This window comes from Citrobacter sp. W9, from assembly GCF_026719375.1.
GTDB classification, from domain to species: Bacteria; Pseudomonadota; Gammaproteobacteria; order Enterobacterales; family Enterobacteriaceae; genus Citrobacter; species Citrobacter werkmanii.
In genome coordinates this window covers 1-57671 of the sequence record NZ_JAPPTE010000006.1, presented here as the reverse complement: position 1 = coordinate 57671, position 57671 = coordinate 1, and the positions used below count along the sequence as shown (strand labels likewise).

Below are 57671 nucleotides of genomic sequence, written 5' to 3'. Positions count from 1 at the left end.
GTTTGACCATCTTGATGATATGCATCAGGCGTTCCTGCAACAAAACTTCGATCTGCCGCCAGGCAGCGTGCCGTGCCATATCGTTAACTCATCAGAAGCCTTCGTCCAGTTGGCCCGTCAGGGCACGACCTGCTGCATGATCCCGCACTTACAGATAGAAAAAGAGCTGGAAAGCGGTGAGCTCATCGACTTGACGCCGGGCCTGTTCCAGCGTCGGATGTTGTACTGGCACCGTTTTGCGCCGGAAAGCCGGATGATGCGCAACGTTACCGACGCGCTGCTGGCTTACGGTCACAACGTACTGCGTCAGGATTAAACTGTTTGTAGCCTCTGAGTGCCGGATGGCGGCGTAACGCCTTATCCGGCCTACCCCCTCTTACCGCTTTTTCATGTTATTCCCGCCACGTCTTTGAAATACATCACAAAATAAAACATACCACGCGGCAAAAAACGACGCCCTGTTGGCTATTTTTTGCTGGCGACAAGCCAAATGAAAAAGCTCACCGTATCTCGTAAAGATTCAACTTATTGCGTAATACGGAGCAAAAAATGGCTAACGTGCAAGAGTGGCAAACACTTGCCAATAAAGAACTCAGTCGACGGGAAAAAACCGTTGAGTCGCTGGAAAGACAGACGGCGGAAGGGATTGTCATCAAGCCGCTGTACACCGAGGCTGACCTCGATAATCTGGAAGTCACGGGCACCCTGCCCGGCCTGCCGCCTTACGTGCGCGGCCCACGCGCCACCATGTATACCGCGCAGCCGTGGACCATCCGCCAGTATGCCGGTTTCTCTACCGCCAAAGAATCCAACGCCTTTTACCGCCGCAACCTCGCCGCCGGACAAAAAGGGCTTTCCGTTGCCTTTGACCTTGCCACCCACCGCGGCTATGACTCTGACAACCCGCGCGTGGCGGGCGATGTCGGCAAAGCGGGCGTGGCGATCGATACCGTCGAAGATATGAAGGTGCTGTTTGATCAGATCCCGCTGGATAAGATGTCGGTGTCGATGACGATGAACGGCGCGGTGCTGCCGGTACTGGCGTTTTATATCGTCGCGGCTGAGGAACAAGGCGTAACGCCGGAACAGCTCACCGGGACCATTCAGAACGATATTCTGAAAGAGTATCTGTGCCGCAACACCTACATCTATCCACCAAAACCTTCAATGCGCATCATCGCCGACATCATCGCCTGGTGCTCCGCCAATATGCCGCGTTATAACACCATCAGTATCAGCGGTTATCACATGGGGGAAGCCGGAGCGAACTGCGTTCAGCAGGTGGCGTTTACGCTGGCTGACGGCATTGAGTACATCAAAGCCGCACTGTCTGCCGGGCTGAAAATTGATGACTTCGCCCCGCGTCTGTCATTCTTCTTCGGTATCGGCATGGATCTGTTTATGAACGTCGCCATGCTGCGCGCGGCTCGCTATTTGTGGAGTGAAGCCGTCAGCGGTTTTGGCGCAACCAACCCGAAATCTCTCGCTCTGCGTACCCACTGCCAGACCTCCGGCTGGAGTCTGACCGAGCAGGATCCCTACAACAACGTGATCCGCACAACCATTGAAGCGCTCGGCGCCACGCTTGGCGGCACCCAGTCGCTGCACACCAACGCCTTTGATGAAGCGCTCGGTCTGCCCACCGATTTCTCCGCCCGCATCGCGCGTAATACACAGATCATTATTCAGGAGGAGTCAGAGATCTGCCGCACCGTCGATCCGCTGGCCGGATCGTACTACGTCGAATCATTGACCGATCAAATCGTGAAGCAGGCGCGCACGATCATTAAACAAATTGATGAAGCGGGCGGCATGGCGAAGGCGATTGAAGCTGGACTCCCCAAACGGATGATCGAAGAAGCTTCGGCGCGCGAGCAGTCGCTGATCGACCAGGGCAAACGCGTCATCGTTGGCGTGAACAAGTACAAGCTGGATAAAGAAGACGAAACGTCGGTACTGGAAATCGACAACGTGAAGGTGCGCAACGAACAGATTGCTTCGTTGCAGCATATCCGCGCAACTCGCGACAATGATGCCGTCAACGCCGCGCTGACGGCGCTGACCCACGCCGCGCAGCATAATGAAAATCTGCTGGCCGCCGCCGTTAATGCCGCCCGCGTTCGCGCCACGCTCGGTGAGATCTCCGACGCGCTGGAAGCCGCTTTTGACCGCTATCTGGTGCCCAGCCAGTGCGTCACCGGCGTGATTGCGCAAAGCTATCACCAGTCCGACAAATCCGCCAATGAGTTCGACGCCATTGTTGCGCAAACCGAACAGTTCCTCGCGGAAAATGGTCGCCGACCTCGGATCCTGATCGCCAAGATGGGCCAGGATGGTCACGATCGCGGCGCGAAAGTGATCGCCAGCGCCTACTCCGATCTCGGCTTCGACGTCGATCTCAGTCCGATGTTCTCCACGCCAGAAGAGATCGCCCGTCTGGCGGTAGAAAACGATGTACATGTCATAGGCGCATCGTCACTGGCTGCAGGGCATAAGACGTTGATCCCTGAACTGGTCACGGCGCTCAAAGGCTGGGGACGCGCAGATATCTGCGTGGTGGCAGGCGGTGTGATACCACCACAGGACTACGCCTTCCTGTACGAGCATGGCGTGGCAGCCATTTATGGCCCCGGCACGCCAATGCTCGACAGCGTCCGCGATGTATTGACCCGGATCAGTCAGCATCATGATTAACGCCGCCACGCTTGACGATGCCGTCCGACGCTTGCGGCGCGGTGAACGGGCCACGCTTGCCCAGGCGATGACGCTGGTTGAGAGCAGCCACCCGCGCCACCAGCCACTGAGTACGCAATTGCTGGACGCGATAATGCCGTTCACCGGTAACGCGCTGCGTCTGGGCATCACTGGCACGCCGGGCGCGGGCAAAAGCACCTTTCTGGAGGCGTTCGGTATGCTGTTGATCCGTCGGGGATTACGGGTGGCAGTGATTGCGGTCGATCCCAGTAGTCCCGTTAGCGGCGGCAGCATTCTTGGCGATAAAACCCGGATGACGGAACTGTCCCGCGCAGAATCGGCATTTATTCGCCCGGTTCCTTCCAGCGGTCATTTAGGCGGCGCCAGCCAGCGTGCCGGTGAATTAATGCTGTTGTGCGAGGCGGCGGGCTTTGACGTGGTGATTGTGGAAACCGTCGGCGTCGGGCAGTCAGAAACTGAAGTCGCCGGCATGGTGGATTGCTTTATCTCACTGCAAATTGCCGGCGGTGGCGACGATTTGCAGGGCATCAAAAAGGGCCTGATGGAGATGGCGGATCTGGTCGTCATCAACAAGGACGACGGTGATAACCGTAACCAGGTTGCCATCGCCCGCCATATGTACGAATCCGCCCTGCATATTCTGCGCCGCAAGTATGACGAGTGGCAGCCGCAGGTTCTGGCCTGTAGCGCCCTGGAAAAACGTGGCATCGAGGAGATTTGGCAGGCGATAACTGACTTTAAAACGTGCCTTACCGTCAGCGGTCGACTGGAAAAAGTCCGCCAGCAGCAAGCGGTGGACTGGTTACACAAGCAGGCTGAAGAAGAAGCTTTGCATCTGCTGTTTACCCGGACTGATTTCGACCGTTATTTCCAGCAGACGCTGCAGGCCGTCAAAAATAACGACCTTTCGCCGCGTACCGGTCTGCGTCACATCAGTGAATTTATCCAGCATCATTACTTTGAATAAAGAGAACATTATGTCTTATCAATACGTCAACGTAGTCATCATCCAGAAAGTCGCGGTTATTGAGTTCAATTACACCCGCAAACTCAATGCGCTGAGCAAAGTGTTTATCGACGATCTGATGCAGGCGCTGAGCGATCTTAATCGTCCGGAAATTCGCTGCATCATTCTGCGCGCCCCGAGCGGGGCCAAAGTGTTCTCTGCCGGACATGATATTCATGAACTCCCCTCCGGACGTCGCGATCCGCTCTCCTATGACGATCCGCTGCGCCAGATCACCCGCATGATCCAGAAATATCCAAAACCGGTGATCTCCATGGTTGAGGGGAGCGTCTGGGGCGGCGCGTTTGAGATGATCATGAGTTCCGATCTGATCATCGCCGCTGAAACCTCTACCTTCTCGATGACACCGGTCAACCTCGGGGTACCGTATAACCTGGTCGGCATCCACAACCTGACCCGCGATGCTGGATTCCACATCGTGAAAGAGCTGATCTTTACCGCCTCGCCGATTACCGCTCAGCGTGCGATGGCCGTCGGGATCCTCAACCATGTGGTTCCTGTCGACGAACTGGAGGATTTCACTCTGCAAATGGCGCACCACATCTCGGAGAAAGCGCCGCTGGCCATCGCCGTCATTAAAGAAGAACTGCGCGTGCTGGGCGAAGCGCACACCATGAACTCAGACGAATTTGAGCGTATTCAGGGCATGCGCCGCGCGGTGTACGACAGCGAGGATTATCAGGAAGGGATGAACGCGTTTATGGAAAAACGTAAACCCAATTTTGTCGGCCATTAATCACGCCCGAGGAAGGAGACGGCCATGAAACGGATGAGTGCCGAAGAAGCGGCAGAAATTATCCAGCACGACGATATGGTGGCATTCAGCGGCTTTACCCCTGCGGGTTCGCCAAAAGCATTACCTAACGCAATTGCTCAACTCGCCTGCGAACGGCATCAGGTCGGGCAACCTTTTCAAATCCGCCTGCTGACAGGAGCCTCAATTGGCGCTGCCGCTGATGATGCGCTATCCGCGGCGGATGCCGTTTCCTGGCGGGCGCCTTATCAAACATCATCTGGCCTGCGCGAGAAAATTAATCAGGGCCAGGTGAGGTTTGTCGATCTCCATTTGAGCGAAGTGGCGCAAATGGTCAATTATGGCTTTTTTGGCGAGATCGATGTTGCCGTCATTGAAGCCTCCGCCATTGCGCCAGATGGTCGGATTTGGCTTTCCAGCGGCATCGGCAACGCGCCGACCTGGCTGCTGCGGGCGAAAAAGGTGATTATCGAACTGAATCATTACCATAACCCGCGCGTGGCGGAGTTTGCCGACATTGTGATACCCGGCGCGCCGCCGCGGCGAAACAGCGTACCGATTTTTCACACCATGGATCGCGTGGGCAGCCAGTGTGTGCAGATAGACCCGAAAAAAATTATCGCGGTCGTGGATACCGAACTACCCGATGCCGGAAATGCCGCGGATAAAAGCAACCCGGTCAGCCAGCAAATTGCCGATAACGTGGTTACATTTCTGCTGGCGGAAATGGCGCACAAACGCATCCCAGCGGAATTCCTGCCCTTACAAAGCGGCGTGGGCAATATCAACAACGCGGTAATGGCGCGACTGGGCGAGAACCCGGATATTCCACCCTTTATGATGTATTCCGAGGTGTTGCAAGAATCTGTGGTGCATCTGCTGGAAACGGGCAAGATAACCGGCGCCAGCGCCTCCAGTTTGACCATTTCAGCCCCATCGCTGCAGAAGATTTATGACAACATGGACTTCTTCGCCAGTCGGATTGTGCTGCGCCCGCAGGAGATTTCCAATAACCCGGAAATCATTCGTCGGCTGGGCGTCATTGCGCTCAATGTCGGTCTGGAGTTTGACATCTACGGTCATGCCAATTCCACACACGTAGCAGGTGTGAACCTGATGAATGGCATTGGCGGCAGCGGCGATTTCGAGCGCAACGCCTACCTGTCGATCTTTATGGCGCCGTCGATTGCCAAAGGCGGGAAAATCTCCACCATCGTACCGATGTGCAGCCATGTCGATCACAGCGAACATAGCGTCAAAGTGATCGTTACCGAACAGGGAATTGCCGATCTGCGTGGGTTATCTCCGATGCAGCGGGCGCACACGATTATCGATAACTGTGCGCATCCTCTGTATCGGGACTACCTGCACCGTTATCTGGAACGAGCGCCCGGCGGGCATATCCATCACGATCTCAGCCATGCGTTCGATCTGCATCGTAACCTGATCGAAACCGGATCGATGCTCGTTTAACTTGCCGTACCCTCACGATCTTCAGCAATATGCTGAAGCATCGTGGCGGTATAACGATGGTTTTTCAGCGAATAGAGAAATTCCTGCATATACATAGGGCTGCCGGGCGCATCAAAATATTTCAACGTCGAGGGGTTAACCAGCCGCCAGGCAAAATGGGGGATCACCGTCAAAAACTGCCCACGCTCCACCGCGCTAATCTTGGCCATAAAGCTGTACGGGCGGTAGATAATCGTCGGATGAATTCCGCAGGGCCGCATGTAAGCATCGAGCATCGCCTCAAAGTTGGCGCGATTCTGGAAGCGCATTTGCAGCCATGGCAGCTCACGTAGCAGCTCATGCGGCTGTTTTTCTTCGTAGCGCCGGGAAACGAGAAACCCCAGACGCAGCGGAGACAACTCGCTAATCGCCAGATTTTCCAGTTCCTGCACGCGAGGGGAAACGTGCTGCGGTGAGATAATAAAATCCAGTTTCCGATCGAACAGGTTATCGATCACCCCATTCTCGCTGAATTCAATGGCCTGAGCCGTCACGCCATCGTACTTGTCGCCAAGGCTAATCAACTGGTCGAAAATAATCGTTGGATAGGTATTGTCGATGCCGATGACGATTTCTCGCGAGCGGCGAGAGGCGTTATGGATTTCGTTATCAATAGCAGAGAGACGCTGATAAACAGGGAACAGTTTCTGATAGAGCTCCTGCCCGGCTTTATTCAGGCTGATGTTGTTATCTTTGCGGGTAAACAGCGTATAGCCGATTTGATCTTCCAGTGCGGCAATGCTTTTACCGAAAGGCGATGCGGTCATATGGATTTTTTCTGCCGCTCTGGCGATGTTATTGGTTTGCGCCAGCAGAATGAAATTACGCATCTTTTTCGAGATAAAAATATCCATAGCGTCCCCTTAAAAATCGCTATGGCCTATCCTCATTACGGCGAAAAAAAAGACTGGATGTGAGATCTCATTTTTACAGTTGCTCACAGAAAAAACCCGGCTGGAAGGCCGGGTTTAAAAAGATTACTGGGTTTTGGCAGGTGTTGCTGCCGGCTGCCCCGCCGTCGGTTCAATCTGGAAGACCACATCAACCTGATCGTCAAACTGAATAACCGGCTGTTCGTAGGTTTCCTGAGCGGATGCCGCAGGCGCTGCATCTGCTTTCATCATCCGTACCATCGGGCTCGGCTGATAATTGGACACGTGGTAGCGCACACTATAAACGGGTCCCAGTTTGCTGTTAAAGCCCGCCGCCAGCTGTTCAGCCTGATGAATTGCATCATCAATTGCCGCTTTACGCGCCTTATCTTTGTAGGCATCCGGTTGGGCGACGCCAAGCGATACCGAACGGATCTCATTCAGACCAGCCTTTAGCGCGCCATCAAGCAGAGCGTTGAGTTTGTCCAGCTGACGCAGCGTCACTTCAACGGTACGCACCGCACGATAACCTTTGAGGATGCTTTTGCCGTTCTGGTAATCGTAGTCCGGCTGCGTGCGCAGGTTGGCAGCGCTAATGTCTTTCTTCGCTATCTGATTCTGCTCAAGGAAGGACAGATATTGCGCCACGCGCTCATCGGCTTGCTTCTTCGCTGAAGCCGCATCCTTCGCAGCAACATTGACTTCAATCGCCAGGGTGGCGATATCAGGCGTTGCATCCACGCTTGCCGTTCCGGAAGTCACGATGTGCGGTCCGTTTGGCAGCTCATTTGCCTGTACCGATAGTGCGCTGAATCCGACTAATGCCGCCAGGGCCATTATTTTGAACTTCACAGTCGTTCCTCCATGTTTCATTAATTACCCCGAAACTCAGGGCACATGCAGGCAAGCTTAGCCGATCTCGCTGCGTTGTCCATCAGACAACACTTAGTTGAACAGCGCATGAACATGCGTAACACCTTCTTTTGCCAGCTGAAAAGCGATAAACCACATCACTAATCCTACTAAGATATTGATGATGCGCTGTGCTTTAGCAGTGCGCAGACGCGGCGCCAGCCAGGCCGCCAGCAATGCCAGACCAAAGAACCACAGGAACGAGGCGCTGACGGTACCCAGCGCAAACCAGCGCTTAGGTTCAACGTCCAGTTGGCCTCCGAGACTCCCCAACACCACAAAGGTATCCAGATAAACGTGTGGGTTAAGCCAGGTCACCGCCAGCATAGTGGCGATGATTTTCCAGCGCCCCTGCTTCATTACTTCAGCGCTGGCCAGTTCCAGATTACTGCTCATCGCCGTTTTTAACGCACCGAAACCGTACCAGAGTAGAAACGCCACTCCCCCCCAGGTGACCAGCGCCATCAGCCACGGTGACTGCATCAGCAAGGCGCTACCGCCAAAAATCCCCGCGCAAATCAGCACCAGATCGCTGATGGCACAGAGTAATGCAATCATGATGTGATACTGGCGACGAATGCCCTGATTCATTACAAAGGCGTTTTGCGGACCAAGCGGTAGTATCATGGCCGCGCCAAGCGCAAGCCCTTGAAAATAATAAGATAACACGTTACTCATCCCGAACTATTTCTCTTAGGAGCAGACTATAGCGCGGGAGAATCATTAGCGGAAATTGATAATATTAATCGTAGATTAGAGAAATTAATGAGAAGATATTTTGCCGGATAGCAGCTAACGCCTTCTCCGGCCTACAGTATAGAAATCTGACCAGGCCGGATAAGCGAAGCGCCATCCGGCACCGTGGTGCAGAAAAAGATTACTCTGCCGCGTTCTCTTTGACACGCTTGAAGTTCACATCCATCTGCGGATACGGGAAGCTGATGCCGTTGGCGTCAAACTCGCGCTTAATACGCTCCAGTACGTCCCAATAGACGCTTTGCAGATCGCTGCTGTTGCTCCAGACGCGTACAACGAAATTAATCGAAGAAGCGCCCAGTTCATTCAGGCGCACCGTCATTTCACGATCTTTAAGGATGCGCTCGTCGGATTGGATGATATCGGTGAGGATTTTCTTCACCTGATCGATATCGGAATCGTAGGCCACGCCGATAATGAATTCGTTACGACGAACCGGTTCGCGAGAGAAGTTAATGATGTTCCCGGCAATGATTTTACCGTTCGGGATCACCACAATCTTACCGTCTACGGTACGCATGGTGGTAGAGAAAATCTGCACGTTAAGTACGGTTCCCGCTACGCCGCCGAGGTCTACATACTCACCCGCGCGGAACGGACGGAACATCACCAACAGCACGCCTGCGGCAAGGTTGGACAGCGAACCTTGCAGCGCCAGACCCACGGCTAAACCTGCGGCACCGAGAACGGCGATCACGGAGGCGGTTTGCACCCCAACGCGGCCCAGCGCGGCAATCAGCGTGAACGCGATAATACCGTAGCGCACCAGTGCGGAGAGAAAATCGGCAACCGTTGCATCAATTTTCCGCGACACCATCAGACGATTAACGGTGTTTGATACGATACGCGCCACAATCATACCGATGATAACAATGGCGATGGCCGCAACGATGTTGACGGCATAGCTCAACAGCAGTTCCTGATTGCGGACCAGCCAGGTGCCCGCCCCGTTTATGCTGTCGACAACATTCAAATCTTCCATTCACTATTCCTTTTTTGCTTACCCAAATGGGAAAAAATAAAGCCGCCCCGCCGGGACTGGCAATCTGACAAGAGTAAACAATAAACCTGATTTTTGCCAAACAGATCACAGAAATCTCTGCCAGCAGCCTGTTGAAATGGCAATAAAAAAGGCCCGCATTGGCGGGCCTCATGTCACGTAGAACGGCGTAAATTACAGAACGTCAACCGCGTTCAGTTCTTTGAAAGCCTGTTCCAGACGGGTGATCATGCTTGTCTGACCAGCACGCAGCCAAACGCGCGGATCGTAGTATTTCTTGTTCGGCTGATCTTCGCCTTTCGGGTTACCCAGCTGGCCCTGCAGGTAAGCTTCGTTTGCTTTGTAGTAGTTCAGAACACCTTCCCAGGTCGCCCATTGGGTATCGGTATCGATGTTCATTTTCACTACGCCGTAGCTTACGGAGTCTTTGATTTCCTGAGCAGTAGAACCGGAACCGCCGTGGAAGACGAAGTTCAGGCTGTTGTGCGGCAGGTTATGTTTCTTAGAAACATAGTCCTGAGAGTCGCGCAGGATGGTCGGGGTCAGAACCACGTTACCCGGCTTGTAAACGCCGTGTACGTTACCGAAGGAAGCGGCGATGGTGAAACGCGGGCTGATTTTGCTCAGCTCGGTGTACGCATAATCAACGTCTTCCGGCTGGGTGTACAGTGCGGAAGCGTCCATGTGGCTGTTGTCCACGCCGTCTTCTTCGCCACCGGTGCAACCCAGTTCGATTTCCAGGGTCATGCCCATTTTGGACATGCGCGCCAGGTATTTGGAGCAGATTTCGATGTTCTCTTCCAGAGACTCTTCAGACAGGTCGATCATGTGAGAAGAGAACAGCGGTTTGCCGGTTGCTGCGAAGTGTTTTTCACCCGCGTCCAGCAGACCGTCGATCCACGGCAGCAGTTTCTTCGCGCAGTGGTCAGTGTGCAGGATAACCGGAACACCGTAGTGTTCAGCCATCTGGTGAACGTGATGCGCGCCAGAGATAGCACCCAGGATTGCAGCGCCCTGAGGCACGTCGGACTTCACGCCTTTACCCGCGATGAAAGAAGCACCACCGTTGGAGAACTGTACGATTACCGGCGCTTTAACTTTTGCAGCGGTTTCCAGTACGGCGTTGATGGAGTCGGTACCAACGCAGTTAACAGCTGGCAGAGCAAAGTTGTTTTCTTTAGCTACCTGGAAAACTTTCTGTACGTCATCACCAGTGATTACGCCTGGTTTTACGAAATCAAAAATTTTAGACATGTTGCGAGTCCTGTATCTTCGGCCTTGGAAAGGGCGCGCGCTCTAAAGCGCGCTAATAATTGGGCAGGTTACCCTGCCCATTAAATGCTTACTTTTTAGCGCGCTCTTCGAGCATCGCTACTGCTGGCAATACTTTACCTTCCACGAATTCGAGGAAAGCGCCGCCGCCAGTGGAGATGTAGGAGATTTTGTCAGCAATGCCGAACAGGTCGATTGCTGCCAGGGTATCGCCGCCGCCCGCGATGGAGAACGCTTCGCTGTCTGCGATAGCGTTAGCAACGATTTCAGTACCTTTACGGAAGTTCGGGAATTCGAACACGCCAACCGGGCCGTTCCACAGAATGGTTTTCGCATTCTTCAGGATTTCAGCCAGCTGCTGTGCAGAAGCGTCGCCGATATCCAGGATCTGCTCGTCTTCTTTCACGTCGCTAACGGATTTCAGCGTCGCCGGCGCAGTTTCGGAGAACTCAGTCGCTACGCGAACGTCGGTCGGAACCGGGATATCGCAAGTGGTCAGCAGACGCTTAGCTTCGTCAACCAGGTCGGCTTCGTACAGAGATTTACCGACGTTGTGGCCTTGAGCGGCAACGAAGGTGTTCGCGATACCGCCGCCAACGATCAGCTGGTCAGCGATTTTAGACAGGGAGTCCAGAACGGTCAGTTTGGTAGAAACTTTAGAACCACCAACGATAGCAACCATCGGACGAGCCGGTTCTTTCAGCGCTTTGCCCAGCGCGTCCAGCTCAGCAGCCAGCAGCGGACCCGCGCAAGCTACATCAGCGAATTTGCCGATACCGTGGGTAGAAGCCTGCGCACGGTGAGCCGTACCGAAAGCATCCATGACGAATACGTCGCACAGCGCCGCATATTTTTTGGACAGAACTTCGTCGTCTTTCTTCTCGCCTTTGTTGAAGCGAACGTTTTCCAGGACCACCAGCTCACCGGCAGCGACTTCAACGCCGTCCAGGTAATCTTTTACCAGGCGAACCGGAGCAGACAGTTTGTCTTTCAGGTAGTTAACAACCGGCAGCAGAGAGAATTCTTCGTTGTACTCGCCTTCGGTAGGACGACCCAGGTGGGAAGTTACCATCACTTTAGCACCCTGCTTCAGGGCCAGTTCGATGGTCGGCAGGGAAGCACGGATACGCGCGTCGCTGGTTACTTTCCCTTCTTTAACTGGTACGTTCAGGTCGGCACGGATAAAAACGCGTTTACCAGCCAGATCCAGATCGGTCATCTTAATTACAGACATGGTGAATCCTCTCGTTGATACTTAAAGTTTTGTCGACGCTCAAGCGTCGAGCCTGAAACCAATAGCAGCCATCGCTAACGTTGTGTCGAGCATACGGTTAGCAAAGCCCCATTCATTATCACACCAGACCAGAGTCTTGATCAGGTGAGCACCACTCACGCGCGTTTGCGTACCATCAACGATGGCGCTGTGCGGGTCATGGTTAAAATCTACAGAGACCAACGGTAATTCCGTATAGTCAACTATACCATGAAATGCACCTTGTGCTGCTTTTTGCAGCAACTGGTTGACTTCGCTGGCTTTTACCGGTTTTTTCACCGTCACGCTTAAGTCGATCGCCGTCACATTTATGGTCGGTACACGCACCGCGATCGCTTCAAAACGATCGTTAAATTGCGGAAAAATTCGCGTAATACCCGCCGCCAGTTTGGTATCAACCGGAATAATTGACTGGCTGGCCGCTCGCGTACGACGCAGGTCAGGATGATAGGCATCAATCACCTGCTGATCGTGCATCGCAGAGTGGATCGTTGTAACGGTACCAGACTCAATGCCGTAAGCATCATCCAGCAATTTAATGACGGGAATTATACAATTCGTGGTGCAGGAGGCGTTGGATACAATTCGGTGCTCAGCGCGCAGCTGATCCTGATTAACGCCAAATACAACCGTTGCGTCGATGTCGGGACTGCCAGGATGTGAAAAGAGCACTTTTTTTGCACCGGCGGCAATATGCGCCTCGCCGTGTTCGCGGTTACCGAAGACGCCCGTACAATCCAGCACAACGTCAACACCCAGTTCACGCCATGGCAGCGCGTCGAGCGTTCGCTCATGCAAAATGCGGATCGCGTCATCACCAACGATGAGCTGGTCACGTTCCTGACGAACATCCCAGGCAAAACGCCCATGGCTGGTGTCATATTTCAACAAATGCGCCATGCCTGCAGCATCCGCCAGTTCGTTGATTGCCACCACGGTGATTTCCGCCCGACGCCCGGATTCATACAAAGCACGAACCACGTTGCGTCCGATGCGACCGAAACCATTAATCGCTACGCGTACGGTCATAGGTCTCCTGCAAGGATTTCTCAGAAACGATGTGGCAGACAGAGTAATGCAGCAAATCGCTCAGGGAAACCTTACCTGTCGCAAACTGCGACTAATTGGTTAATTGTCGAACATTTAATCGACTGAAACGCTTCAGCTAGAATAAGCGAAACGCGGAATAAAAGGAATGATTGTCCAGCGACAGAACGCAGTTATCTGACTTATGTCACATTTTTACCGCAACACACCCATTAAAACTGCCTCAGCGTCATAATAACGCTCGCCATCCGATGGAATAATGTTCCCCCCGGATGGCTTATTGCCTACAACCGCTATTTCAACCCGGCAATCATCAATGGAGAATTGACGAGAACGCCGTCAGCTCCAAGTTTCACAGCCTGCTGGTAGCTCTCGGCATCGTTGATGCCGAGTAGAATGATATGTGCGCCCGGCTGTGAACGGAAGCAGGACATCGCTTCGTCATCCCAGCGCATTGTTGCTTTAGAGCGCCCCTCTCCCAGCGTGAATTTTTCAACCACCTCAACCTGGCTCTGAAGCTCCAGGCCATACCAGCGCTCCCGAGAATCTTCGGCAGTAATTCCGCACTGGTGACCCATGGTAACATTGGCCAGTAACGTACGCGTTATATCCCGGCTTTCGAAACGGGCCACATCCGGAGGCAGCGCCGCTAAAAAGCGTGAATCCGTCGAATAGATACGCGTACGTTGTAGCGCCTTGCTGCTGCTCAAAACGCGGTGGATTGCATTGGCAATATCGGCCGGTACTGCATCCGGGGATTTTATATCCAGATAGAAGAACGTATCTGGCCAGCGCGTTAGCGCCTGTTTCAACGTGGGAATACCGATATTTTTATTACGATAAGGGGAGTCAGGGGTACCAAAATTAATGGCCGCATCGGCTTTCGCTAGCTGCTCGGCGGTAAATTCAGAGACCTTGCCTTTTAAATTTGTCAGGCTGCTAAGATCGGAAGGACGATACAACACAGGCACACCATCCTTACTTAGCTGGACGGTTATCCAGATGGCATCAGCATGGTTATTCAACGCTTTTTCAATAGCGGGTAAGGTATTTTCTGGCGCATCCCCGGTCCCTCCTCGATGTGCAATTACTTGAGGTGCAGCCTCCACGGCTGCAGCGCAGAACAGGAGAAAAGCGGCGCTAACGTGTTTAATATTCATTATACTCCCTTAATATAAAGACATTGATAAAAATGAACTTAAAAGACGGAATAATTAAAATTCAATACAGACCTACTCAAATAATAAATGCAATGAATGTATTTAATTTGAAATGTATTTCAAATTTATGAAAACGCACAAAAAACCAGTGCATTCACGTCAGTTTTTATCGATAAAATATAATAGATTCAGCCGGACACTTATATTAAATGAAAAATAGATGAAAGATAAAATGCTTAACACACTTTTCTGCCGCAATCAGTGTCCAAAAAAAAACGGGCCGCCTAAGCGACCCGTTTTTATCTGTAACCGTAATTACAGCAGTTCTTTTGCTTTCGCGACAACGTTGTCTACGGTGAAACCGAACTCTTCAAACAGCAGCTCAGCCGGAGCAGACTCGCCAAAAGTGGTCATGCCGACGATAGCGCCGTTCAGGCCCACGTATTTGAACCAGTAGTCAGCAATCCCCGCTTCGATTGCCACGCGTGCAGAAACGGCTTTCGGCAGTACGGATTCACGGTAAGCGGCATCCTGTTTGTCGAACGCGTCGGTGGACGGCATGGAAACCACGCGCGCCTTCACGCCTTCAGCTGTCAGTTTGTCCCACGCAGCCACAGCCAGCTCAACTTCAGAACCGGTCGCAATGAAGATCAGTTCCGGCTGACCAGCGCAATCTTTCAGCACGTAGCCGCCGCGAGCGATGTTCGCCAGTTGCTCTTCGGTACGTTCCTGCTGTGCCAGGTTCTGACGGGAGAGGATCAGCGCGGTCGGGCCGTCCTGACGCTCAACACCGTATTTCCACGCCACGGCGGATTCGACCTGGTCACACGGACGCCATGTGCTCATGTTTGGCGTCACACGCAGAGACGCAACCTGCTCTACCGGCTGGTGAGTCGGGCCATCTTCGCCCAGACCGATGGAGTCGTGGGTGTAGACCATCACCTGACGCTGTTTCATCAGCGCAGCCATACGCACCGCGTTACGGGCATATTCTACAAACATCAGGAAGGTAGAGGTATACGGCAGGAAACCACCGTGCAGGGAGATACCGTTAGCGATAGCGGTCATACCGAATTCACGCACACCGTAATGGATGTAGTTACCGGCGGTATCTTCGTTGATCGCTTTAGAACCAGACCACAGAGTCAGGTTAGAAGGTGCCAGGTCAGCAGAGCCGCCAAGGAATTCCGGCAGCAGAGGACCGAATGCTTCAATCGCGTTCTGAGACGCTTTACGGCTGGCGATTTTCGCCGGGTTAGCCTGCAGCTTCGCAATGAACTCGTTCGCTTTCGCGTCGAAATCAGCCGGCATGTCACCTTTCATACGACGGGTGAATTCAGCCGCTTCCTGCGGGAAGGCTTTCGCATATGCGGCGAACTTCTCGTTCCACGCAGCTTCTTTTGCCTGGCCTGCTTCTTTCGCATCCCACTGAGCATAGATTTCAGACGGGATTTCGAACGGCGCGTATTTCCAGCCCAGCTGTTCGCGGGTCAGTGCGATTTCAGCATCGCCCAACGGCGCACCGTGAGAGTCGTGAGTACCCGCTTTGTTCGGAGAACCGAAACCGATAATGGTTTTGCACATCAGCAGAGACGGTTTGTCGGTCACTGCGCGCGCTTCTTCGACTGCGCGTTTAATCGCATCAGCATCGTGACCATCAACGCCACGAACCACATGCCAGCCATAAGCTTCGAAACGCTTAGCGGTGTCATCGGTGAACCAGCCTTCAACGTGACCATCGATAGAGATGCCGTTGTCATCGTAGAACGCAACCAGTTTGCCCAGCTTCAGCGTACCGGCCAGAGAACATACCTCGTGAGAGATACCTTCCATCATGCAGCCGTCGCCCATGAAAGCGTAGGTGAAGTGGTCAACGATGTCATGACCTGGGCGGTTAAACTGCGCCGCCAGCGTTTTTTCAGCGATAGCCATACCGACTGCGTTCGCAATACCCTGGCCCAGAGGACCCGTCGTGGTTTCAACACCTGCGGTGTAACCCACTTCCGGGTGACCCGGCGTTTTGGAATGCAACTGACGGAAATTCTGCAGCTCAGACATCGGCAGGTCATAACCGGTGAGGTGCAGCAGGCTATAAATCAGCATGGAGCCGTGGCCGTTAGACAGCACGAAGCGGTCACGGTCAGCCCAGGACGGGTTAGTCGGGTTGTGGTTCAGGAAATCACGCCACAGGACTTCGGCAATGTCAGCCATACCCATCGGGGCACCCGGGTGACCGGATTTGGCTTTCTGTACTGCGTCCATGCTCAGCGCACGAATAGCATTGGCAAGCTCTTTACGTGAGGACATTTTGACTCCAGATCGGATAATGAAGGCCACGCCCTAAACGACTTGACGACAGCGCGTTTTGGGCTACGCCGGAAAAAAGTGCCAACAATGTAACCCAAGCCGCGTGTCATGTACATGGAGCATCCTTTTACCGCTTCAGAAATCTCTGGATCATGCACGCATGTTGCGCAATCTTCTCGCCCGCTTATTGTTCTTTTCTTTATACTTATGCTGAGCGTCGGTTTACCTGCAAACGACGCATTTTTTAGAATAATCCTGACTTTGTGCGGAAGAGAAAAAATGAAAATTCGCGCTTTACTGCTTGCTACGAGCATGGCAGCGGCATTGACCGGCTGCCAGAACATGGACTCAAACGGACTGCTTTCCTCAGGCGCAGAGGCTTTTCAGGCCTACAGCCTGAGCGATGCTCAGGTAAAAGCGCTGAGCGATCAGGCCTGTAATGATATGGACAGCAAAGCTACCATCGCCCCGGCTGGCAGCGAGTATGCAACGCGTCTTGGCAAAATCGCCTCCGCGCTTGGCGATAACATTAACGGCCAGCCGGTGAACTACAAAGTCTATATGGCGAAAGATGTAAATGCTTTTGCCATGGCGAACGGCTGTATCCGCGTATACAGCGGCCTGATGGATATGATGACGGATAACGAAGTCGAAGCGGTGATCGGCCACGAAATGGGCCACGTCGCGTTGGGTCACGTGAAAAAAGGCATGCAGGTTGCGTTGGGCACGAACGCGGTGCGTGCAGCGGCGGCCTCCGCTGGCGGCATTGTCGGCAGCCTGTCGCAGTCGCAATTGGGCGATCTTGGCGAAAAACTGGTGAACTCACAGTTCTCCCAGCGTCAGGAATCCGAAGCGGATGATTACTCGTATGATTTGTTGCGCAAACGTGGGATCAATCCGGCAGGCTTAGCCACCAGCTTTGAGAAACTGGCAAAACTGGAAGCCGGACGTCAAAGCTCAATGTTTGACGATCACCCGGCATCCGCCGAACGTGCGCAGCATATTCGCGATCGCATGAGCGCGGACGGAATTAAGTAATCTTCAAGCAGTGCCGAATGGCGGTGTGAAGCCTTATCCGGCCTACAGGCATCAACCAACTGTAGGCCGGATAAGCGCAGCGCCATCCGGCAAAACAACTTATTCGCCTTTCTTCGCCGCCTGGATATACAGCATTTCTAACGCTAAAGTCGCCGCCGCCAGCGCGGTGATCTCAGACTGATCGTAAGCCGGCGCCACTTCCACCACGTCCATCCCCACGATATTCAGATCCTTCAGACCACGTACCAGCTTGATCGCGCGATCGGACGTCAGACCGCCGATCACCGGCGTACCGGTACCCGGCGCAAACGCCGGATCCAGACAGTCGATATCAAAGGTCAGATACACTGGCATATCGCCAACGATCTGTTTCACCTGGGCAATGACGTCGTCTACGCCGCGATCGTTCACCTGGCAGGCATCCAGTACGGTAAAGCCATTATCTTTGTCGAACTCAGTGCGAATACCGATCTGTACAGAGTGATTCGGATCGATCAGCCCTTCATTTGGCGCAGTATAGAACATGGTGCCGTGGTCGAATTCGCAGCCGTTAGCGTAGGTGTCGGTGTGGGCATCAAAATGCACCAGCGCCATCTTACCAAAGTGCTTAGCGTGCGCGCGCAGCAGCGGCAGCGTGACGAAGTGGTCGCCACCGAAGGAAAGCATGCGCTTACCTGCAGAAAGCAGTTTCTCTGCGTGCGCCTGCAGTTTCTCACTCATTTCACGGGCATCGCCAAACGCATACACCAGATCGCCGCAGTCCACCACGTTCAGGCGCTCACGCATATCGAAGTTCCATGGGAAGCGGTTGTGCTCCCACGCCAGGTTGGTAGAAACCTGACGGATTGCTGCCGGGCCATGGCGACCGCCCGCGCGGCCAGACGTTGCCATATCAAACGGTACGCCGGTGATCACCCAGTCGGCATCGCTATCGTAAGGCATGAAATTCATCGGCAGACGCAAAAAACCAAAGGCGTTAGAAACCAGGGAGTTGTCGTATTGATGACCTAAGGTGCTCATGTGCTGACCTCTTGTAAAATCGGTGAAAAAAAATCCCCTCCGCGTCGTTAAGCCCGACGAGGAAGGGATTGATTTACGTGACTACTTGTATCGGCGAATTATCGCCGTTAATTTGTACGGATTCAAGTGAGCGCCGCAAACGCAGCGCCACCGGGAATTTACCGTTATTCATCTTCCAGATAGGTGTATCCGTACAGCCCTGCTTCAAATTCTTCGAGGAACTGTTGTTGCAACTCGGCGTCCAGATCGGTGTTTTTCACCTGATCACGGAACTGCGTCAGCAGCGTTTTCGGATCCAACTGCACATACTGCAGCATGTCCGCCACGGTATCGCCTTCGTCAGACAGCTCAACTTCCACGCTGCCGTCAGGGAAGACAAACACGTCAACGGCTTCGGTATCGCCGAACAGGTTGTGCATGTTACCAAGGATCTCCTGATACGCGCCGACCATAAAGAAGCCCAGCATCGGCGGGTTCTCCGGGTCGTATTCCGGCATCGGCATGGTGGTGGCAATACCATCCCCGTCAACGTAATGGTCGATAGCGCCATCAGAGTCACAGGTAATATCCAGCAGCACCGCGCGGCGCTCAGGCGCCTGGTTCAGCCCTTCCAGCGGCAGCACCGGGAACAGTTGGTCGATCCCCCACGCATCCGGCATTGACTGGAACAGTGAGAAGTTGACGTAAATCTTATCCGCCATCCGCTCCTGCAGCTCGTCGATAATCGGGCGGTGCGCGCGGTTGCTCGGATCGAGTTGTTTTTGCACATTATGGCACATGTTCAGATAGAGCTGCTCTGCCCACGCACGTTCCTGCAGGCTAAAGGTGCCAGAAGAGTAGCCAACGTGAATATCGTGCAGGTCCATCTGGCTGTCGTGCAGCCATTCACGCAGCGAACGGCGCGTGCCCGGCTCGTGCATCTCTTGCCAGGTTTCCCACATGCTTTGCAGGGAGCGCGGCGCGTTGTCTGCCGGCGGCGTCGCTTCGGTAATTTCGCTACGCTCAACGCCAATGATGTTGGAGACCAGCACGGTATGGTGCGCGGTAACGGCACGACCCGATTCAGTGATCACTGTCGGGTGCGGTAGACCATGCTCTTCACAGGCGTCGCCAATCGCCCAGATAATGTTGTTGGCGTATTCGTTCAGGCCGTAGTTTACGGAGCAGTCGGACTGCGAGCGGGTACCTTCATAGTCCACGCCCAGGCCGCCGCCCACGTCGAAGCACTGAATATTCACGCCCAGCTTGTGCAGCTCGACGTAGAAACGGGCCGACTCACGCACGCCGGTGGCGATATCACGAATGTTCGCCATCTGCGAGCCGAGGTGGAAGTGCAGCAGTTGAATGCTGTCCAGACGGCCGCGCTCACGCAGAATTTCTACTAGTTGCAGTACCTGGTTTGCCGCCAGGCCGAATTTGGATTTTTCACCACCGGAGGACTGCCACTTGCCGGAACCCTGCGACGCCAGACGCGCACGCACGCCCAGACGCGGAACGACATTCAGGCGTTCAGCTTCATCCAGCACGATGGCGATTTCAGACATCTTCTCGATAACCAGATAGACCTTATGGCCCATCTTCTCGCCAATCAGCGCCAGACGGATGTATTCACGGTCTTTATAGCCGTTACAGACGATCACGCTACGGGTCATTCCGGCATGAGCCAGAACGGCCATCAGTTCAGCCTTGGAACCCGCTTCCAGTCCCAACGGTTCGCCGGAGTGGATCAGTGATTCAATCACGCGACGGTGTTGGTTGACCTTGATCGGGTAAACGAGGAAATAGTCACCGTTGTAGCCGTAGGATTCACGGGCGCGTTTGAACGCGGCGTTAATCGAACGCAGTCGGTGTTGCAGGATCTGCGGGAAGCAGAACAAAGCAGGCAGACGCTGGCCCTGCGCTTCACGGGCTTTCACCAACTCAGCAAGGTCAACACGCGCTTCTGGTACGTCCGGATCCGGGCACACGCTGATGTGACCCAGTTCATTGACGTCATAATAGTTATTACCCCACCAGGCAATATTGTAAGTACGCAGCATCTTGCTGGCTTCCTCGGAACTCATTGCAACCTCCTGCATGGAGCGTAGTACACCGTGTTCGCCTGCTGACGAAGGCGAACCCAAAGAAATGTCGTCAGACATAGCGAACCTCAAATTTTATTAACAAGTGTAAAACAGTTGACTACTATCGCAATCCAAAGACGCGATAACAACCCAAATACAGGCAGAATTTCCAGCAGATAGTGCTGATGCTCCGACTGTGCGACCGGTTTCTTTTTCATATCATTGTAAACACGTAACCGAACGTACTGCTGACAGTTCGGCGAAACCACGAGAAAACTCTTGTTTACCAAGAGCGCCCTTGTTCAGTTCTTAGTGACCGTTACCGGCTCTTGAGTCCTGAGATACGCCGAGATGGGTATACACTTCATCCTTCATGCAGCCTCTTTGTTGGCTACGCGCATTCGCCCCAGTCACGTACTACTCGTACGTTCAGGGGACTCATTCATTTGCCGCCTCGACGCAGCATAAATGATTTTGTGTATATAACATCGACAGGTATGCAAAACAGAGATGCAGATTGCGGGGGACATATGTACACCAGAACGGTGCGACAGATTCAGCAGAATACAACGGTTCATTATCTCGTATCACCTCCACGGTTGCTCCTTACGGAGAACCCACAAGCCAAAGCTAAAGTTTTAACCCGGCTGGAAGTGGCAACACGATGAAAATGTCGTGTGCTTTTTGTATGAGCCGCGCGCCGCGTTTTATACCGATATGGGGAGTAAAAAGCAAAAGATAAATGCACACATTGCCAGCACCGTCAGGAAAAATTTCCAGTTACATTTTCAGTACAATGCGACCTCAATCAAAAAAAGCTGGAAATCAGGCGAAGAACTGTCCTAAAATAGCCGTCCAGATGTTAATCCATCTATACCGATTAACACTCAGACTGCCAGTGTCCGTCATCTGCAGACTCATGGTAGAATCTTCTACACATGGCTATCCCACTCGACAGTTTGAGCTAACCAAATTCTCCTTAGGTGAAATTAAATATGGCAAAACACCTTTTTACGTCCGAGTCCGTATCAGAAGGGCATCCTGACAAAATCGCTGACCAAATCTCTGATGCCGTGCTGGATGCAATCCTGGAACAGGATCCGAAAGCACGCGTTGCCTGCGAAACCTACGTCAAAACCGGTATGGTTTTAGTTGGCGGTGAGATCACCACCAGCGCATGGGTCGATATCGAAGAGATCACCCGTAACACGGTGCGCGAAATTGGCTATGTGCATTCCGACATGGGTTTTGACGCCAACTCTTGTGCGGTACTGAGCGCAATTGGTAAACAGTCTCCGGACATCAACCAGGGCGTTGATCGTGCCGATCCGCTGGAACAGGGCGCGGGCGACCAGGGTCTGATGTTTGGCTACGCCACCAACGAAACCGACGTGCTGATGCCAGCCCCGATTACCTATGCTCACCGTCTGGTGCAGCGTCAGGCTGAAGTGCGTAAAAACGGCACCTTATCCTGGCTGCGCCCGGATGCAAAAAGCCAGGTTACCTTCCAGTATGACGACGGCAAAATCGTCGGTATTGATGCGGTCGTTCTGTCGACTCAGCACTCTGAAGATATCGATCAGAAATCGCTGCAAGAAGCCGTTATGGAAGAGATCATCAAGCCGGTACTGCCGACTGAATGGCTGAATGCTTCTACCAAATTCTTCATCAACCCAACCGGTCGTTTCGTTATCGGCGGCCCAATGGGCGACTGCGGTCTGACCGGTCGTAAGATTATCGTTGATACCTACGGCGGTATGGCTCGTCACGGTGGCGGCGCATTCTCTGGTAAGGATCCGTCTAAAGTTGACCGTTCCGCAGCCTATGCGGCCCGCTACGTCGCGAAAAACATCGTTGCCGCTGGCCTGGCTGACCGTTGTGAGATTCAGGTTTCCTACGCAATCGGCGTGGCTGAACCGACCTCTATCATGGTAGAAACGTTCGGTACCGAAAAAGTGCCTTCAGAACAGTTGACCCTGCTGGTGCGTGAGTTCTTCGACCTGCGCCCGTATGGTCTGATTCAGATGCTGGATCTGCTGCACCCAATCTACAAAGAAACCGCAGCCTATGGTCACTTTGGTCGTGAGCATTTCCCTTGGGAAAAAACCGACAAAGCGCAACTGCTGCGTGACGCTGCCGGACTGAAATAATTCAGTCACGACTGAACGCTTATGCTTCTTAAGACCAGCCTCGGCTGGTCTTTTTTATGCCCATCTTCTCTCTGCCTCCCCTTTCCATAACAGCGCTATTAATCCTCTTTTTGAACGAAAATGAAAGCGATTACATTAAGCTGTGTTTCCTCCCTCTTCTAATTAACATAACCTGGCCATCTCTTGTGCATCATTGTTACATTACTTTTCAGTATTGTCTTAATTCCAGGCAAATAACTGTATCGTATTATTATAAAAACCTTATCTTTCAAAGTCATAATTAATAATCGCCACGAACGCCAATGTAAGCGATTACACTAATGTGATGTGATTCGCATTTTTTTACCCCGTACTCACCTACCCTTAACATCAACAAAACTAGCTACCCAACCGGAGGGCATCATGCCTGACAATAAAAAAACGGGGCGTTCCAACAAAGCCATGACATTTTTTGTCTGCTTTCTTGCAGCCCTGGCTGGATTACTTTTTGGCCTGGATATCGGTGTTATTGCCGGTGCTTTACCGTTCATCACCGACGAGTTTCAAATTACCCCGCACACTCAGGAATGGGTGGTGAGCTCAATGATGTTTGGTGCGGCTGTAGGCGCTGTCGGCAGCGGCTGGCTCTCCTTCAAACTGGGGCGTAAAAAGAGCCTGATGATTGGCGCGATCCTGTTTGTTGCCGGTTCATTGTTCTCCGCCGCGGCACCAAACGTTGAAGTGCTACTGGTTTCCCGCGTGTTGCTGGGCCTGGCCGTTGGCGTTGCGTCTTATACCGCGCCGCTGTACCTGTCCGAAATCGCACCGGAAAAAATCCGCGGCAGCATGATCTCGATGTATCAGTTGATGATCACCATCGGGATCCTCGGCGCTTACCTCTCCGATACCGCGTTCAGTTATAGCGGCGCATGGCGCTGGATGCTGGGCGTAATCATTATCCCTGCTCTGTTACTGCTGATTGGCGTTATCTTCCTGCCGGACAGCCCGCGTTGGTTTGCAGCTAAACGTCGTTTTGTCGATGCCGAGCGCGTTCTGTTGCGTCTGCGTGATACCAGCGCTGAGGCCAAACGCGAACTGGATGAAATTCGTGAGAGTCTGCAGGTTAAACAAAGCGGCTGGGCGCTGTTTAAAGAAAACAGTAACTTCCGTCGTGCAGTGTTCCTTGGCGTGCTGTTACAGGTGATGCAGCAGTTCACCGGGATGAACGTCATTATGTATTACGCGCCAAAAATCTTTGAACTGGCGGGTTATACCAACACCACCGAGCAGATGTGGGGAACGGTTATCGTTGGCCTGACCAACGTGCTGGCAACCTTTATCGCCATTGGTCTGGTTGACCGCTGGGGACGTAAACCTACACTGATTCTTGGCTTTATCGTTATGGCTGTAGGTATGGGCGTGCTGGGCACCATGATGCATGTGGGTATCCACTCCGCTGCCGCCCAGTACTTTGCCGTGCTGATGCTGCTGATGTTTATCGTTGGCTTCGCGATGAGCGCCGGTCCGCTGATTTGGGTACTGTGTTCTGAAATTCAGCCGCTGAAAGGCCGCGATTTCGGCATCACCTGCTCTACCGCAACCAACTGGATTGCTAACATGATCGTCGGCGCAACCTTCCTGACGATGCTGAACTCGCTGGGCAGCGCTAACACCTTCTGGGTCTACGGCGGCCTGAACGTCCTGTTCATCTTCCTGACCCTGTGGCTAATCCCGGAAACGAAAAACGTCTCTCTGGAACACATTGAACGTAACCTGATGAAAGGTCGTAAACTGCGCGAAATTGGCGCACACGACTAATCACTCAAGGCTTCCTCCCCAGGCGGGAGGAAGCCTTCCTCTTGCAGTCCCTTCCCTGTCGCACTATCCTCTGGCGTTATGAAAACCTCCCGACTTCCCATCGCCATCCAGCAAGCCGTTATGCGCAGCCTGCGGGAAAAACTCGCCCAGGCCAATCTCAAGCTGGAACGTCATTACCCGGAGCCAAAGCTGGTTTACCAACAGCGCGGAACCGCCGCAGGTACGGCGTGGCTACAAACTTACGAAATCCGCCTCAACCCGGTGCTGCTGATGGAAAACGTCGATGCGTTCGTTAACGAAGTGGTCCCCCATGAACTGGCGCATTTGCTGGTGTGGAAGCACTTTGGCCGCGTCCCGCCGCACGGAAAAGAGTGGAAATGGATGATGGAGAGTGTGCTGGGCGTCCCGGCCCGACGCACGCATCAGTTTGAGCTGCAATCCGTGCAACGTAAAACCTTTGCTTACCGCTGTAAGTGCCAGGAACATCACTTGACCGTTCGCCGCCATAACCGTGTTGTTCGCGGTGAAGCTACCTACCGCTGCGTCCATTGCGGCGAACCACTGGTTGCAGAATAATATTCAGAATTATCAGGAACCTTTCTGATCTCGCTGATTGCATACAAGAACAACTTTCGCTACGTTGCGGGCTCGTTTTGACACGGAGTTCGTGATGTACCGTAATCTTTCTTTTGCCGCGGCCATGTTAGCCGCTGCGTTTTCTGGCCCGGTGTTAGCCGAAGGTATCAACAGTTTTTCTCAGGCGAAAGCAGCAGGCGTCAAAGTTAACGCCGATGCGCCGGGCGATTTCTACTGCGGTTGTAAAATTAACTGGCAAGGTAAAAAAGGGGTCGTTGACCTTGAATCCTGTGGCTATAAAGTGCGAAAAAACGAAAACCGCGCCAGTCGTATCGAATGGGAACATGTTGTCCCTGCCTGGCAGTTTGGCCATCAGCGCCAGTGCTGGCAGGACGGAGGACGTAAAAACTGCGCCAAAGATCCAGTCTATCGCCAGATGGAAAGCGATATGCATAACCTGCAGCCTGCAGTGGGTGAAGTAAATGGCGATCGCGCAAACTTTATGTACAGCCAGTGGAACGGTGGCGAAGGCCAGTATGGACAGTGCGCCATGAAGGTTGATTTCAAAGAGAAAGTTGCCGAGCCGCCAGCCCGCGCCCGCGGCGCTATCGCACGCACCTATTTTTATATGCGCGACCAATACAACCTGACGCTCTCCCGCCAACAAACCCAGCTTTTTAATGCCTGGAACAAGCAATATCCGGTTACCGATTGGGAGTGTGAGCGCGACGAACGCATTGCGAAGGTACAGGGGAACCATAACCCCTATGTGCAACGCGCTTGCCAGGCGCAAAAGAGCTAACCTACACTAGCGGCAATATTTTTAACCATGCCCTGGCCTTTCGCAGCCCAGGGCCATGACGCGGATGTTTAACTATGCGCATTCCTCGCATTTATCACCCTGAACCACTCGCTTCCGGCAGCCAAATTTCACTGTGTGAAGATGCCGCCAACCATATCGGCCGTGTGCTGCGTATGGGACCAGGCCAGGCGTTACAGTTGTTTGACGGCAGCAATCAAATCTTTGACGCCGAAATTACTCACGCCAGCAAGAAAAGCGTTGACGTGAAGGTGCTTAACGCCGAACTCGACGATCGTGAATCGCCGTTGCACATCCATCTGGGCCAGGTGATGTCGCGCGGCGAAAAAATGGAATTTACTATCCAGAAATCGATCGAACTGGGTGTAAGCCTCATTACGCCACTTTTTTCTGAGCGCTGCGGCGTTAAACTGGACAGTGAACGCCTGAACAAAAAGCTCCAGCAGTGGCAGAAAATCGCCATTGCCGCCTGCGAACAGTGCGGTCGTAACCGGGTGCCTGAAATTCGCCCGGCAATGGATCTGGAAGCATGGTGCGCTGAGCAGGACGAAGGGTTAAAACTGAACCTGCATCCTCGCGCCAGCGCCAGCATCAATACGCTGCCGCTGCCGGTAGAGCGCATCCGCTTGCTGATTGGCCCGGAGGGTGGGCTGTCGGCAGATGAAATTGCCATGACCGCACGTTATCAGTTTACTGATATTCTGTTAGGACCTCGCGTTCTGCGTACTGAGACAACTGCGCTCACCGCCATTACCGCGCTACAGGTGCGTTTTGGCGATCTGGGCTAACGGAGAAGAACAATGATCAAGCTCGGCATCGTGATGGATCCCATCGCAAGCATCAACATCAAGAAGGATTCCAGCTTCGCTATGCTGCTGGAAGCACAACGTCGTGGTTACGAAATTCACTATATGGAGATGGCCGATCTTTATCTGATCAACGGTGAAGCCCGCGCCCGTACGCGGACCCTGAGCGTAGAGCAGAACTACGACAAATGGTATGAGTTCAAGGGAGAGCAGGATCTCCCGCTGGCCGATCTGGATGTGATTCTGATGCGTAAGGATCCGCCATTTGATACTGAGTTCATTTACGCGACCTATATTCTGGAACGTGCAGAAGAAAAAGGGACGTTAATCGTCAACAAACCGCAGAGCCTGCGCGATTGTAACGAAAAACTTTTTACCGCATGGTTTGCCGACCTGACGCCAGAAACGCTGGTCACCCGTAACAAAGCGCAGCTAAAAGCTTTCTGGCAAAAGCACAGCGACATCATTCTCAAGCCGCTGGACGGCATGGGCGGCGCATCTATTTTCCGTGTGAAGGAAGGTGACCCGAATCTCGGCGTTATTGCCGAAACGCTGACCGAACATGGTACTCGCTACTGCATGGCGCAGAACTATTTGCCAGCGATTAAAGACGGCGACAAACGCGTACTGGTCGTGGATGGCGAACCCGTTCCGTACTGCCTGGCGCGTATTCCGCAGGGTGGTGAAACCCGTGGCAACCTGGCCGCCGGTGGTCGTGGCGAGCCGCGTCCATTAACCGACAGCGACTGGGAAATTGCCCGCCGCATTGGCCCAACGCTGAAAGCGAAGGGGTTGATTTTTGTCGGTCTGGATATCATTGGCGATCGCCTGACGGAAATTAACGTCACCAGCCCAACCTGTATTCGTGAGATTGAAGCAGAATTCCCGGTTTCGATTACCGGTATGTTGATGGATGCCATTGAGGCTCGTTTGCAAAAATAAAAGAACTCGCCGGTAGAAGGGATCCTACCAATACTCATAGTGACAGCGCTCGTATTTGTACGCATACTGGGCGCTGTTGCTTTTTTGAACCAGGAAACAGAACCTCTGACAATGAATTTACAGCATCACTTTCTTATTGCCATGCCTGCTCTCCAGGATCCGATTTTCCGCCGTTCCGTGGTGTATATCTGTGAACACAATGAGAACGGAGCAATGGGGATTATCATCAATAAACCTCTGGAAAACTTACAAATTGAAGGGATTCTGGAAAAGCTGAAAATTACTCCTGAAGCGCGCGATCCGGCTATTCGTCTGGATAAACCGGTGATGCTCGGCGGACCGCTGGCGGAAGACCGTGGGTTTATTCTGCATACCCCGCCGTCACGCTTTGCATCCAGTATCCGCATTTCAGATAACACCATCATCACCACCTCCCGCGATGTATTAGAAACCTTAGGTACGCAGGAGCAACCCTCTGAGGTGCTGGTTGCGCTAGGCTATTCATCATGGGAAAAAGGCCAGCTCGAACAAGAACTGCTGGATAACGCCTGGCTTACAGCCCCCGCCGATCTCAACATCTTGTTTAAAACGCCGATTGCCGACCGCTGGCGCGATGCGGCGAAACTTATCGGGATAGATATTCTGACCATGCCTGGCGTGGCGGGACATGCCTGATGAGCGGAACATTACTCTCTTTCGACTTTGGTACCAAAAGCATTGGCGTTGCGATTGGTCAGCGTATTACCGGTACCGCGAGACCCTTGCCCGCGATCAAAGCACAGGACGGTACGCCGGACTGGAATTTGATTGAACGTCTGCTGAAAGAGTGGCAGCCGGACGAAATCATTGTCGGCTTACCGCTCAATATGGATGGCACCGAACAACCCCTTACCGCACGCGCACGCAAGTTCGCTAACCGTATTCACGGTCGTTTTGGCGTTACCGTGACGTTGCATGATGAGCGTTTGAGTACCGTCGAAGCCCGCTCCGGCCTGTTTGAGCAAGGTGGGTACCGGGCACTGAATAAAGGTAAAGTGGACTCCGCTTCTGCCGTTATTATTCTCGAAAGCTATTTCGAGCAGGGTTACTAAAGCCGTCCCTGCGCCTGGCGCTGCTGCAGGCTTTGCGTAAACGTCTGCATGCCTGTCTGTTGCCCGGTTTGCATTACGCCGGGTAGCTGATGCGTTTTCCCTTCACGGATCAGGTTACCGACGGCGGGCGTGTTGATGAGCAGTTCGAATAGCGCCACGCATCCTCCCTGCTTATCTTGTTCCAGCTTTTGCGAAAGCACTGCCCGCAGGCTGTCTGCCAGCTGATTACGCACCGGATCTTTCTCCGGTGCAGGAAAGGTATCCACCAGCCGCGCAATCGCCTGAGCCGCCCCTCGCGTGTGTAACGTTGCCAGCACCAGATGCCCGGTTTCCGCAGCCGTTAACGCCAGACGAATGGTTTCCACGTCGCGCAGCTCGCCCAGCAAAATGACATCAGGATCTTCGCGCAGCGCGCCGCGCAAACCGGCGGCGAAAGAAGCGCAGTGTACGCCCACCTCCCGTTGTTGAATGAGACAACGCTGGCTGGTGTAACGATATTCAATGGGATCTTCCAGCGTCAAAATATGTCCCGCGACGTGCTGATTAAGATATGCCACCATCGCCGCCAGGGTCGTTGATTTACCGCTGCCGGTAGCGCCGGTCACCAGAATTAATCCATTTTCACTGTGCAGCAACTCAGGTAAGGCGGCGGGAGTCTGGAGATCATCCAAACATGGGCAATCAAGCGGCAATAGCCTTAGCGCCAGAGAGATTCCCTGCTGATGCACAAATGCGCTCGCGCGTAGACGCCGTGAGTTCGCCAGCGTAATGGCAAAATCCAGCTGCCCCTGTTTCTGCCACTGTACCTGTTGTTGCTCACTGAGCCAGCACATCAGCAACGTCTCTACGTCAGGCGTGGTAAACGGCGCGATTTCGACATTTCCGCGTATGCGCCAGCGCGCAGGCCATGCATTGCACAGGTGTAGATCCGACACGTTATGCTTTACACTAAGGGCCACTATTTCTTCCATATTCATATGAACATCCTCGGAAAATGAACGATATCGCGCATAACCTGGCACATGTCCGGGACAAAATCTCAGCCGCCGCGACGCGTTGCGGGCGGTCTTCAGAAGAAGTTACGTTGCTTGCAGTCAGTAAAACCAAACCTGCGAGCGCCATCGAAGATGCCATTGCCGCAGGTCAGCGAGCCTTCGGTGAAAATTATGTTCAGGAAGGGGTGGATAAAATTCGCTACTTCCGGGAACAAGGCGTCAACGATCTGCAGTGGCACTTTATCGGCCCACTGCAGTCCAACAAAAGCCGTCTGGTCGCTGAACATTTTGACTGGTGTCATACGATTGATCGTCTGCGCATCGCTACCCGTCTGAGCGAACAGCGCCCGGCGGAACTGCCGCCGCTGAATGTGCTGATCCAAATTAATATCAGCGATGAGAACAGTAAGTCGGGTATTCCGCTGGCAGAGCTTGATGCACTGGCCGCTGAAGTCGCCGCATTGCCGCGTATTAACCTGCGTGGTCTGATGGCAATTCCGGCGCCTGAGTCAGATTATGTAAGGCAGTTTGAAGTTGCACAGCAAATGGCTGTAGCATTTACCGGGTTGAAAACACGCTACCCAGGCATCGACACCCTCTCACTGGGGATGTCTGATGATATGGATGCCGCAATTGCGGCGGGTAGCACGATGGTGCGCATTGGCACCGCCATTTTTGGTGCTCGTGATTACACTAAAAAATAAGGAAAACTAAGGAACACCATGAATACGTTGACCTTCCTGCTCTCAACGGTAATTGAGCTGTATACCATGGCGCTGCTGCTACGCGTGTGGATGCAATGGTCTCGCTGCGATTTTTACAACCCGTTCTCGCAGTTTATAGTGAAAATCACTCAGCCTGTTATTGGGCCGTTACGCCGTGTGATTCCCCCGATGGGGCCGATTGACAGCGCCTCGGCATTAGTTGCGCTCGTTCTCAGCTTTATCAAAGCCATCGTGCTGTTTAAGGTGGTCACGTTCCAGCCGATTATCTGGATCGCCGCCGTACTGATTGTCCTCAAGACCATCGGACTGCTGATTTTCTGGGTACTGCTGGTGATGGCGATTATGAGCTGGGTCAGTCAGGGCCGCAGCCCTGTTGAATATGTGTTGATCCAACTGGCGGACCCACTGCTGCGCCCTATCCGTCGTATCCTCCCGGGCATGGGCGGCATCGATTTCTCGCCGATGATTCTGGTTCTGCTGCTCTATGTGATTAACATGGGTATCGCGGAAATGTTACAGGCGACAGGTAATATGCTGCTGCCGGGGCTGTGGATGGCGCTATGAGTGCCGTTACACCCTGCGACGACGGTCTGGTTTTACGGCTCTACATTCAGCCTAAAGCCAGCCGTGACAGTATTGTGGGTTTGCATGGCGACGAAGTAAAAGTCGCCATTACCGCCCCGCCGGTGGATGGGCAAGCGAACAGCCATCTGGTGAAATTTCTCGGCAAACAGTTCCGTGTGGCAAAAAGCCAGGTCGTTATTGAGAAGGGCGAGCTTGGCCGTCACAAACAGGTTAAAATCATTCATCCGCAACAGATCCCGCCCGAAATTGCGGCGCTAACTGATTAGGTATCCCATGCAAAAAGTTGTCCTCGCGACCGGCAATGCCGGTAAAGTGCGTGAACTCGCCTCTCTTCTGAGTGATTTCGGACTTGATGTCGTTGCCCAAACGGATCTGGGTGTTGATTCTGCAGAAGAGACCGGGCTGACGTTTATTGAGAATGCCATTCTGAAGGCGCGTCATGCCGCGCAAATTACCGGACTGCCGGCCATTGCTGATGACTCTGGTCTGGCGGTGAACGCCCTTGGCGGCGCGCCGGGCATCTATTCGGCCCGTTATTCCGGCGAAGATGCGACCGACAGGCAGAACCTGGAAAAACTGCTTCACACCCTGCAGGATGTTCCTGATGACAAGCGCCAGGCACAGTTCCACTGCGTGCTGGTCTATATGCGCCACGCAGACGATCCAACGCCGGTAGTGTGCCACGGAAGCTGGCCGGGTATTATTACCCGTGAACCTGCCGGAAACGGTGGCTTTGGCTACGACCCGATCTTCTTTGTGCCGACTGAAGGGAAAACGGCGGCTGAACTGACCCGGGAAGAGAAAAGTGCGATTTCTCACCGCGGACAGGCGTTGAAGCTGCTGCTGGATGCCCTGCGTAATGGTTAAGCTTCCGCCGCTAAGTCTTTATATTCACATCCCGTGGTGCGTGCAAAAATGTCCGTACTGCGACTTTAACTCGCATGCGCTGAAGGGCGATGTTCCTCATGACGACTATGTGCAGCATCTGTTGAGCGATCTGGATACTGAGGTTGCCCACGCCCAGGAACGTGAAGTAAAGACAATTTTTATCGGTGGCGGTACGCCGAGCCTGCTTTCTGGCCCGGCAATGCAAACACTGCTCGACGGCGTGCGCGCACGCCTGAAGCTGGCCGCGGATGCAGAAATCACGATGGAGGCGAATCCCGGTACGGTGGAAGCCGATCGCTTTGTTGATTATCAACGCGCTGGCGTAAACCGAATCTCCATTGGCGTACAGAGCTTTAGCGTCGCCAAACTTGAGCGCCTGGGGCGTATTCACGGACCGGAAGAAGCCAAACGTGCCGCGAATCTGGCGAGCGGTCTGGGGCTACGTAGCTTTAATCTCGATCTGATGCACGGCCTGCCGGATCAGACTCTGGAAGAGGCGTTGGGCGATTTGCAACAGGCCATCGCGCTCAACCCGCCGCATCTCTCCTGGTATCAGCTGACTATCGAACCCAACACGCTATTTGGTTCACGTCCGCCGGTATTACCGGACGATGACGCGCTGTGGGATATTTTTGAGCAAGGCCACCAGTTGCTGACTGCCGCGGGGTATCAACAGTACGAAACCTCAGCCTATGCGAAACCGGGCTATCAGTGTCAGCACAATCTCAATTACTGGCGTTTTGGCGACTATCTTGGCATTGGCTGCGGCGCGCACGGCAAAATCACTTTCCCGGACGGACGCATCCTGCGCACCACCAAAACGCGGCATCCACGCGGATACATGCAAGGACGTTACCTGGAAAGCCAGCGTGATGTCGCCGAAGCCGACAAGCCGTTCGAGTTCTTTATGAACCGTTTCCGGCTACTGGAGGCCGCGCCGCGTGCAGAATTCACGCAATACACCGGGCTTGCCGAAGACGTTATTCGTGGACAGATTGATGCAGCTATCGCCCAGGGTTACCTGAGTGAATGCGATGAATACTGGCAGATTACCCAACACGGTAAGCTGTTTTTGAATTCGCTGCTGGAGCTGTTTCTGGCGGAGTAATACGGTAACGATGTAGGCCGGATAAGGCCTTGAGCCGCCATCCGGCAAATTGCCTGATGGCGCTGCGCTTATCAGGCCTACAGGGTTAGGGCGATAAGCGCAGCCACCTGCATCGATTAATACTGATTAAACATTTCCTGGATCTGCTTAGGATCCTTGGTTTGCGTCAGCGCAAGCTGCAGCAGAACACGCGCTTTTTGCGGGTTCAGAGAACCTGAAGCCACAAAGCCGTATTTCGCATCATCAACTTCAGCATCCTGCGTGGTGGAGCCGGTTGGTACACGGGAGGAACGCACCACGACGGTACCTTTATGCGCGGCAGTGGCCAGCGTATCGAATACCGTTTTATACAAGTTGCCGTTACCTACACCCGCACTGACGATACCCGCATAACCCGCGTCGACCAGTGCTTTGGCTGGCAGATCCGAGGCGTTAGCGTAGTTGTAAACAATCCCCACTTTCGGCAGTTCGGTCAGCTTAGACACATCGAACGGAGTAGACGTGGTGTGCTTACGCGCAGGCGTACGCTGGTAGTCAATCTTGCCGTTATGGATGTAGCCCAGCGGGCCATAGTTAACGGATTTGAAGGTGGCTACATCGGTAGTGTTGGTTTTGGTCACGTCGCGACCATCCATCACGGTGTCGTTCATCACCACCAGCACGCCACGGTTGGCAGAGGCTTTGTCTGCAGCCGTCACCACTGCGTTATACAGGTTGAACGGACCATCGGCGCTCATCCCTGTAGACGGACGCATTGCACCCACCAGCACTACCGGCTTGTTGCACTTGACGGTCAGGTCGAGGAAATAGGCGGTTTCTTCCATGGTATCCGTACCATGTGTCACGACAAAACCGTCGGTTTTATCACACTCGGTGTTAATCTTTTTCGCCAGCGTTAACCAGACGTCGTCATTCATATCCTGAGAGCCGATGTTCACCACCTGCTCGCCTTTAACAACCGCGATGTCTTTCAACTGAGGTACGGCTTCAACCAGATTCTCTACGCCTACCTTGCCTGCCGTGTAGTTAGATTTTGTCGCGGAATCACCACCGCCGGCAATGGTCCCGCCGGTTGCTAAAATAGTGATGTTTGGCAGTGCAAGCGCCGCGCCGCTGAAACCCATAACCAGTGCGGCAAGTGCCGTTTTCTTGAAAAACTCCATGTTATTTCTCCAGTTACTTGAATTTGCAGCATTATGTCTATCTTACAGATGAATAATGTGACGGCATCCAATTAACCAGATTTATATCTCCATCAAATTGCCATTCTTAGAGATGGATATCAAAAAAACAGAAAGATACAAAATAAAACGGCACAGAATGTTTCTGTGCCGTTAAAAAGAGGTGAAAATTATTTCAGCGTGCTAACCAGCGTTTTACGATCGTTTTCCAGCGTCACGACGCGGGCGCAAACATCTTTGCCAAACTGCTGGAAGTCTTGTTCCTGATTCTTCCATTCGTTCTGAATTGACGTTTGCAAACCACCGAGGCTCCCGAGCACGCCCTGCAGCGGATTACCGCCGCCTTTGAGCACAGCTTTGGCACCCATCTCGTTGATGCTGTCCTGCAAAATGCCGCCCATCGCCTGATTCACTAATTGCTGCCCGTCGGCGCGGACCTGGTCAATCGCCTTATAGTGGAAGGTCAGCCCATCAGTACGATGTTCGATGATGCGGTTCATCTGCGCTTTCAATTGCGCATCCAGCTTGGTTAAGCGGCCACGCATGTTGCTGCTTTCACCGACCTCTTTGGCGATGATTTTGTCCAGCGCCACGCGACCTTTCTCCACGCGCGCTCTGGCACCTTCGTCAATCCACGGCAGGCTGCTACGCAACGCGGCCTGATAATCTTTAGCCTGCTCACGCTGTGCGGCGTTCAGGTTGTACTGCTTACCGTTAAAGGTGACATCGCCGGCCTGGGTAATAACCAGATCGCCGTTTTCGCCTTTCACCTGCACCGTTTGTGGGTTCAAAATCACATCGTCACGTGGGGTGACGCTGCACTGATAATCGGCATGTGCGGCCATCGCCGTGAACGTTAGGACTGCCGCCAGCAGCGTTTTGCGCATCATATCTTTCCCTCAATACAAATCGGGCCGGCATTTGCCGACCCTGTGCTACTTAGTCCCACCAAATATCGAAAAGTTCGCTGGTGCGCACTTCTTCAAGTTTATGCTCTTCCAGCCACATACGGACGATTGCCTGATGTTCTTCGGTGCATTTGCCGATTTCCTGCAGACAGATCAGACCTTCCCAGGCCAGATAGCCGCTGCCGTCAAAGGCCAGTTTGTTCGGTTCGATAACCTCATCGATAAAGTCATCAACGATTTTATCGACCTGCTCTCCAGATGTACCTTCCGGGAAACGCCATGCAACCGAAAATCCTATTTCCTGGAATTCGTCGATGTGCATTTTTTTACGCAGACGACGGCTACGGTTCTTTGCCATTATTTCACCCTCTCGAACATTAAGTCCCATACGCCGTGGCCAAGACGATGACCACGTTGTTCAAATTTGGTTACCGGGCGCGATTGTGGGCGCGGTACATAATCGTTACTCTCTGACTGGTTTTTATACCCGTCGATAGAGGACATCACTTCCAGCATGTGCTCCGCATACGCTTCCCAGTCGGTTGCCATATGGAACACGCCGCCCAGCTTCAGCTTACTTAAGATATGCTCAGCAAACGGTACCTGAACGATACGGCGTTTATTATGACGTGCTTTATGCCACGGGTCAGGGAAAAACAGCTGAACCATAGATAAAGAATTGTCAGGAATCATTTTATGCAGGACTTCAACGGCATCATGGCACATGACACGCAAGTTCTCGACGCCCTCTTCATGGGCTGAAGCCAGACACGCGCCAACGCCCGGCGAGTGAACCTCGATGCCGAGGAAATTCTGTTCCGGACGCGCTTTCGCCATCGCCACCAGCGAAGCCCCCATCCCAAAACCAATTTCAAGCGTGACTGGCGCATCGCGACCAAACAGCGCAGCGAAATCTACAGGCTCTTCGCTGAACTCAACGCCCATCACCGGCCAGTAGTTTTCCAGCGCGTGTTCCTGCCCTTTCGTCAGTCGCCCCTGGCGACGAACAAAACTACGAATCCGGCGCAGAGGGCGGCCGTTTTCATCAAATTCCGGTGAAATGACGTCGTTCTTCATAAAAGTTTAGTCTGCTGTGTTTGAGTTCTGAAAACGGGCATTATCCAAAGTTAGTTGCCGGATGCAAGTAAAGGAAGAAAGTGAGCAGCGGAAAGTTCCGGTTTACACCCCGTTGCCGCTGTGCTGCAATCTTGCCCCCGGCAATAATGAAACGGTAATCATGCAAGCCTCTCAATTTTCAGCTCAGGTTTTGAGCTGGTACGACAAATACGGGCGCAAGACGCTGCCCTGGCAAATTGACAAGACGCCTTACAAAGTATGGCTCTCTGAGGTGATGCTGCAACAAACTCAGGTTGCCACCGTTATCCCCTATTTTGAGCGCTTTATGACGCGCTTTCCGACGGTAACGGATTTGGCCCATGCGCCGCTGGATGAAGTTCTGCATTTATGGACCGGACTGGGCTATTACGCCCGTGCGCGCAATTTACATAAAGCCGCGCAGCAGGTTGTGGCGCTGCATGGCGGTACTTTTCCGCAAACCTTTGATGAAGTCGCCGCCCTGCCAGGCGTTGGACGCTCGACCGCAGGCGCGATCCTTTCACTCTCTCTGGGTCAGCATTTTCCGATTCTTGACGGTAACGTCAAACGCGTGCTGGCTCGCTGTTATGCTGTAAGCGGCTGGCCGGGGAAAAAAGAGGTCGAAAAGAAACTGTGGGAACTGAGCGAGCAGGTTACGCCTGCCCACGGCGTTGAGCGTTTTAACCAGGCGATGATGGATTTAGGCGCTATGGTTTGTACACGTTCAAAGCCTAAATGTTCGCTGTGTCCGTTAGAAAATGGCTGTGTAGCGGCCGCCAATGCAAGCTGGGCGCTGTATCCTGGTAAAAAACCCAAACAGACGTTACCGGAACGTACGGGCTATTTTTTACTGCTGCAGCATGATGACGAGGTGTTGCTATCGCAGCGTCCGCCCAGCGGCTTATGGGGTGGTTTATACTGTTTTCCGCAGTTTGACGACGAAGATGGGCTGCGTAAGTGGCTGGCGCAACGGCAAATTAACACAGATAATCTGATCCAACTTAATGCGTTTCGCCATACCTTTAGCCATTTCCACTTAGATATTGTGCCTATGTGGCTTCCCGTGTCTTCATGTACCTCATGCATGGATGAAGGCAACGCGCTCTGGTATAACTTAGCGCAACCGCCATCTGTTGGACTGGCGGCTCCCGTGGAGCGTTTGTTACAGCAATTACGTGCCGGTACACAGGTTTAACGTAGCGGTCGAAAGAGAGGATTTTTTATGAGCAGAACGATTTTTTGCACTTTCCTGCAACGCGAAGCAGAAGGTCAGGATTTTCAGCTGTACCCAGGCGATCTGGGAAAACGCATTTATAACGAGATTTCTAAAGAAGCCTGGGCGCAATGGCAGCACAAGCAAACCATGCTGATTAACGAGAAGAAACTCAATATGATGAACGTCGAGCACCGTAAACTGCTGGAGCAGGAGATGATCAACTTCCTGTTTGAGGGTAAGGACGTGCATATTGAAGGCTATACACCAGAGTCATAAGAACCGTTGCCGGATGGCGCTGCGCTTATCCGGCCGACGATTTAATCTGGTCCTTGCATATAACAAACACAACACGCACTCCCGGAATGATGAAAAAATATCTCGCGCTTGCCGTTATTGCGCCGTTGCTCATCTCCTGTTCCAATTCGACCAAAAAAGGCGATTCCTATAACGAAGCCTGGGTCAAGGATACCAACGGTTTTGATATTCTGATGGGGCAATTTGCCCATAACATTGAGAATCTGTGGGGATTTAAGGAAGTGCTGATTGCGGGTCCGAAGGACTACGTAAAGTATACCGATCAGTACCAAACCCGCAGCCACATCAACTTTGATGACGGTACGATAACCGTCGAGACCATTGCCGGAACAGATCCTGCCGGGCACCTGCGTCGGGCGATTATCAAGACGTTGCTGATGGGCGATGATCCGGGTTCTATCGATCTCTATTCCGATGTCGACGACATTAAGATTTCCAAAGAGCCGTTCCTGTACGGACAGGTGGTCGATAATACCGGACAGCCAATTCGTTGGGAGGGACGTGCCACCAACTTTGCCAACTACCTGCTGCAAACGCGACTTAAAAGCCGCAGCAATGGCCTGCGTATCATTTATAGCGTAACGATCAATCTGGTACCAAACCACCTTGATAAGCGCGCGCATAAATACATCGGCATGGTGCGTCAGGCATCGCGTAAGTATGGCGTTGACGAATCGCTGATTCTGGCCATCATGCAAACCGAATCCTCGTTTAACCCGTATGCGGTCAGCCATGCCGATGCGCTGGGACTGATGCAGGTGGTACAACACAGCGCCGGGAAAGATGTGTTCCGTTCGCAAGGGCGCTCAGGCACGCCAAGCCGCAGCTTCCTGTTTGACCCGGCCAGCAACATTGATACCGGCACGGCTTATCTGGCCATGCTCAACAATGTCTATTTGGGCGGCATTGATAATCCAACCTCGCGTCGCTATGCGGTGATCACCGCGTATAACGGCGGTGCCGGCAGCGTGCTGCGCGTGTTCTCGAATGATAAAATTCAGGCCGCGAATATCATTAACAGCATGTCCCCTGGGGACGTTTATCAAATCCTGACCACCCGACACCCATCAGCTGAATCACGCCGATACCTTTACAAGGTCAATTCCGCACAAAAATCATATCGACGCCGCTAATGTATCCCTCTTCTGGCCGCTTAAACGAGGTTCAGAAGAGGGAAAAGTGTTAACTCCATCACCCTTTTGCCTTGCAATTAGAAATTGTTTGCAAATATTTGTCACAGGTAACAAAAAAAGAGTGCTGCTCGTTGATAGAATCACATCATATAGCCACGGCAAATGTGCCTTTTAAAACATTCATCCGCATTACGGTGTGAGGAAATTAACATGAATCTTAAGCTGCAGCTGAAAGTTCTCTCGTTTCTGCAGTTCTGCTTATGGGGTAGTTGGCTGACTACTCTCGGCTCCTATATGTTTGTCACCCTTAAATTCGATGGTGCATCCATTGGCGCGGTGTATAGCTCGCTGGGGATCGCCGCCGTGTTTATGCCGACGCTGTTAGGGATCGTGGCCGACAAATGGGTCAGTGCGAAATGGGTATACACCATTTGTCACCTGGTCGGTGCCGCAACGCTGTTCGCCGCAGCCGAAGTCACCACGCCAGGCGCCATGTTCTTTGTGATTTTGCTTAACTCACTGGCCTATATGCCAACGCTGGGGCTCATCAACACCATCTCCTACTATCGTCTGCAATCAGCCGGGATGGATATCGTTACCGATTTCCCACCAATTCGTATCTGGGGCACCATCGGCTTTATCATGGCGATGTGGGGCGTAAGCTTCTCCGGCTTTGAACTGAGTCATATGCAGCTGTATATCGGTGCGACGTTGTCTGTGGTACTGGCGCTGTTCACTCTGACGCTGCCGCATATTCCGGTCGCCAATCAGCAGAAAAACCAGAGCTGGTCGTCTATGCTGGGTCTGGATGCCTTTGCGCTGTTTAAAAACAAGCGCATGGCGATTTTCTTCATCTTCTCAATGATGCTGGGCGCGGAGCTGCAGATTACCAATATGTTTGGTAATACCTTCCTGCACAGCTTCGACAACAACCCGCTGTTCTCTGGTAGCTTTATCGTTGAACACGCATCGGTGATGATGTCGATTTCACAGATTTCTGAGACCCTGTTTATCCTGACCATCCCATTCTTCTTAAGCCGTTACGGTATTAAGAACGTGATGCTGATCAGTATCGTCGCGTGGATGCTGCGCTTCGGCCTGTTTGCCTACGGCGATCCGACGCCGTTCGGTACCGTACTGCTGGTTCTGTCGATGATTGTTTACGGCTGCGCCTTCGACTTCTTCAACATCTCTGGCTCAGTGTTCGTGGAGAAAGAAGTTCGCCCTGAAATTCGTGCCAGTGCACAGGGTATGTTCCTGATGATGACCAACGGCTTCGGTTGTATTCTGGGCGGTCTGGTGAGCGGCAAAGTGGTTGAACACTATACGCTGAACGGTATTACCGACTGGCAGACCGTGTGGCTAATCTTCGCAGGTTACTCGCTGGTTCTGGCATTTGCCTTCGTTGCGCTGTTTAAATACAAACACGTGCGCGTTCCGGCAGGCACGCAGACCATCGCACACTAATCTTTATAATGAAAGAAGGTCACCATCAGGTGACCTTCTTTTTGGCCAGATGGCGCTTATTTCACAACATATCCATACAGACGCTTAATGCCGTCTGCATCCGTCTCACTGTAAACGCCTTGCAGCTCCGGCGAGAAGCCAGGCAGCAGGTTTACACCCTCTTCCAGCGCCAGGAAGTATTGTTGCACCGCCCCGCCCCAGACTTCGCCAGGCACCACGCACAGCACGCCCGGAGGATAAGGCAGCGCACCTTCCGCCGCAATGCGGCCAGCAGCATCACAAATACGCACCAGTTCAACATCACCACGAATAAAAGCGCTGTTGGCATCCTGAGGATTCATCGCCACGGCAGGCAGACTCTCCTGACGGAACATCGCTTTTTGCAGATCTTTCACATCAAAGCTGACGTACAGTGAGTGCATCTCCTGACACAGTTCACGCAGCGTGTAATCCCGGTAGCGCACCGGATACTTGTTGAAGATGGTGGGCAGCACTTCAGCCAGCGGCGTGTCGTTCTCAATGTGCTGTTCAAACTGCGCCAGCATCGCCACCAGTTGCGCCATTTTCTCTGCGCTTTCAGCCGGGGTCAGCAGGAACAGAATCGAGTTGAGGTCGCATTTCTCCGGCACAATGCCGTTTTCACGCAGGTAATGCGCCAGAATCGTCGCCGGAATACCAAACTCAGTATATTGCCCGGTTTGCGCATCAATGCCCGGGGTAGTTAACAACAGCTTGCAGGGATCGACAAAATACTGGTCGCGCGCGTAACCGGAAAAACCATGCCACTTCGCGCCAGGCTCAAAGCTAAAGAAGCGACGCTCGCTGGCAATCACCGCCGTCGGATAGGTTTCCCACGGTTTGCCATCAACCACCGGGGGAATAAACGGCTGAATCATCTTACAGCGAGCAATAATCGCTTTACGGGCCTCGATTCCCAGCGCCACGCACTCTGCCCATAGCCGACGACCGCTCTCGCCTTCATGAATTTTGGCGTTAACGTCCAACGCTGCAAACAGCGGGTAAAACGGACTGGTGGAAGCATGCAGCATAAACGCGTTGTTCAGTCGCTTATGCGGGCAGAACCGCGCCTGGCCGCGAATGTGGTTATCCTTTTTGTGGATCTGCGAGGTTTGCGAGAACCCAGCCTGTTGTTTGTGTACTGACTGCGTCACAAAGATCCCCGGATCGTTAGCATTAAGCTCCAACAGCAACGGTGAGCTATCGGCCATCATCGGGATAAATTGCTCGTAGCCGACCCATGCGGAATCAAACAGGATGTAATCACACAGGCTACCGATCTTGTCGATCACCTGCCGGGCGTTGTAGATCGTGCCGTCATAAGTGCCGAGTTGAATGATCGCCAGACGGAACGGACGCGGCTGGTCAGCCTTTTGTGGCGCAACTTCACGGATCTGCTGACGCAGGTACTGCTCATCAAAGCAGTGCTCATCAATGCCGCCGATAAAGCCAAACGGATTACGCGCCGCTTCCAGATAAACCGGCGTGGCGCCCGCCTGGATCAGCGCGCCGTGGTGGTTCGACTTATGGTTGTTACGGTCAAAAAGCACCAGATCCCCACGCGTCAGAAGCGCATTGGTTACCACTTTATTGGCCGCAGAGGTTCCGTTCAGCACAAAGTAGGTTTTATCCGCGTGGAAAACTTTCGCGGCAAATTTCTGCGCATGTTTCGCTGACCCTTCATGAATCAGCAGATCGCCAAGCTTAACGTCAGCGTTGCACATGTCCGCACGAAACAGATTCTCACCAAAGAATTCGTAGAAATGCCGCCCCGCAGGATGCTTCTTAAAAAACTCACCGTGTTGGTGTCCCGGGCAGGCAAACGTGCTGTTCCCCATTTCGACATACTGGGTCAGCGTGTCGTAGAACGGCGGCAGTAGATCGTCTTCATACTGACAGGCAGCAGTCTCCAGCTCCAGCCACTCCTGAGCCTGACCACGAATGACCGCATTTACTCCCGCTGGCACCTCCACATCGGATTCCGCGAACAGAAACACGGGTAAATGAAAACCTGTGCGTTTAAGCAAAGCAAGGATCCCGCTGCGGCTGTCCGCAACGGTAATGACGACTGCCGCAACGTCAGTAAAATCAGTGCTGTCCAACGAGACCACCTGACGATGGCTGGACAGACGAGAGACCAGTTCACCACTGGCGGCAATTTTCATTGATTTCATAAGCGCAATAACCCGTTTCGGGAAAATCAAAAGTCCCGGCAAAGCCGCACTGCTTTGCCCACGAAATGACAGGTCAAACTGGTTACCAGCCCCGACCGCCAGACATCAGTAAAAGCAGATAGCCTCTGATCTTACTGTTATCCTGCAGTGAGCGTGCGCTTACCTCACCGCATGGTGGAAGCGTGAAGATATGTTGCAGGAAGGGGCAAGCGTCGCGCAAAAAGGCGATATGGAAGGCGATGTAGGGGGAATAATTTCATCCCAGGCAGCCCCATTCAGACAGGAGAAAATTCGCGCAATCATGGCACCTTTCACTGACAGGCGCAAGATAAAATCCGGCGCTAAAACCTCACAGATAAACAAACATTTTGTCTGAAATTAGCGGCATAATAATGCAATCTGAAACATAATTTCACCCAGTCAATTGCCTTCAGGATCAAGACGATAATGGGTATGCAGGAGCAAACGTGGTAATCGGACCCTTTATTAATGGCGGCGCCATTTTATTTGGCGGCGTTTTCGGCGCACTACTTAGCCAGCATTTACCGGAGCGCATTCGGGTCTCGATGACCTCCATATTCGGCCTGTGCTCTTTGGGAATTGGTATCTTGCTGGTTATCAAATGCGCCAACCTGCCGGTAATGGTTCTGGCAACGCTGGTTGGCGCGTTAATTGGCGAATTCTGTCATCTGGAGAAAGGGATTAACGCCGCCGTAGCCAAAGCACAGCAGCTTTTCACCCGTTCGGACGCCAACGCAACGCATGAATCATTTATCCAAAGTTACGTGGCCATCATCGTGCTGTTTTGCGCCAGCGGAACCGGGATCTTCGGGGCGATACATGAAGGCATGACCGGCGATCCAAATATATTAATCGCGAAATCGTTTCTTGATTTCTTCACGGCCATCATTTTTGCCTGTTCGCTGGGGATCGCGGTCTCTGCCATTTGTGTACCGATGCTGGCAATCCAGTTGACGCTTGCCGCCTGCGCGGCGCTGATTTTACCCCTGACCACGCCTGCGATGATGGCTGATTTCAGCGCTGTAGGCGGACTATTGCTGCTGGCAACCGGTTTACGTATTTGCGGCATCAAAATGTTTGCCGTTGTAAATATGCTTCCGGCCCTGCTGCTGGCAATGCCGCTTTCCGCCGCGTGGACGGCATTTTTTGCCTGAGAAAGCGTGCAATAGCAGCAATGTGGTGATAGATTGTGCAGTCTGCATTGATTTGAAGAAATTTCGTTGACGAAGCGAAGCGAATCGGGTTTAATGCGCCTCGTTGCCCGGATAGCTCAGTCGGTAGAGCAGGGGATTGAAAATCCCCGTGTCCTTGGTTCGATTCCGAGTCCGGGCACCACTATTTAAAGAACCCGCCCAAACGGCGGGTTTTTGCTTTTGGAGAAGCGGACTCTCCATCGAACTCCGTTCGATTATTCGCCGCCAGCGGCTCACCCCTTCGGGGCCAGCGCGACAAGCGCGCTGTTCAACGCCTACGGCGTTAGTCCGAGTCCGGGCACCACTATTTAAAGAACCCGCCCAAAAGGCGGGTTTTTGCTTTTGGAGAAGCGGACTCTCCATCGAACTCCGTTCGATTATTCGCCGCCAGCGGCTCACCCCTCCGGGGCCAGCGCGACAAGCACGCTGTTCAACGCCTACGGCGTTAGTCCGAGTCCGGGCACCACTATTTAAAGAACCCGCCCAAAAGGCGGGTTTTTGCTTTTTGGGGAATAGAATCTAATCCCTTCCCGTAGCGCTTTCTTTCAATAGCATATAGCGATTAAGAAGCTGATTAATCCGCATATCGAGCTGCTGATACAAAGCGGGTGATACACTCCCCTGCTTTTTTAATTCGTCATCTATTTGACGCAATAACTCTTCTGTCGGCGGCGTTTGGTCAAGCTGGCGGCGGATAGTGAAAATGGCTGATTTCAGCTCCGACCCCGTCAGATATTTACCTTTGCGTTCATCAAGCATATTTAGCCGGGCGGTTAACGCGTCCAGACCCTGCTGGGCATCATGCCAGTTTTGCAGAGCGCTTTCCGGCAATGCTTCCGTGGTTAACGCTTTCTGTAACCCACTAACGAATGTCGTTGTCTGCGATTCCTCCGGCCACAGGGTGACTAACTGCTGCGCTAATGATGCGGCATATTCTCTCGACCACAAAGGTGACAGGTCATGTAAAACGTCCAATTGCCCTTGCGTTGCGGCAATTATTTCCTGCTTCTGTTCCTTCAAATCTGAAGATTGCCTCAACGTGGACAATTGCTCTGGCGTCAGCATCTGCGGCAATGGCTTCACCAGTTCATATCCGTCGGCGCGCATATGAGTGATACCAAGAAAAGCGCCTGTATTTACGACCGCAGTCACCATGACACCGATCGCAAACCCCAACCACATCCGTCGGGTTCCATGTGCGGTTTGAGTAGCAAAAACCGTTGCGCTCGATTGCTCTGATGGCACAGGTTCATTAACCACAAAGACCAACTGTGGCACTGACGTCTCAACGTTAATGGTCGCACCTGAAGCCGGTATCATCACAGCGCCCGCTCCCGAATCCGCTTCAGCCTTCTCCAGACGCAAAGCAGCATTGTGCATCCAGGTAACCACTGCCTCCAGTTTACTCAGCGCTTTCAACTCAAGTCGCTGCAGCACTTCGCAGGCATGTTTTAAACTCTGTTCAACCCGATACACCATTGATAAATCAGCATATGACAGCGTCAGCGTACGCAATTCTTGCTGTAAACGGGCAGACAGCCATGCAAGAACCTCAACGCGGGCATGCGTCTGCTGCGGCCATATAGCACTCCAGTGATGCGTCAATAAGGCTTCCATAAGTTCCGCGCCTTCGGCAAGCCCTACCAGGCCCGCATTACGTATTCTGCCGACGGTATACCAGGCCAGGGTTTGCAGTTCGACGCCGTTATGACGAAACAATGTCAGGCTTAACTGTTCAACCTTGTGCCAGTCAACATCCGGGCGCGCGGGGTGAGTCAGTTTGCTGATTTCATCGCGTAACTGCCCGAACTCCGTAAAAGCACGCGGGTCGCCACCGGTGATGATGCGATTCTTTTCCATGTCAGTACACTCTCGTCTCAAGCCAGCCCTGCTTCTTAAGATGACGAATAAGCACCCGTCCCTCAGGGGTAAAGTCAGTGCCATAGCGAACAATGCCCAGGTCCTGCAGTTCAGCATCGATTGCATAACGCAAATGCCCCGGCGCTTCCTGCTCCTGCATCGTTACCTGAATACCTTTTAGTCGCGGTTCATATTTCAATAAAACCTGAGAAAGTATGCTGATAAGCTGATGCGCCGTTCCTGGCATCCCCTGGAGGATTTTGGTCATATCCGGCAGACCGTAGTCGGGCAAATGTTTGAGGCTACCGGCACGAGTATTCAAAATCCGCTGCATATTATCGAGGACGGACAAAATGACCTGCGTGTTTTCACTAACTGCGTGCAAAGGAAAACCACCGGAAAAATTACCCAGCAAGATGTCATAAAGAGAAGGCCGTTTAGTCATTACTCGTCCTCCTGCGTCAGGAGAGCCAGAGCCTGAGAATTTAATTCAATCACTCGCGCCTTATCAGGATCGAGATCTTCACGACCTAATACTACACGCCATGAATCCTCAGACTGATCGGGAGAAATGAACATTCCCGCCACGCCAACATATTGCGCTTCATTTTCGAGTGGAATATCGACTGTTACGCTTTCACCAGGACGTACCCGAATATCTTTCTGAGCCAACAAATCTGCTTTCACCGCCGTGCTGTCTTGCGCAAATAAAGACTGATAGTTTGCCGAATCAAATGCTTTACGATCTCTGAGTTGGTAAATACGTACGACAGTTGAAAGCGCGATACCCTGCGCATTTTTATTAGCGGCTTCTCTGGCGGAAAAATCCAAATGCAATGTTTTAATTTCCTTATAAAAAATTGACTTCGTTAATGACACTGCGCCTTCAGATACTTTTTGTGTCAGACCACATCCGGTTACCAGACTGCTCATTGCGGTTATTACGGCAAAATTAATAGCGATAATCGCCAGTCTCATCGGCTTCCCTCCGCTGATCGTGTTGACTAAGGCTCTGCCAAAGCCCAAGTGTAATCGTTATGAGTTGATTCTTCGTTTCGGGATTATCCAGACGCATTACAGCCGTTCGGCCGAGCTGTACTGCGCGTTCGCTTTTATTACTGGTAAGTTGAGCATCCGGAAGCGCCGAGCGAGAAATCCGTAATTGCAGCCTCGCATTCACCCTGGCACCTAAATAAACGTGCATCAGCGCGAGAAAATCATGGTAAAGCTGACCACCGGGTAACCAGTCACGAACCTCATCGGGAGCATCCGTTGTCAGAGTAATTAGCACCTGGCTGTTAATATCTACGGCGCTATGCCCCATCACCGGACGAGAATGAAGGCTAACGGGTTGCCGTGTACTCATTTTTAACGCCTTATCCAGCAGGATTAAGCGTTTATCATGAGGGGTCACGGTGATATTTGTTGTTGGCGATAATAAAGAAACCAGCGCGGATATTCCTTCCACCGTGCGAGTTGGCATTCTCATTATTCCTAACAGCGCCAAAAAACGCGATAACGGGGTTTCGGTTTGTTTACCACATCCCGGAATCCCCAACCCGGTTAGCCCCAGTAAATATTGCGATGTTTCATCTGTACCGCCCGGGCGAAAGGTCGCTGGATAGCTATATTTACGCCAGACTCGATAAAACTGCGTAATTAAGCGGTGATTAAAAATATCCAGAAACTCAGCGGCAACGTCTGAGCCTTCCTGACGCTGGGCGATATCATCCTGATAGGTTGTCGGCAGCGGCGATTCCACACCATACAACCCCATAAAAGTGACCCGAACCGTTGGCGGCAGTGTGGGTTGTTGCGGATCATATACTGCACTTTTTAGCTCCCCCGCCGGGAAGCCCATTCCCGGATGAGGGCGAAAACGAACGGCATCGAAGCGCGGGCTTTGTTGGCTTCCGGGACAGGGTGCTTGTGGACCCCACTGTTCCAGCAACTGGCAGAAACGATAAAAATTGGTACGGGGCAGGTTTTCACCAAGGCTATTTAGCAGCCGGGTAGCCGCTGATTGTGATTCTCTTTCCATCGCAAGCTTTTCCCTGCCGGCTGTATGATTAAAGTAAGCTGATTAAACAAATGAATATCCGCATACAATGCAAAAAAGCGGTTAAGCATTTCTCCAAACAGATGAATATCGCCCTCACCGGTAAATCCGTTCTCATCAAGCGTTATTTCGATGTCCACCCCTCGTAGTAGAAATCCTTTTTCAAAGCGCTGTATTTCATGTTGTTGAACATCCATGATCGCATCCAGACGACGATAATTAAGCTCATCATCCTGCCAGTTATAGAGAGACAACGTTCCTTTGAGCACTTCAGCGCTGGCCATCATATTCAGAAAGCTGGATCCCAGGTGACTCAACACTCGCCAGTGAAAACGATCCTCAGCGGGAGGGTAAGCGGGGAGAGTCGGTTTACATAGATTACGCACGGCAAGCGGCGTCTGGAGGATCTGCTCACAACGATTAAGCAATGAACTCTGCAACGCTCGTCTGGGTAGCTGACCGTTTGTGCCGGTCACTTTCAAAGACACGGTTTCATACTCAGCCAGACGATCCCGCTCCCAGGCATCTCCTCCGAGTATCAGCCAGGTATCATACAATCCGGATACGCCGCGTCTGACGCGAGTATGGTAGTAACGTTCAGGCGCATTACGGCGCATCATGCCTCCCTTGTGGCGAAAGCTGGTAAAGGGGACATAGACGGCATTACGCGTTCGCTGCGAACCTGAAACCGCATCCACCGAATAAATTTCCGTGTGACCATCCTGCAATCTGCGCGGACGCAGCAAATATTCGCTTTCAAGCCCATTAACCACCAGCGGATCGGCTTCCAGAGTGAAGAGATTAATAACCGGAACGCAATGAAGACGGATGTTTTCACTCCCCAGAGGAAGCTCAGAACTCCACTGTTGAGTCAGTACAGCTTCTATTTCAAAACACGCTATACCGGCAGGAAACGTTACCTTTTCCAGGCCGTTAAGATGGACAAACATAAATTTTTCGCGGAACGTAAAATACTCAAGCAATAATTGCCAACCGCCAAACGCCGTATTGCCTTTTGCCCATAAACTGTCTTCACTGGCAAATCCGCCCGGGGAAAAATACCCCTCCAGTCGAATACGTTCTACGCTATTGGGGAGTCTCAAATAAAGAGAGGCCAGACGCTTTGTCAAAGCAAGGTGCAGCGCGTGGGTCACCGGTGCGTCGCCGCTCAGATAAAGACTGAGGCGCGTCAGATCGGTTTGCGACCAGTCCATCTGCGGATTGCACTTTATTCGCATACGGATGGCCGAGCGTCCGTCAGGTTCGGCATCAATATTCACCACCGTGACAGACAGTGGATTGAGCGTGACGGGCTGAGTAGTACGATACTGACATACCGTTTTTTTAGGGCCAACTGGCTGGGACAATACACCAAACCCCGCATTGATCCGTTCGCTCATTTTCAGTACATCAATATCAGGTAAAAGCTCGACAATACTTAAGGAGGGAATGGTACGTAAATAATGTGGCCACAGCAGGCTCATTAAGCCTTCGGTAAATTCAGGGAGATGATCATCGATTTTGGCGCGCAAGCGTCCCATCGAAAATGCAAAACCTTCAAATAATCGCTCCACATACGGATCGGGAATGCCGACTTTATCCAGATCCAGCATCGCTGCACGATCCGGATGCGCCTGCGCAAACTCTTTTGCCGCTTCCCTTAAATAACGCATTTCCGCGTCATAATAACGCAGAGTTAAATCTTCCATTTTACAGTTCGCTTTTTTAGTTTTAGCCACACAAGACGGCGGCTCTGGCGGGATCAATGGCGACCAAACCGGACAACAGAGAGTCCATCTCTGGCGCCAGACGCGCTTTGTCACTTTCACTGCGGTTGGCTTTTAAACGCAGAAGTTTCAGCCGTCGCGCTTTGATTTCAAACAGCAGTTCAGGCTCCCATTGTTTGAGGGTGAGAGCGTGTGCTGTCGTATTCAATTCGCCAAGCAAATGCAGCGCGAGATCGTTGCGCCCACATTGTTCGGTCAGACGGGCCATCAACAACTGGCGTAACCAACGCTGTCGAGGTGAAATAATGCCGGGGCGAGTCTGAAGCCAGGCAAGCGCTGCTTCAATGCCTTCGCTATCCGCCAGCGCCAGCGCCTCGCTTTCAAGGAGCAGAATATCGTCATCCGCCCCAGCGGTAGTCGCAGCGACTTTTTCCGTCCGCCAGTCGCTTTCCTGCAGCACGTCACGGGCTATCCACTCGCGGGTGACATCGTCAGCAAAGGGAGTTCCATCGTTAAAAGCCAGTGTTTCCAGACCCGGCATCCGATGTAGTAGCATTTTCAGATCGCTGATGATAATCGTGGCATTTTTATCCCATGGCGAACCCGCCCTGGTTAGAGCCTGATGAAGGTACCACTGCACGTCCAGCCAGAAATGATTCACTCCCTCGACAAATAAGCTGTCAGTTAACTCAATCAGTTCAGTCCAGTTTTGCTGCAAATACAGACGTTTGAGCTGCGCGCGGTAATCACTCTTGGGCGGTACCAGGCGTGTACGTCCGGCGCCATCTGGCGGAGGAAGCTGGCTGACCGTATCGAGGCGCACGCTTTTCATCAAATGATGCGCCGCCAGCCAGCCTTCCGGCTGATCGCTTAAGTATTTTGCCAACACCCGTGCCTGTTCCAGCAGCTCACGGCCAGAAGCAATACTTTTGAGGACGGGGGTTTCTGCGCTGTGTCGACTGGGTTGAGCGCTGATATTTTGCGGTACCAATGCCTGAGCGCCGCCAGACTGCGCCAGCCGATTTTCCAGCGCGCTATACAACGCCCCAAGCCCTGGACGAATACTCTCTTCTCGCTGACTAAATTGCTGCTCTAGTAGCATCAGCGCACCGGCGATCCGTTGCGTGTCAGGTCGTGAAACCTCGGGAAAACGCGCCAGACTATCCAGCATCCGCCCGCCTGCCAGCCATTCAAGGGCGGCCTTATGGCTGTTGGCTCTTAAGGGATGGAGAGAATCGCCATATTGCTGCATCAGGCCAGCCAGCAAAATCAGACCATCCGCCAGACCGGACTCACCATCCTGATGCAAACGCGCCCATGTGTAGTAGGTGACAACACGGACATCTTTACTGGTATGGGTCAGAATTTTTTCCGCAAGCTCAATGATGAGCTCCGTTTGCGCGCCAGACAGTTTATTCACCTCCTCTCGCATACGCTGAAAATCATCGTCATAGCCAGGATCTTCACCACCAGGGTTGGCTGCTGAAATGGGCAATAGCCAGTTTTGCCATAGCGCAGTCTGCGTTTGCGCCTGCTCCATGAGTTGCTGTTGTTCATCTGGCGAAGCCGTGCTGGCATCCAGTAGACGTTTCAGAGCGTTCATTCTTCTTCCTCTGAGGAAATCTTGCTGCTAACAACAAAAATTGCTTCTGGTAGTTCAAAGTCGCGGAGTTTGAGTAATACGAGCGGGCCTTCACCTGCTTCCGTTCGCAGGGTGTAGTTCAGCGGCAATCCATCCTGCGCTGTCCAGCGCAGGTTAAAACCGCTGTTCACGCCAGCGTTATCGGTTATCTCCGCTTTCTCAAGCAGTCGGATCCACCCCCAGGTACCGGGGTTATCTGAGTAGATTCGGGTTCCCGTATTGGTGCTCACCCAGCTTAGGGTTGCCCCTGACGCTTGCGTATCGGCAGGCCAGACAACGTTTTTCCACGCTGGCATCTGATTAACGTAGGTGAGTTTCTGCCCATCCAGTACGAGGTCGGTCTGCATTACATCCCGCGCCGTTCCAGGACGCAGCTCAAAACGCATCCCGGCTTCTCCACGAATAAATGCGACATCCGCAATTTGACTGAGCTGGTCCATCGCCTCGAGGAACGCCGGATTAAACACCAGTCCCTGAGCATTCACCGTGTCGGCAACCCAGTGACGTCCCTGTTTATGCAGCACACCACTTAAATGGCTTTCGAGAAAATGCGGGATCCGACCATTATCGCTTCGCAGATATTGCGCCAGCAGCGGCAGAGAAGCCTCGCTGCCAACATCGCGAAACGGATATCGTCCGCCGAATGCACTGTTCCAGTCATTCACAATCAGCGCCTTCCATTGCGCATTCAGGCCCGCCGCGGTCGGTTGCAATACCTGCTGCCATGACTGCTCCAGCGGCTGAACAAACATAGTTTGACCAAATCCACTCCATGCTTGCCCCAGACTGGCCGCCACCAGATTGCCATAGTCACGCGTGGTGGTGAGATCGATGGTTTTGCCCTGAAACACCGTTTGCGCCAGGGCCTGACTCATTCCCTGCGGATCGGCAGCGTTAGTAATCTGCTGGAGTTTCAGCCTGACCTGCGTTACCCGGGTCAGGTAGGTTTGCAGACTCAGGTGGCTGATATCCTGCCCGGCCGATTGTTCATCCATCAAGGCCAGGATTGGCGAGAAGGTACTCGCCATAGGGCCTTCTTCCCGCGCATGCTGGTCAATGGTTTGATTTTCTTTAGTGTTAAATAGCTCCTTTGCCGACTTCACCAATGAGTCCGACAGCGCTTCACCGGTTAACCCTGTGCGTCCCTGAACGACGAGCGTATTCATTAACGCAATCAGAGGAGACTGACGAATATCGGCAATCAACGTGAGTTGATCGATAGCATCGCTTAGCGTCTGGGTGCGCTTCCAGCGAATACTGTTGAGAAAATCGAGCCAGTTGTCGGCAAAATCCGTGAAGTAACGCTCGCTAAGACGCGTCTTTAATGCCTGGGGAGAAAGAGGATCGCTTGCAGAATGCGTATCATCCCCCAGCACCTGATCCATTTCTTCCCGGCGGTTGTTTACGATTTTCTCTATGGCGGGCAAAACCTCCTCTTCCCAGGCTTTGCGGGTATACACGCCAGCAACCGAACTGCGGGTATAAAATACGTGCTCTGCCCGGGTATCGCCGGTCATGTCTTCCAGACGAAGATCGGTGTAATGCGGAGTTACCTGTTCAATGATTTTCTGATACAGGGCAGCTTCGCCATTGCGGATCCCCATCTGACGAATTAACAGCGTTCGCACCTGGCTAATAAGATTTTTATCGGCTGCTATTTTCCATTCAGGATGCGCCTGAAGGTGTTCTCCCCAGAATTGCCAGAGTCCAGGCCCAACGCCCTGCCATGATGCACGCGAAATACCCGCTCGGTCCGGCCAGTCTTGCATCAACGCCTGACTAAAAAATGACGCCTCCATCTGTTCAGGTCGGGAGAGCATCAGATACATTTTCAGCTGGTTGTAGGCGATCTTTGCCTGGGCAGCAAACTGCGCGCTGTCTGGAGCCAGCCGGGTTAAAGCCGTTAATTCCTGAGTAAGATGTTGAGCGGCTTCATCACGCAGGAGCGGAATAGCGATACGCGTATAACGCGGCCATAGCGCATCCAGCAGAGCATCATTTTGACTTAAACCGAAGCGGTAGTACCACGGCACTCCATTCTGCTGACGCCAGCGAAGCATGCCTGGCGTTTGCTGAAGAGCGGAAAGCGCCGTAAGACGCTCGGCGAGCGGTTTATCCGGGCCGCCTGCCAGTCTCGCCTGATCCAGACTTTCGCCGATCAGATTGCGATTCGCCAGGAAAGACACCACCATTCCCGCCCCCCATAGCAGTATCAAACCGGCTGTACAGACTGCCAACACCCCCATCCCTGAACGGCCTGTACGCTGTGCCTTAAGTTCAGCTGGTAACGCAGGGAGTGAATCAAGCAGCGCACGCCAGCGCTCATCACGCCTCCAGGCATGCGCAACGCCCGATGAGGTACTTTCCGCATACTGGCTCAAGATGACCGCCGCCAGCGGCAATGGCCGATGCGGGCTAAAAAAAGTGGACAACGATTCGCTGATGGCTTCTGCGCCATGCATCAGCAAATTAGCCATTTTCAGTAAGACGTTATCGCGGATATTGCGCGTAACCTGCTGCGTGCCCTGCTCCGCCATCTGTATTGCGAGCGAGGTCAACTGCGAACGACATAAAGCCGTGGTGCATCCTGCAGGAAACAAACACGTCGCAGAGTGTAGGGTTACGTCATCCCGTGTGCCATGCAGCGACCAAAGGTACAACGGCACTCGCCAGCGAAGCGTGGTAAAAACAGCCTGAAGATGGCGGGCGGCATTATCTGCTTGTTCTGCGCTTAAAGAGACAACAGGTGCTGATTGAACCAATGCCTGCTGGTGCTGAAAGGTGGGGGTTACCCATACAATCCCGTCCAGCGGGCGCCGATGCAGCTTGCGTATCGCATCAAACAGCGTGACATCTGGCGTTTCAGTGAGCCCACCTCCCCAGATTAACACCACGCCATCCCCTTCAACCCAGCGCAGAGAGGTGAGTTTTGGCACCAGCAGCTCAACCTGAGAGGCATCCCCCATCACCAGCAGAATACGCGTTTTGGCGCGCCAGCGGCGGCCGTAATTCCCTTTTAGGGCATCACGAATTTCTCCTGTCCGTATATTCCTGGAGAGTATTTCCTCTATTCGGGATTCATTTTCAGGAAAAACGCCGACATTTTCCTCGCTTACGCGAAACAGATGCTCCCTTGCATAAAGGCTGATATACGGATACAGGCGAATCAAAATAATTAAAATTGCCGTGGCTACAACTAAGAGAAATTTCTTCGTAGGTGAATCTGCACCCAGATACTCACCAAAGCGATTCGCCAGCCATGATAATCCCGCCAGGATTACCAAAAACAACACAGCCTGACTTCCCCTACTCCATAGATGGCTTGTCGTATTCATTATCACTCCAGGGTAAAACGGTACAGATATATGGCTGTTGTTCCTGAACAGAAACGATCAAATATGGTGCTGAGTGATGCTTTGACATATCAGCGGTCACACCAGCACATAGCCAACCGGAAAATGGACCGGGGATCCCCATAAATCGTTCAAGAACAATGGTGTTTTCAACCTGCCAATGAACACCATTCTCATGAGCAATTGGATAGAGTTGCGTACTCAACGAAGCAATTGACTGGTAATCAGACACAATGGCCCTGGTTTTTTTCGCACTGACCTGTGTAGTAAAAAAAGAGGTTAAATCTTGCGACAAACACGATTTATCCAGAGGCATTGGACGCAATAAGCGACATTTTCCTTCCAAACCGTAATTGCGCGCAACATCATCACTGGCTAAAAGAAAAACAGCCATTCCATCAGAATATTTATCGTGCCCATTAAATTGCAAAATCAGAAAAAGATCGCTTCTGACTTCAGCATCTTTCAGGTTCGTATCCAGTTGGTGGCACGGAAACTCAGTGACAATCCGTACAGAGGAAGGCTGCGGCTTGGCAGGTAAACTTGTCTGCCAGATGCGATGAAAGTTGGATTGTAGTAAGCAAATTTCTTCAGTTGAACCATCCGTGACGAGGGTTACATGCAACGGAATGCCAGTCGGTAATATGCTCAGAGACTCAGCTATACTGTTAAGCAAAACAGCCGCGGCATGGCATTGATTTTTGACCTGAGGTAAGTAATTGATACGATTAACCAAATCATATTGGTTTGCGATATTCTTTGAATTACCAGCAATAATTGCAACGGTAATTTTCTCTGGTAACAATACGCAGCTATTCATCACGACAATAGAGCGCTGTCCCCAAGACTGCCATTCACGTTGAGAAATCAATATTTCTTTTTGCAAAAACTCATAATATTCAAGCGCCCGCCCATATAAATACCCTCTAATACTGGCAATTATTAACCACAGGAACACTGGAAAAAGTGAAACCAGCCAGATGTTGACATCATTAATAAAAAACAGATGCTCTGTTGCATGCAATACAAAAAGTAAGATGCTTACTATTACTGATAATATACCGACCAGTATCCATCGCCAGAGAGAAAGAGGTTCAGGAGCTACGGGCGTGATAATTCTATGGCGTTCCCAGCCCATGGTTTCATCCTATTGATGCTTCCGGCGCACTTGAAATAACCTGACATCCACACAGACTATGGCATCCATCGACAACTATCGGTTTACCATCAGAAAACCATTCTGATGAACCTTCAATAATAGGATTAATGCCATGGAAGGGTATCGGACAACTGACCAGATCCCCCAGAAGAACTACTTTTTTCCCTTGAACAAACATGGTAGAAGATGCAGATATCACACTTCCTCCATGAGTCGTTTTATCACCAAGCAAAACAAAACCTTTTGACATAATGAACCTCCTAATAAAATATCTATTAAATAGTCTCACTAATCATTTAATATAATGATTGTATTGGGAACCACTATAAACATTGAAGAGCTAGCAATGTTTGGCATAATCCTTGATTAAATTAATTGTTACACTTTTGGCAAATCTATCTCTACTGAGTGTTAGTTTGCCGATGCTTTGCGTTCACTACTGATTTTCTGCAGCCGTTCGAAATCAGGTTCAGTTTCTCCAAGCTCGACTGAACCATCCGGATAAACCAGTTTTACCTGTTCACCATGCCCCCAGGTTAAAGGATCTATCCAGGTAACCACTTCATTAAAATGTATAACCGGCCTGAAAATGACACGTTCAATATCGCTATCAAGCCTGTATGCGTAGAAATTTTTCCGTCCTGTAAATGAAAGCGTTACCAGATTTCCGGCTAAATGGTTTTCCTTTTTTCGAGGGTAAAACTCCTCATTAATTACTTTATTTATCCCTGGCAGGGGTTGAGATCGTCCATTTGCAGCGCGGGGATAATGTTCATCAAACACAAACGTGATTCTTTTAAAAATTGTCTTATCAATTCCCTCAAGAATTTTACTGCCTTTTTTATACTTCAGCTTAAATTCAACATTACTCAGTTTCCAGTCACAGTACCAGCCCTTTTCCACCGGCACCGTAACGCTATAAATATTACTGTTCTTTTCCTGCTCCGGCTCATAGGTAGTGACACTGGAATCATCTTCGTAGTGTTTTTTAAAATTACCATCACGCCGGGTGCGCTGGCATTTATGTGAGCGATAGGTCACGGAGAACCACGGTTTCTCAAGAAGGTCCGGCGTATCCATTGCTATAGTGACCTTTCTGACATCAGATGAAAAGAAACTGCCGTCACATCCGGACAGCAGCAGATAAAAGATGGTGAGAAGCAGAGGTTTATTGTGTCTTATTCTTATATAACCATGTGGATAACTCATAAATGATATATTCCTCTGACAGCCTGAGATGAATTAGAGTGGTTATATTTGTTTCACCAGATAAGATATTGATTACGTTTTTCTGGTAAAATTTATCATGGCTGAATATTACATTAATTACTGGTTTGTTGGCGCTCGCGCCTGATTTTCTGCAATCGTTCAAAATCGGGAAAAGGGTTTCCGTATTCGACATAGCCATCCGGATAAACCAGTTTTACCTTTTCTCCGTGCTTCAACGTCAAAGGGTCTGACAGTATCACCATCTCATCAGTATGAATTATCGGTCTGAACAGAATGCGTTCAATTTCATTATCAAGCCGATAGGTATAAAAATAGACACGACCCGTAAATGAAATTTCCACCAGATTCCCTATCAGATGGTTTATCCTTTTATAGGGATAAAATTCCTCATTAATTATTTTGTTCCTCCCTGGCAGGGGTTGAGATTGTCCATTTGTAGCCCGGGGATAATGTTCATCAAACACAAACGTGATTCTTTCAAAGATTGTGTCATCAATTCCCTCAAGAATTTCGCTCCCCTTTTTATACTTTAGTTTAAATTCAACATTACTCAGTTTCCAGTCACAGTACCAGCCTTTTTCAACCGGCACCGTGACGCTATAAATATTACTGTTCTTTTCCCGCTCCGGTTCATAGGTAGTGACACTGGAATCATCTTCGTAGTGTTTTTTAAAATCACCATCACGCCGGGTACGCTGGCATTTATGTG

At 52.2% G+C, this 57671-nt stretch carries 53 protein-coding genes, 1 tRNA gene and 1 pseudogene (1 of these 55 running past the window's edge); 25 read left to right on the top strand and 30 right to left on the bottom strand.

Annotated elements, in window-relative coordinates:
- The 5 genes from argP to OOJ59_RS11145 all read left to right on the top strand — a co-directional run.
- Positions 1-316, top strand: the final stretch of a protein-coding gene (gene argP / locus OOJ59_RS11165) for a DNA-binding transcriptional regulator ArgP (protein WP_032940465.1). Its footprint begins 578 nt before the window's first position; only the last 316 of its 894 coding nucleotides appear in the window; its start codon lies beyond the left edge, outside the window; its stop codon occupies positions 314-316.
- Positions 317-549: 233 nt separating this feature from the next.
- The gene (scpA, locus tag OOJ59_RS11160; RefSeq protein WP_069324812.1) at positions 550-2694 is read left to right on the top strand and encodes a methylmalonyl-CoA mutase; all 2145 of its coding nucleotides are present in this window, start codon (positions 550-552) and stop codon (positions 2692-2694) included.
- On the top strand, positions 2687-3682 hold the full coding sequence (gene meaB / locus OOJ59_RS11155) for a methylmalonyl Co-A mutase-associated GTPase MeaB (RefSeq protein WP_160955393.1): 996 nt from the start codon (positions 2687-2689) through the stop codon (positions 3680-3682). The genes scpA and meaB overlap by 8 nt, the downstream gene beginning before the upstream one ends.
- 10 nt (positions 3683-3692) lie before the next feature.
- Positions 3693-4478: a methylmalonyl-CoA decarboxylase gene (gene scpB / locus OOJ59_RS11150; RefSeq protein WP_079226013.1), complete on the top strand. Its 786-nt coding sequence runs from the start codon at positions 3693-3695 to the stop codon at positions 4476-4478.
- 24 nt (positions 4479-4502) lie between these two features.
- Positions 4503-5969 carry an acetyl-CoA hydrolase/transferase family protein gene (locus tag OOJ59_RS11145; protein ID WP_038633535.1) on the top strand — a complete coding sequence of 489 codons (1467 nt, stop codon included), beginning with the start codon at positions 4503-4505 and terminating at the stop codon, positions 5967-5969.
- Here OOJ59_RS11145 and srsR read toward each other — a convergent pair.
- From srsR to tkt, 9 genes are all read right to left on the bottom strand, one after another.
- Positions 5966-6862 carry a LysR family transcriptional regulator SrsR gene (srsR, locus tag OOJ59_RS11140; protein WP_038633537.1) on the bottom strand — a complete coding sequence of 299 codons (897 nt, stop codon included), beginning with the start codon at positions 6860-6862 and terminating at the stop codon, positions 5966-5968. The genes OOJ59_RS11145 and srsR overlap by 4 nt on opposite strands.
- Positions 6863-6985: 123 nt before the next feature.
- Complete coding sequence (locus OOJ59_RS11135) at positions 6986-7732, bottom strand: oxidative stress defense protein (protein ID WP_003027002.1); 747 nt, start codon at positions 7730-7732, stop codon at positions 6986-6988.
- Between the two features lie 93 nt (positions 7733-7825).
- Complete coding sequence (gene argO / locus OOJ59_RS11130; RefSeq protein WP_038642859.1) at positions 7826-8461, bottom strand: arginine exporter ArgO; 636 nt, start codon at positions 8459-8461, stop codon at positions 7826-7828.
- Between the two features lie 208 nt (positions 8462-8669).
- Positions 8670-9530 (bottom strand): small-conductance mechanosensitive channel MscS, encoded by an 861-nt coding sequence (locus tag OOJ59_RS11125; RefSeq protein ID WP_038633539.1) that lies wholly within the window; start codon positions 9528-9530, stop codon positions 8670-8672.
- Between the two features lie 192 nt (positions 9531-9722).
- The gene (fbaA, locus tag OOJ59_RS11120; RefSeq protein WP_038633542.1) at positions 9723-10802 is read right to left on the bottom strand and encodes a class II fructose-bisphosphate aldolase; all 1080 of its coding nucleotides are present in this window, start codon (positions 10800-10802) and stop codon (positions 9723-9725) included.
- A gap of 88 nt (positions 10803-10890) precedes the next feature.
- Entirely contained in the window at positions 10891-12054 is a 1164-nt protein-coding gene (gene pgk, locus OOJ59_RS11115) for a phosphoglycerate kinase (RefSeq protein WP_038633545.1), read from the bottom strand.
- Positions 12055-12093: 39 nt separating this feature from the next.
- Complete coding sequence (gene epd / locus OOJ59_RS11110; protein ID WP_038633548.1) at positions 12094-13122, bottom strand: erythrose-4-phosphate dehydrogenase; 1029 nt, start codon at positions 13120-13122, stop codon at positions 12094-12096.
- A 311-nt stretch (positions 13123-13433) separates the two neighbouring features.
- Positions 13434-14300, bottom strand: a complete 867-nt coding sequence (locus tag OOJ59_RS11105) for a glycerophosphodiester phosphodiesterase family protein (protein WP_160955392.1) — start codon at positions 14298-14300, stop codon at positions 13434-13436.
- A gap of 315 nt (positions 14301-14615) precedes the next feature.
- Complete coding sequence (tkt, locus tag OOJ59_RS11100) at positions 14616-16607, bottom strand: transketolase (protein ID WP_038633569.1); 1992 nt, start codon at positions 16605-16607, stop codon at positions 14616-14618.
- Positions 16608-16886: 279 nt separating this feature from the next.
- On the opposite strand from tkt, the gene OOJ59_RS11095 reads away from it, so the two are divergent.
- Positions 16887-17645, top strand: coding sequence for a M48 family metallopeptidase (locus OOJ59_RS11095; RefSeq protein WP_038633572.1), 759 nt, complete (start codon positions 16887-16889; stop codon positions 17643-17645).
- Between the two features lie 99 nt (positions 17646-17744).
- Here OOJ59_RS11095 and speB read toward each other — a convergent pair whose 3' ends face one another.
- The 4 genes and pseudogenes from speB to OOJ59_RS28090 form a co-directional block, all read right to left on the bottom strand.
- Entirely contained in the window at positions 17745-18665 is a 921-nt protein-coding gene (gene speB, locus OOJ59_RS11090; RefSeq protein WP_038633575.1) for an agmatinase, read from the bottom strand.
- A 164-nt stretch (positions 18666-18829) separates the two neighbouring features.
- Positions 18830-20806 carry a biosynthetic arginine decarboxylase gene (gene speA, locus OOJ59_RS11085; protein WP_072014782.1) on the bottom strand — a complete coding sequence of 659 codons (1977 nt, stop codon included), beginning with the start codon at positions 20804-20806 and terminating at the stop codon, positions 18830-18832.
- A gap of 8 nt (positions 20807-20814) precedes the next feature.
- The gene (yqgB, locus tag OOJ59_RS11080) at positions 20815-20946 is read right to left on the bottom strand and encodes an acid stress response protein YqgB (RefSeq protein WP_137360737.1); all 132 of its coding nucleotides are present in this window, start codon (positions 20944-20946) and stop codon (positions 20815-20817) included.
- Positions 20947-21204: 258 nt separating this feature from the next.
- Positions 21205-21306: pseudogene (locus tag OOJ59_RS28090) on the bottom strand (hypothetical protein); the annotation flags it as partial.
- 417 nt (positions 21307-21723) lie between these two features.
- On the opposite strand from OOJ59_RS28090, the gene metK reads away from it, so the two are divergent.
- The 8 genes from metK to ruvX all read left to right on the top strand — a co-directional run bounded on the left by metK (position 21724) and on the right by ruvX (position 28910).
- The gene (metK, locus tag OOJ59_RS11075) at positions 21724-22878 is read left to right on the top strand and encodes a methionine adenosyltransferase (protein ID WP_006686850.1); all 1155 of its coding nucleotides are present in this window, start codon (positions 21724-21726) and stop codon (positions 22876-22878) included.
- A 402-nt stretch (positions 22879-23280) separates the two neighbouring features.
- Positions 23281-24675, top strand: coding sequence for a galactose/proton symporter (gene galP, locus OOJ59_RS11070; protein ID WP_069324803.1), 1395 nt, complete (start codon positions 23281-23283; stop codon positions 24673-24675).
- A 78-nt stretch (positions 24676-24753) separates the two neighbouring features.
- Positions 24754-25251 (top strand): SprT family zinc-dependent metalloprotease, encoded by a 498-nt coding sequence (locus OOJ59_RS11065; protein WP_038633587.1) that lies wholly within the window; start codon positions 24754-24756, stop codon positions 25249-25251.
- A gap of 94 nt (positions 25252-25345) precedes the next feature.
- Positions 25346-26053: a deoxyribonuclease I gene (gene endA, locus OOJ59_RS11060; RefSeq protein WP_085048753.1), complete on the top strand. Its 708-nt coding sequence runs from the start codon at positions 25346-25348 to the stop codon at positions 26051-26053.
- A gap of 74 nt (positions 26054-26127) precedes the next feature.
- Complete coding sequence (rsmE, locus tag OOJ59_RS11055) at positions 26128-26859, top strand: 16S rRNA (uracil(1498)-N(3))-methyltransferase (protein ID WP_038633593.1); 732 nt, start codon at positions 26128-26130, stop codon at positions 26857-26859.
- A 12-nt stretch (positions 26860-26871) separates the two neighbouring features.
- Positions 26872-27819 carry a glutathione synthase gene (gene gshB / locus OOJ59_RS11050; protein WP_038633598.1) on the top strand — a complete coding sequence of 316 codons (948 nt, stop codon included), beginning with the start codon at positions 26872-26874 and terminating at the stop codon, positions 27817-27819.
- A gap of 111 nt (positions 27820-27930) precedes the next feature.
- Positions 27931-28494, top strand: coding sequence for a YqgE/AlgH family protein (locus tag OOJ59_RS11045; RefSeq protein WP_032940453.1), 564 nt, complete (start codon positions 27931-27933; stop codon positions 28492-28494).
- Positions 28494-28910, top strand: a complete 417-nt coding sequence (gene ruvX, locus OOJ59_RS11040) for a Holliday junction resolvase RuvX (RefSeq protein WP_038633601.1) — start codon at positions 28494-28496, stop codon at positions 28908-28910. Before OOJ59_RS11045 ends, ruvX begins: the two co-directional genes overlap by 1 nt.
- Here the strand turns inward: ruvX and OOJ59_RS11035 are convergent.
- Entirely contained in the window at positions 28907-29887 is a 981-nt protein-coding gene (locus OOJ59_RS11035) for a type IV pilus twitching motility protein PilT (RefSeq protein ID WP_193157133.1), read from the bottom strand. The genes ruvX and OOJ59_RS11035 overlap by 4 nt on opposite strands.
- Positions 29888-29904: 17 nt before the next feature.
- Here OOJ59_RS11035 and OOJ59_RS11030 point away from each other — a divergent pair, with 17 nt between their 5' ends.
- From OOJ59_RS11030 to hemW, 5 genes are read left to right on the top strand one after another with little or no spacing between them, the layout of a single operon-like run.
- Positions 29905-30609 carry a YggS family pyridoxal phosphate-dependent enzyme gene (locus tag OOJ59_RS11030; protein ID WP_038633606.1) on the top strand — a complete coding sequence of 235 codons (705 nt, stop codon included), beginning with the start codon at positions 29905-29907 and terminating at the stop codon, positions 30607-30609.
- An 18-nt stretch (positions 30610-30627) separates the two neighbouring features.
- A complete protein-coding gene (locus tag OOJ59_RS11025) occupies positions 30628-31194 on the top strand; it encodes a YggT family protein (RefSeq protein ID WP_160955390.1) in 567 nt (188 codons plus the stop codon).
- Positions 31191-31481, top strand: a complete 291-nt coding sequence (gene yggU, locus OOJ59_RS11020) for a DUF167 family protein YggU (protein WP_003027101.1) — start codon at positions 31191-31193, stop codon at positions 31479-31481. The genes OOJ59_RS11025 and yggU overlap by 4 nt, the downstream gene beginning before the upstream one ends.
- A gap of 7 nt (positions 31482-31488) precedes the next feature.
- Positions 31489-32082, top strand: a complete 594-nt coding sequence (locus OOJ59_RS11015) for an XTP/dITP diphosphatase (protein WP_038633614.1) — start codon at positions 31489-31491, stop codon at positions 32080-32082.
- Positions 32075-33211, top strand: a complete 1137-nt coding sequence (gene hemW / locus OOJ59_RS11010) for a radical SAM family heme chaperone HemW (protein WP_160955389.1) — start codon at positions 32075-32077, stop codon at positions 33209-33211. Before OOJ59_RS11015 ends, hemW begins: the two co-directional genes overlap by 8 nt.
- Before the next feature lie 116 nt (positions 33212-33327).
- Here the strand turns inward: hemW and ansB are convergent, their stop codons facing one another.
- The 4 genes from ansB to trmB all read right to left on the bottom strand — a co-directional run bounded on the left by ansB (position 33328) and on the right by trmB (position 36377).
- On the bottom strand, positions 33328-34374 hold the full coding sequence (ansB, locus tag OOJ59_RS11005; protein ID WP_038633619.1) for an L-asparaginase 2: 1047 nt from the start codon (positions 34372-34374) through the stop codon (positions 33328-33330).
- 188 nt (positions 34375-34562) lie between these two features.
- On the bottom strand, positions 34563-35282 hold the full coding sequence (locus OOJ59_RS11000) for a DUF2884 domain-containing protein (RefSeq protein WP_038633622.1): 720 nt from the start codon (positions 35280-35282) through the stop codon (positions 34563-34565).
- 49 nt (positions 35283-35331) lie between these two features.
- Positions 35332-35658: a YggL family protein gene (locus OOJ59_RS10995; protein ID WP_137347443.1), complete on the bottom strand. Its 327-nt coding sequence runs from the start codon at positions 35656-35658 to the stop codon at positions 35332-35334.
- Entirely contained in the window at positions 35658-36377 is a 720-nt protein-coding gene (gene trmB, locus OOJ59_RS10990; RefSeq protein WP_038633629.1) for a tRNA (guanosine(46)-N7)-methyltransferase TrmB, read from the bottom strand. Before trmB ends, OOJ59_RS10995 begins: the two co-directional genes overlap by 1 nt.
- A gap of 160 nt (positions 36378-36537) precedes the next feature.
- On the opposite strand from trmB, the gene mutY reads away from it, so the two are divergent.
- From mutY to OOJ59_RS10970, 4 genes are all read left to right on the top strand, one after another.
- Positions 36538-37590: an A/G-specific adenine glycosylase gene (gene mutY / locus OOJ59_RS10985; protein WP_110496878.1), complete on the top strand. Its 1053-nt coding sequence runs from the start codon at positions 36538-36540 to the stop codon at positions 37588-37590.
- A gap of 27 nt (positions 37591-37617) precedes the next feature.
- Complete coding sequence (locus OOJ59_RS10980; RefSeq protein WP_003027126.1) at positions 37618-37887, top strand: oxidative damage protection protein; 270 nt, start codon at positions 37618-37620, stop codon at positions 37885-37887.
- An 86-nt stretch (positions 37888-37973) separates the two neighbouring features.
- A complete protein-coding gene (mltC, locus tag OOJ59_RS10975; RefSeq protein ID WP_160955388.1) occupies positions 37974-39059 on the top strand; it encodes a membrane-bound lytic murein transglycosylase MltC in 1086 nt (361 codons plus the stop codon).
- Between the two features lie 210 nt (positions 39060-39269).
- Positions 39270-40526 carry a nucleoside permease gene (locus tag OOJ59_RS10970; RefSeq protein ID WP_069324795.1) on the top strand — a complete coding sequence of 419 codons (1257 nt, stop codon included), beginning with the start codon at positions 39270-39272 and terminating at the stop codon, positions 40524-40526.
- A gap of 56 nt (positions 40527-40582) precedes the next feature.
- On the opposite strand, the gene OOJ59_RS10965 is transcribed toward OOJ59_RS10970, so the two are convergent.
- Complete coding sequence (locus OOJ59_RS10965; protein WP_038633637.1) at positions 40583-42718, bottom strand: ornithine decarboxylase; 2136 nt, start codon at positions 42716-42718, stop codon at positions 40583-40585.
- Between the two features lie 467 nt (positions 42719-43185).
- On the opposite strand from OOJ59_RS10965, the gene OOJ59_RS10960 reads away from it, so the two are divergent.
- Positions 43186-43893, top strand: coding sequence for a DUF554 domain-containing protein (locus OOJ59_RS10960; protein WP_038633642.1), 708 nt, complete (start codon positions 43186-43188; stop codon positions 43891-43893).
- Positions 43894-43998: 105 nt separating this feature from the next.
- Positions 43999-44074, top strand: a tRNA-Phe gene (locus OOJ59_RS10955).
- Positions 44075-44451: 377 nt separating this feature from the next.
- On the opposite strand, the gene OOJ59_RS10950 is transcribed toward OOJ59_RS10955, so the two are convergent.
- The 11 genes from OOJ59_RS10950 to OOJ59_RS10900 all read right to left on the bottom strand — a co-directional run.
- Positions 44452-45792, bottom strand: coding sequence for a VasL domain-containing protein (locus OOJ59_RS10950; RefSeq protein ID WP_087856798.1), 1341 nt, complete (start codon positions 45790-45792; stop codon positions 44452-44454).
- Position 45793: 1 nt separating this feature from the next.
- Complete coding sequence (gene tssE / locus OOJ59_RS10945; protein ID WP_085048745.1) at positions 45794-46237, bottom strand: type VI secretion system baseplate subunit TssE; 444 nt, start codon at positions 46235-46237, stop codon at positions 45794-45796.
- The gene (gene tssJ / locus OOJ59_RS10940; RefSeq protein WP_137347440.1) at positions 46237-46770 is read right to left on the bottom strand and encodes a type VI secretion system lipoprotein TssJ; all 534 of its coding nucleotides are present in this window, start codon (positions 46768-46770) and stop codon (positions 46237-46239) included. The genes tssE and tssJ overlap by 1 nt, the downstream gene beginning before the upstream one ends.
- The gene (gene tssG / locus OOJ59_RS10935) at positions 46745-47833 is read right to left on the bottom strand and encodes a type VI secretion system baseplate subunit TssG (protein WP_087856800.1); all 1089 of its coding nucleotides are present in this window, start codon (positions 47831-47833) and stop codon (positions 46745-46747) included. Before tssG ends, tssJ begins: the two co-directional genes overlap by 26 nt.
- Positions 47794-49560 carry a type VI secretion system baseplate subunit TssF gene (tssF, locus tag OOJ59_RS10930; RefSeq protein ID WP_137347439.1) on the bottom strand — a complete coding sequence of 589 codons (1767 nt, stop codon included), beginning with the start codon at positions 49558-49560 and terminating at the stop codon, positions 47794-47796. Before tssF ends, tssG begins: the two co-directional genes overlap by 40 nt.
- 22 nt (positions 49561-49582) lie before the next feature.
- Entirely contained in the window at positions 49583-51181 is a 1599-nt protein-coding gene (gene tssA, locus OOJ59_RS10925; protein WP_137347438.1) for a type VI secretion system protein TssA, read from the bottom strand.
- Positions 51178-54555, bottom strand: a complete 3378-nt coding sequence (locus tag OOJ59_RS10920) for an ImcF-related family protein (protein ID WP_193157134.1) — start codon at positions 54553-54555, stop codon at positions 51178-51180. Before OOJ59_RS10920 ends, tssA begins: the two co-directional genes overlap by 4 nt.
- Positions 54527-55711 (bottom strand): hypothetical protein, encoded by a 1185-nt coding sequence (locus OOJ59_RS10915; protein ID WP_153070612.1) that lies wholly within the window; start codon positions 55709-55711, stop codon positions 54527-54529. Before OOJ59_RS10915 ends, OOJ59_RS10920 begins: the two co-directional genes overlap by 29 nt.
- A 4-nt stretch (positions 55712-55715) precedes the next feature.
- On the bottom strand, positions 55716-55982 hold the full coding sequence (locus tag OOJ59_RS10910) for a PAAR domain-containing protein (protein WP_071692255.1): 267 nt from the start codon (positions 55980-55982) through the stop codon (positions 55716-55718).
- Between the two features lie 161 nt (positions 55983-56143).
- The gene (locus OOJ59_RS10905) at positions 56144-56941 is read right to left on the bottom strand and encodes a hypothetical protein (protein WP_148043746.1); all 798 of its coding nucleotides are present in this window, start codon (positions 56939-56941) and stop codon (positions 56144-56146) included.
- A gap of 113 nt (positions 56942-57054) precedes the next feature.
- Positions 57055-57671: hypothetical protein (locus tag OOJ59_RS10900; RefSeq protein WP_200015183.1), on the bottom strand; the 617-nt coding region annotated here is incomplete at its 5' end.

Coding starts and splice junctions, on each gene's coding strand:
- scpA (WP_069324812.1), top strand. CDS start 550: ATGGCTAACGTGCAAGAGTGGCAAACACTTGCCAATAAAGAACTCAGT.
- meaB (WP_160955393.1), top strand. CDS start 2,687: ATGATTAACGCCGCCACGCTTGACGATGCCGTCCGACGCTTGCGGCGC.
- scpB (WP_079226013.1), top strand. CDS start 3,693: ATGTCTTATCAATACGTCAACGTAGTCATCATCCAGAAAGTCGCGGTT.
- OOJ59_RS11145 (WP_038633535.1), top strand. CDS start 4,503: ATGAAACGGATGAGTGCCGAAGAAGCGGCAGAAATTATCCAGCACGAC.
- srsR (WP_038633537.1), bottom strand. CDS start 6,862: ATGGATATTTTTATCTCGAAAAAGATGCGTAATTTCATTCTGCTGGCG.
- OOJ59_RS11125 (WP_038633539.1), bottom strand. CDS start 9,530: ATGGAAGATTTGAATGTTGTCGACAGCATAAACGGGGCGGGCACCTGG.
- fbaA (WP_038633542.1), bottom strand. CDS start 10,802: ATGTCTAAAATTTTTGATTTCGTAAAACCAGGCGTAATCACTGGTGAT.
- pgk (WP_038633545.1), bottom strand. CDS start 12,054: ATGTCTGTAATTAAGATGACCGATCTGGATCTGGCTGGTAAACGCGTT.
- epd (WP_038633548.1), bottom strand. CDS start 13,122: ATGACCGTACGCGTAGCGATTAATGGTTTCGGTCGCATCGGACGCAAC.
- OOJ59_RS11105 (WP_160955392.1), bottom strand. CDS start 14,300: ATGAATATTAAACACGTTAGCGCCGCTTTTCTCCTGTTCTGCGCTGCA.
- tkt (WP_038633569.1), bottom strand. CDS start 16,607: ATGTCCTCACGTAAAGAGCTTGCCAATGCTATTCGTGCGCTGAGCATG.
- OOJ59_RS11095 (WP_038633572.1), top strand. CDS start 16,887: ATGAAAATTCGCGCTTTACTGCTTGCTACGAGCATGGCAGCGGCATTG.
- speB (WP_038633575.1), bottom strand. CDS start 18,665: ATGAGCACCTTAGGTCATCAATACGACAACTCCCTGGTTTCTAACGCC.
- speA (WP_072014782.1), bottom strand. CDS start 20,806: ATGTCTGACGACATTTCTTTGGGTTCGCCTTCGTCAGCAGGCGAACAC.
- yqgB (WP_137360737.1), bottom strand. CDS start 20,946: ATGAAAAAGAAACCGGTCGCACAGTCGGAGCATCAGCACTATCTGCTG.
- metK (WP_006686850.1), top strand. CDS start 21,724: ATGGCAAAACACCTTTTTACGTCCGAGTCCGTATCAGAAGGGCATCCT.
- galP (WP_069324803.1), top strand. CDS start 23,281: ATGCCTGACAATAAAAAAACGGGGCGTTCCAACAAAGCCATGACATTT.
- OOJ59_RS11065 (WP_038633587.1), top strand. CDS start 24,754: ATGAAAACCTCCCGACTTCCCATCGCCATCCAGCAAGCCGTTATGCGC.
- endA (WP_085048753.1), top strand. CDS start 25,346: ATGTACCGTAATCTTTCTTTTGCCGCGGCCATGTTAGCCGCTGCGTTT.
- rsmE (WP_038633593.1), top strand. CDS start 26,128: ATGCGCATTCCTCGCATTTATCACCCTGAACCACTCGCTTCCGGCAGC.
- gshB (WP_038633598.1), top strand. CDS start 26,872: ATGATCAAGCTCGGCATCGTGATGGATCCCATCGCAAGCATCAACATC.
- OOJ59_RS11045 (WP_032940453.1), top strand. CDS start 27,931: ATGAATTTACAGCATCACTTTCTTATTGCCATGCCTGCTCTCCAGGAT.
- ruvX (WP_038633601.1), top strand. CDS start 28,494: ATGAGCGGAACATTACTCTCTTTCGACTTTGGTACCAAAAGCATTGGC.
- OOJ59_RS11035 (WP_193157133.1), bottom strand. CDS start 29,887: ATGAATATGGAAGAAATAGTGGCCCTTAGTGTAAAGCATAACGTGTCG.
- OOJ59_RS11030 (WP_038633606.1), top strand. CDS start 29,905: ATGAACGATATCGCGCATAACCTGGCACATGTCCGGGACAAAATCTCA.
- OOJ59_RS11025 (WP_160955390.1), top strand. CDS start 30,628: ATGAATACGTTGACCTTCCTGCTCTCAACGGTAATTGAGCTGTATACC.
- yggU (WP_003027101.1), top strand. CDS start 31,191: ATGAGTGCCGTTACACCCTGCGACGACGGTCTGGTTTTACGGCTCTAC.
- OOJ59_RS11015 (WP_038633614.1), top strand. CDS start 31,489: ATGCAAAAAGTTGTCCTCGCGACCGGCAATGCCGGTAAAGTGCGTGAA.
- hemW (WP_160955389.1), top strand. CDS start 32,075: ATGGTTAAGCTTCCGCCGCTAAGTCTTTATATTCACATCCCGTGGTGC.
- ansB (WP_038633619.1), bottom strand. CDS start 34,374: ATGGAGTTTTTCAAGAAAACGGCACTTGCCGCACTGGTTATGGGTTTC.
- OOJ59_RS11000 (WP_038633622.1), bottom strand. CDS start 35,282: ATGATGCGCAAAACGCTGCTGGCGGCAGTCCTAACGTTCACGGCGATG.
- OOJ59_RS10995 (WP_137347443.1), bottom strand. CDS start 35,658: ATGGCAAAGAACCGTAGCCGTCGTCTGCGTAAAAAAATGCACATCGAC.
- trmB (WP_038633629.1), bottom strand. CDS start 36,377: ATGAAGAACGACGTCATTTCACCGGAATTTGATGAAAACGGCCGCCCT.
- mutY (WP_110496878.1), top strand. CDS start 36,538: ATGCAAGCCTCTCAATTTTCAGCTCAGGTTTTGAGCTGGTACGACAAA.
- OOJ59_RS10980 (WP_003027126.1), top strand. CDS start 37,618: ATGAGCAGAACGATTTTTTGCACTTTCCTGCAACGCGAAGCAGAAGGT.
- mltC (WP_160955388.1), top strand. CDS start 37,974: ATGATGAAAAAATATCTCGCGCTTGCCGTTATTGCGCCGTTGCTCATC.
- OOJ59_RS10970 (WP_069324795.1), top strand. CDS start 39,270: ATGAATCTTAAGCTGCAGCTGAAAGTTCTCTCGTTTCTGCAGTTCTGC.
- OOJ59_RS10965 (WP_038633637.1), bottom strand. CDS start 42,718: ATGAAATCAATGAAAATTGCCGCCAGTGGTGAACTGGTCTCTCGTCTG.
- OOJ59_RS10950 (WP_087856798.1), bottom strand. CDS start 45,792: ATGGAAAAGAATCGCATCATCACCGGTGGCGACCCGCGTGCTTTTACG.
- tssE (WP_085048745.1), bottom strand. CDS start 46,237: ATGACTAAACGGCCTTCTCTTTATGACATCTTGCTGGGTAATTTTTCC.
- tssJ (WP_137347440.1), bottom strand. CDS start 46,770: ATGAGACTGGCGATTATCGCTATTAATTTTGCCGTAATAACCGCAATG.
- tssG (WP_087856800.1), bottom strand. CDS start 47,833: ATGGAAAGAGAATCACAATCAGCGGCTACCCGGCTGCTAAATAGCCTT.
- tssF (WP_137347439.1), bottom strand. CDS start 49,560: ATGGAAGATTTAACTCTGCGTTATTATGACGCGGAAATGCGTTATTTA.
- tssA (WP_137347438.1), bottom strand. CDS start 51,181: ATGAACGCTCTGAAACGTCTACTGGATGCCAGCACGGCTTCGCCAGAT.
- OOJ59_RS10920 (WP_193157134.1), bottom strand. CDS start 54,555: ATGAATACGACAAGCCATCTATGGAGTAGGGGAAGTCAGGCTGTGTTG.
- OOJ59_RS10915 (WP_153070612.1), bottom strand. CDS start 55,711: ATGGGCTGGGAACGCCATAGAATTATCACGCCCGTAGCTCCTGAACCT.
- OOJ59_RS10910 (WP_071692255.1), bottom strand. CDS start 55,982: ATGTCAAAAGGTTTTGTTTTGCTTGGTGATAAAACGACTCATGGAGGA.
- OOJ59_RS10905 (WP_148043746.1), bottom strand. CDS start 56,941: ATGAGTTATCCACATGGTTATATAAGAATAAGACACAATAAACCTCTG.